Consider the following 56084-nt stretch of genomic DNA (forward strand, 5'->3'; position numbering starts at 1 on the left):
ACGCTTTCCCCGAGTTGAGTGCTTGGTATGAGCGCATCAGCGGGCGTGAGTCCTTTCAGGCGTCATTGCCGCAGGGGGAACAGCGGGTTTACGAGCAAGAGTTCTATCCGGCGTGGCCGCTGCCAAAGGAGGGTAACGCATGAGTAATTATGTCGAGATATTTGAAGTCGGCCCACGCGACGGCTTGCAAAACGAAAAGCGCCAAATTCCGGCTGGCGAGAAGATCGCTTTGGTCGATTGTCTCTCGAGCGCTGGGTTTAAGCGCATTGAGGTTGCCAGTTTTGTCAGCCCCAAATGGGTGCCGCAAATGGCCGACAGCGCCGATGTGCTGGCTGGGATCAGACGGGCAGAAGGTGTGTCGTATGCAGCCCTAACACCCAACATGCGCGGCTTTGAAGGCGCTGTGGCCGCCAAGGCTGACGAGATCGCCATTTTTGGCTCGGCTTCCGAGGGCTTTTCGAAGGCCAATATCAACGCCAGCATTGCCGAGAGCCTTGAGAGGTTTGCGCCTGTGGCAGAAGCGGCCAAAGCGACGGGGCTTCCTATGCGCGGTTATATCTCTTGCGTGACAGACTGCCCCTATGACGGGCCGACCCCGCCGGCGGCTGTGGCGAAGGTTGCTAATGCGCTGCGGGCGATGGGCTGTTACGAGATTAGTTTCGGTGACACAATCGGGCAAGGCACACCCGAGAGCATCGACGCGATGCTTGCGGCTGTTTTGGAAGAGGTGCCTGCGGACGCGATTGCGGGTCACTACCATGACACGGCGGGCAGGGCGCTTGACAACATCGAAGCCTCACTGGCGCGTGGTGTGCGGGTGTTTGACGCTGCCGTCGGTGGGCTTGGCGGCTGCCCATATGCGCCGGGCGCTGCGGGGAACGTGGCGACCGAAGCTGTGCAAGACAGGCTTGTAGCGCTGGGCTACGAGACGGGCCTTAAGCGGGACATAATTATACAAGCGGCCGCTATGACGCGGGTAATGCGGGAGAGTTGAGATGGCATATAGCACGATAGCAATAGAGAAAGACGCGCGGGGCGTAGCGACGCTCTGGCTTGATCGGGCGGAAAAACACAACGCTATGTCGGCCGAGATGATCCGCGAGTTGACGGATGCGGCTGAAGTATTGGGCAAGGATGAAGCCGTGCGAGTTGTTGTTCTTGCCGCGAAAGGTAAAAGCTTTTGCGCGGGCGGAGACTTGCGTTGGATGCAAGATCAGATGGCCGCTGATGCTGACACACGTCGCGCTGGTGCGCGCGAACTGGCAATGATGCTCAATGCTTTGAACTTGCTACCTAAGCCCTTAATCGCGCGCGTGCAGGGCAATGCTTTCGGTGGAGGGATTGGCATGATGTCGGTAGCTGACGTGGCGCTGGGCGTTCCGGAGGCGAAGTTCGGGCTTACCGAGGTGAAACTGGGCCTCATTCCGGCGACGATTAGCCCCTATGTGCTAGCACGGATGGGGGAGGACAGGGCGCGACGGGTGTTTATGTCTGCGCGTTTGTTTGGAGCCGAGGAAGCACGGGAACTTAACCTATTGGCGAAAGTTGTCAGCTTGGAGGGGCTTGACGCTGCCGTTGAAGCGGAAGTTGCTCCGTATTTGCTTGCTGCTCCACAGGCCATTGCACAGAGCAAGCAACTGGCACGGAGTCTGGGCCCTGCGATCACACCCGAGGTTATCGACGCAACGATCGAGCGGTTGGTGCAGGTTTGGGAAGGCGAGGAAAGCAAGGAAGGCATCGCGGCGTTCTTTGAAAAGCGCAAACCACGTTGGGCAAGTTAACCAAGCGCTAAGGCTGCCGTGCGATTCTAACACCTTGCCACAATTCTTCCTTATTTGGCGACTATTCTCAAATTGGAAACAATAGATCTGATTTGTAGAGGTGTGTTTATGCCTGACACTTTATTAGGGGGAATCGTTATCAACGAGATACTCGTTGATCCGAACGGGGTGAACAATTTTGACACCGACGGTAACGGCACGGCCTCAAACACCGACGAGTTTGTCGAGTTTTACAATACTTCGGGCAGCGCAATAGACATTTCGGGCCTGGAAATTTGGGATCAAGGTGTTGGCAACTGGTTTACCTTTCCACCGGGGACGGTTTTGCAACCTGGCGCACATGCGGTTGTTATTGTGGGCGTGCAAGCGGGGGGAAGCTTGCCGACTGGCGGCGCAAACGACCTGTTCTTTGACGCTGGTCGCGGGACTGCCGTTATCAACAACGGTGGCGACAACCTAACCTTGTATGACCCCGCAAGTGATACGTTCATTCAAGCGACATTCAACGGTGACTCGCTGGATGATCCGACAACATATACGGGTTTTTCATCAACCGCGGTTCGCAACGGATCAGGTGAGGATTTTGGTAACGATGTGGACGGCAGCTCTCTGGTGCGAAGTCCCGATGGCGGTAACACATTCACAACGGGAACGCCGACGCCCGGAACAAGTAATGTGTGTTTCGTAACGGGAACACGGCTGTTGACGGATGCGGGCGAAACGCCGGTTGAAAACATAAGTATCGGCGATATGGTCTGGACGCTGGATAGCGGCTTCCAACCTGTGCTCTGGGCATTTTGTGCAAGAAGGACCCGGCAGGAGATATCGGCGTCGCCCAATCTCGCGCCGGTGCGCATCGCTGCGGGCGCATTGGGTGCGGCGCGACCCCGCCGTGACTTGCTGGTTTCTCAGCAACACCGTGTTCTGGTAAAGGGGCCTGTCGCGCGGCGGCTGTTTGACTGCAATGAAGTTCTGGTGCCTGCTAAGCGCTTACTTGAGATTGAAGGTGTGAACCTTGATCCTATGGGTGAAGATATTGGATACCATCATATAATGCTGGATAGGCATCAGGTGTTGTTGTCAGAAGGTCTGGCGACTGAAAGCCTTTATCTAGGTGATCAGGCTGTAAAAGCGCTATCGCCGGAGGCTGTCGAAGAGCTTGAAGCAATCTTGCAACAACCGATCCAGAAAATTTGCAACAAGATGCGCGGTGAAGGGGCAGCAAGGCCTTTGGCCAAGGGTAAGCTCGCAAAGCAGCTTGTTGCACAGCACTGCGCTGACAGGCGTCCGATTGGCGCAGGACGACAAGCCGCATAGGTCGGGCGAGGCCGCTGAAGACGGCAAAAAAGACGGCGAAAAATCTTGGCTTCCAAATTGAGAATGTTTCTAACCTCCGGTTGACCCTGCGCGGGGGCGGGAGTAAACCCTTCCTCAATACAAATGCTGCCACAAAGATGCGTAAGAATCTGCGCATGAAAGGAGCCTCGACTTGGAAGAGATGCTTCGGGAATATCTCCCTATCCTCATTCTGCTCGCGATCGCGATCGGCCTTGGCCTTGTTCTCATCCTCGTTGCTGTCGTTTTGGCGGTTCGCAATCCGGACCCCGAGAAGGTTTCGGCCTATGAGTGCGGGTTTAACGCGTTTGATGATGCGCGAATGAAGTTTGATGTCAGGTTCTATCTGGTGTCGATCCTGTTCATCATTTTTGACCTTGAAATCGCAATGCTGTTCCCCTGGGCTGTGGCCTTCAAGGACGTTAGCATGGTCGGTTTCTGGTCGATGATGGTGTTCCTCGGAGTGCTGACAATAGGATTCGCTTACGAATGGAAAAAAGGGGCGCTGGAATGGTCATGACCTCAACAGGCGTGCAAACGGGGCTGAACACAGCTCAAGCCGACAAGGAAGTTGCCACCCAGGCTTTGAATGCTGAATTGCAAGACAAGGGCTTTTTGCTAACGTCTGCGGAAGATATCATCACATGGGCGCGCACCGGCTCGTTGCACTGGATGACATTTGGCCTCGCGTGTTGCGCTGTCGAGATGATGCACTCGTCGATGCCGCGTTACGACGCCGAGCGCTTTGGTATTGCGCCGCGCGCCAGCCCGCGCCAGTCAGATGTTATGATCGTGGCCGGCACGCTGACCAACAAGATGGCTCCGGCGATGCGCAAGGTTTATGACCAGATGCCCGAGCCACGTTATGTGATCTCGATGGGCTCCTGCGCAAACGGCGGGGGCTATTACCACTACAGCTACTCCGTTGTGCGTGGATGCGACCGGATTGTTCCGGTTGATATCTATGTGCCTGGCTGTCCTCCGACAGCCGAGGCGTTGCTTTACGGCATTATGCAACTGGCCCGCAAAATCCGCCGGACAGGAACGATCGCGCGTTAACCCGCGCTGGAAGGACACGACTATGAGCGAAGAGCTGCAAGAACTGGGAGCGCTGATCGAGGCCAAACGGCCCGATTGTGTGCTGGGTTGGAGCGTGAGTTTTGACGAGCTGACTGTTGAAGTCGCGCCCACAAGCATTGTTGGCTTGGTCGAGTTTCTCAAATCTGACAGTGCCTGCAAGTTCTCCAGTTTGGTTGATGTTACAGCCGTTGACTACCCCGAGCGCGCCAAGCGTTTTGACATGGTCTACCACTTTCTCAGCATGTTTCAGAACCAGCGTATACGCTTGAAAGCAGCCATCCGCGAAGATGAGATCGTTCAGTCGATCACCGATATCTTCCCTGCTGCCAATTGGTTTGAACGCGAGATATTTGACATGTTCGGTATCTTGTTTAGCGGGCACCCCGATTTGCGGCGCTTGCTGACAGACTACGGTTTTCGTGGTTATCCGTTGCGCAAGGACTTTCCGACAACGGGCTATGTTGAGCTGCGCTATGACGAAGCCCAAAAGCGCGTTGTCTATGAGCCAGTCAAACTGGTTCAGGAATACCGGCAGTTTGACTTCATGTCGCCTTGGGAGGGAGCCGAATACATCCTTCCGGGCGATGAAAAAAGTGAGGGGGCGAAATGATGGACGGCTCAAACTTTGACGACGCCCAGACCGGCGAGCAGAAGATCCGCAACTTCAATATCAACTTCGGCCCCCAGCACCCTGCGGCGCACGGGGTTTTGCGGCTGGTGCTTGAGCTTGACGGCGAGATCGTCGAGCGCTGCGATCCGCATATCGGCCTGTTACATCGTGGCACCGAGAAACTGATGGAAAGCCGGACTTACCTGCAAAACTTGCCGTACTTTGACCGGCTCGATTATGTCGGCACGATGAACCAAGAGCATGCTTGGTGCCTGGCAATCGAGAAGTTGACAGGGGTCGAAGTTCCACGCCGTGCGAGCCTTATTCGCGTGCTTTACTGCGAGATTGGCCGTATTCTCAACCACCTGATGAACGTCTGCACGCAGGCGCTTGACGTGGGGGCGCTGACGCCACCGCTCTGGGGCTTTGAAGAGCGCGAAAAATTGATGGTGTTTTACGAACGCGCTTCTGGTGGTCGTCTGCACTCGGCTTATTTCCGTCCCGGCGGTGTGCACCAAGACCTGCCGCCTGAGTTGATCGATGATATTGATCAATGGGCGGTCGAGTTCCCCAAAATTCTGGATGATCTGGGCACTTTGCTTACCGAAAGCCGAATTTTCAAGCAGCGCAATGTTGATATCGGGGTGATCACCGAGGAAGACGTGCTTGAATATGGCATGTCAGGGGTCATGGCGCGCTCTGTCGGCTTTGCTTGGGATCTGCGTCGCGCCCAGCCTTATGAATGCTACGACGAGTTCGAGTTCCAAATTCCGGTAGGTAAGAACGGCGATTGTTACGACCGCTACCTGATGCGCATGGAAGAAATGCGAATTTCCGCAGACCTCATGCGGCAGGCGATTGCCAAGCTGAAGATGCCCGAAAATCAAGGTGACATCCTTGCGCGGGGCAAGCTGACTCCGCCGAAACGTGCGGATATGAAGCAATCAATGGAAGCGCTGATCCACCACTTCAAGCTTTATACCGAGGGCTTCAAAGTGCCCGAGGGCGAGATCTATGTCGCCGTGGAAGCCCCAAAGGGTGAATTCGGCGTGTATCTGGTTTCCGACGGTTCCAACAAACCTTACCGCACCAAGATCCGCGCTCCCGGCTATTTGCATTTGCAGGCGATGGATCACATCACCACAGGACACCAACTGGCCGATGTGGCCGCTATCATCGGCACGATGGATGTCGTTTTTGGGGAGATCGACCGCTAATGTTGCGCCGTCTTTATCATGACCAGCCCGAGAGCTTTGCTTTTACACCTGCCAACCAGACGTGGGCAGAAGGCCAAATCAGTAAATACCCCGAGGGGCGTCAGGCCTCGGCGATTATTCCGCTGTTGTGGCGCGCTCAAGAGCAAGAGGGATGGCTTAGCCGTCCGGCTATTGAAGGCGTGTGCGACATGCTGGGAATGGCTCATATCCGTGGTTTGGAAGTTGCTACATTCTACTTCATGTTTCAGCTGCAACCTGTTGGTTCTGTGGCACATTTACAGATTTGTGGCACGTTGAGCTGCATGATTTGCGGCGCAGAAGATTTGATCGCTGTTTGCAAGGACAAGATCGCCGAGAAGCCGCATGTTCTGTCGACGGATGGTAAGTTCTCATGGGAAGAAGTGGAGTGCCTTGGAGCCTGTTCAAATGCTCCGATGGCGCAGATCGGCAAGGACTATTACGAAGATCTGACAGCTGCACGTCTTGGCGAGATCATTGATGAGCTGGCCAATGGCAAAGTGCCGGTGCCGGGGCCGCAGAACGGCCGTTACGCCGCTGAGCCACTCTCGGGCCTGACGAGTTTGACAGAGTATGATAGCGGCAAGACGCAATACAACGCCAGCGCACAGGCGGCAGTTGATCTTGGAGAGACAGTTAAGCGGATCGACGGAACCGAGGTTCCGATCCTGACGCCGTGGCTAGACCGCTCCGACAAGAACGCTGGCAAAAAGAAACCTGCAAAGGCGACGGCTAAGAAACCTGCGAAATCAGCAAAGCCGGTTGCTAAAAATCCGGATGCAAAGGCTCCGAAGACGGTCAAGGCACCGTCCAAGCCAGCCGTTGCCAAAGCAGCGCTGATTGAAAGCAAGGAAAAGAAACCGCGCACGCTGAGTGCTCCGCGCAAAGCGGGGGCAGATGACCTTAAGTTAATCAGCGGTGTCGGGCCGAAACTTGAAACAGTGCTGAACGAACTTGGTTTTTGGCATTTTGATCAGGTAGCCAAGTGGGGCACCGAAGAAATTACTTGGGTCGATAACCGGCTCAAGTTTAAAGGCCGTATCGAACGTGATGACTGGATGGCGCAGGCCAAGATTCTAGCGAGCGGCGGTGAAACCGAGTTTTCAAAGCGCAAAAAAACGTAACGATTGTCGGTTGGTAATGTTAACGGGGGACGAACAATGAAACAGAATTCGGGATTGGGCACTTGCGGCTGGATCATGTGGCTACTGGCTTTGGTTGCCGGTGTCTTTGGATATCTGGCTGCACATGGTGCAGTTGGATGGTTGCCAGCACTGCTGGTTGGTATCGCGGTTGCTGTCTTTGTGGGCTTGGTGTTGACCACCTTTGTTTGCAAAGGAGCAAAAGCGACAGGCGAGAGCGTTGCCGAAACGACAAGCAAGGCAGCTGCGGCAACTGGTGCGGCGGTCGTGGCAACCGCTGCCACAGCTGGAAGTGCAGCCAAAACCGGAGTCGAGAAAGCGAGCAGTGCTGCAGCGAGCACAGCAGCAACCGGCAAGCGCGCTGTTGAAAAAGCAGCAAGCGCACCTGCTTCATTGATGTCGGATGCTTCAAGTGACAAGCCTGTAGGAAAAGCCAAGCCAGCTGCGAAAGCCAAGCCAGCTGCGAAAGCCAAGACTGCGACCGCAACGAAAAAATCGGCGGCTAAAACCACTGGTAGCGCTGCAAAAACTGCGGCAAAGCCAGCAGCCAAAGCTAGCAAGGCTGCCTCTGGTAAAGCTGCTGCGAGCAAAACAACGGCCAAAAAGCCAGCTTCCAAGTCAACAACGAAGCCGGCGACAAAGACCGCTGCCAAGTCGACGAAACCAGCGGCAAAAACCGCAAGTAAAGCCGTTGCTAAGCCAGCAAGTAAGGCCGCGAGCAAGCCAGTAAGTAAAGCGGCAGCAAAGTCTCCGGCAAAAACTAACACGGCAAAAACTACCACGGCAAAAGCAACTGTGGCGAAGCCTGCTGCGAAAAAGGCGGCAACAAAGGCGACTGCCACAACTGCGAAAAAACCGACTGCGAAAACTGCAGCTAAGAAGCCAACCGCCAAGACAGCAACCAAGTCGTCGACGGCAGCGAAGAAGCCACGCACTATGAAAGCACCGCGCAAGTCAGGTGCGGATGATCTCAAATTGATCAGCGGCGTAGGCCCGAAGCTTGAGCAAACGCTCAACGGGCTTGGCTTTTGGCATTATGATCAGGTTGCCAAATGGACAAAAGCTGATGTGGCTTGGGTCGACGACAACTTGAAATTCAAAGGCCGGATCGAGCGCGATGACTGGATGAAGCAAGCAAAAACTCTTGCTGCCGGTGGCGAGACCGAGTTTTCAAAACGTAAGAAGAAAGCTTGAGTTAGAAGGAAAAAATGAGCGGCGAACAAGACAAAGAGCATAAGCACAAAGGGCAGGTGGCTTCACTTGTTATTGTGATAACGATGCTGATTTGGATCGCCGCTCAATGGGTTGGCCCTGCCGTTGGCTTGCCCGGGCGCTATGCGCTTTTGGTAGATTTTGCGGCCATCGGAGCGCTCATTTGGGCGCTTGTGGTGACACTTCAAGTATGGCGCGCGCGCCGCGACAGTTAAGGACGAGAGCATGCTCAAAGACCAGGACCGGATCTTTACCAACATCTACGGGATGCATGACCGCACCTTGAAGGGTGCGCAAATGCGTGGCCACTGGGACGGGACAGCTGGCATCCTTCAAAAGGGTCGCGAGTGGATCATAGAAGAGATGAAAGCCAGTGGTTTGCGTGGCCGTGGCGGTGCAGGCTTTCCGACAGGGCTCAAGTGGAGCTTTATGCCTAAAGAGAGCGATGGTCGGCCTTCATACTTGGTGGTCAATGCTGATGAGTCCGAGCCGGGCACATGCAAAGACCGTGAGATTATGCGCCATGATCCGCATACGCTGATTGAAGGCTGCCTGATTGCCAGCTTCGCGATGCAAGCGAAGGCGTGCTACATTTACATTCGCGGCGAGTATATCCGCGAGAAAGAAGCGCTTCAGGCGGCGATTGATGAAGCCTATGACGCGGGTTTGGTTGGCGTGAATGCAGCTGGCAGCGGCTATGACTTTGATATCTATCTGCACCACGGGGCGGGTGCATACATTTGCGGCGAAGAGACTGCGCTACTCGAAAGCCTTGAGGGCAAAAAGGGAATGCCGCGGATGAAGCCGCCATTCCCTGCGGGGGCGGGGCTTTATGGCTGCCCAACGACAGTAAACAATGTTGAGAGCATCGCGGTCGTGCCAACGATCCTTCGCCGTGGCGCGGGCTGGTTCTCCGGCTTTGGTCGCGCAAACAATGCAGGAACCAAGCTGTTTGCGATCTCGGGCCATGTGAACAACCCCTGTGTTGTTGAAGAAGAGATGAGCATCAGCTTTGAAGAGTTGATCGAAAAGCATTGCGGCGGCATTCGTGGTGGCTGGGATAATTTGCAAGCTGTCATTCCGGGCGGCTCGTCGGTTCCCTGCGTTCGCGGCGAAAACATGCGCGATGCGATCATGGATTTTGATTACCTGCGCAATGATCTGGGCTCCGGCCTTGGCACAGCGGCGGTAATTGTGATGGATCAGTCAGTTGATATCGTGAAAGCGATCTGGCGTTTGGCGAAGTTTTACAAGCACGAAAGCTGTGGGCAATGCACGCCTTGTCGAGAAGGCACCGGCTGGATGATGCGGGTGATGGAGCGGCTGGTTGAAGGCAATGCAGACCCTGAAGAGATCGACATGTTGTGGGACGTAACCAAACAGGTTGAAGGCCACACGATCTGCGCGCTCGGCGATGCGGCGGCATGGCCTATTCAAGGGTTGATCCGAAACTTCCGTGGTGAAATCGAAGATCGCATCAAGGCGCAGGCTTCGGGCACAGCGGTTGCGGCGGAGTAAGTTGATGTTGCTGTTCAACAAAAAGCCAGTTCAAACGGCGGTTATCTGTCTCTTGGCGCTTGGAGTCAGCGGGTGTGAGCAAGCCAAAGACAAGCTAACGCGCAATTCGTATTACTACGAGGGTGTGACGTTTAAGTCGAAGATCGTGAAGTCCAAGGAAAGCCGTGAAAACTTTCAGGTCATTATCCGCAATGCCACACTAGGGCTGACTGGTGCCCGCGAGGCGGCACGGTTGGCGGCCAACAGATATTGTATTGAGAACTACGGATCGACTGACATCACCTATGGGAGTCAGTCGCCGGATACAGAGAACGAAGATTTGGTGCTGAACGACGGGCAACTCGTTTTGGATGGGAAATGTGCTGGATGGTAAATGCCAAGACATACCTTGCAGAAAAGCAGCGAAAACTATCTGAAATCAGCGGTTTAGCGGCTTGTTATTGCATAACAACAGCGCCTGTACCCATCTCGCATGCAGAAGGGGGCAGTGTGTCTGCTAGCCCGCAACTGCATGAGAGGAAAAACAACATGCGTAAACCTATTGGTGTTTTAACGGGAGCCGCTTTGGCTTCGATGATGATGGTAACTGCAGCTTCGGCCAAGCCTGACTTGAGCACTGTCAAAGAGATAGATGATAAAATGCTTCAAGTTGGGCTTGCTTTGGAGATTTCAGAGCAATGCAACAGCATTTCTGCTCGCAAGGTAAAGGGCGTTTCCTTTTTGTGGAGCGTTAAAAGCCGCGCCAATGCGCTAGGCTATTCTGATGATGAAATCAACGCCTATCGCAAAAGCAAGGCCAATAAAGCCCGCATTCGCGCACGCGGTGAAGACTATGTAAAATCCAAAGGGCTCGATCCGAAGAGCGCTGCTGATTTGTGCACCCTTGGCAAGGCTGAGATCGCAAAAGGCAGTGTGATCGGGAGCCTGTTGAGAGCAAAGTGAGATGACATGAGCGATTTACGCAAGATCATTATTGATGAGCAGGAAGTCGAAGTTGAAGGCGCTATGACGCTTATTCAAGCTTGTGAGCAAGCCGGGGTTGAAGTGCCGCGCTTTTGCTATCACGAGCGGCTCAGCATTGCCGGCAATTGCCGGATGTGTCTTGTTGAGGTGGTCGGCGGCCCACCCAAGCCTGCCGCCTCCTGTGCGATGCAGGTGCGTGATTTGCGACCCGGCCCTGAGGGGCAGCCGCCCGTTGTGAAGACCAACTCACCAATGGTGAAGAAGGCGCGGGAAGGGGTGATGGAATTCCTTTTGATCAACCACCCGCTAGATTGCCCGATTTGTGACCAAGGTGGCGAATGTGATTTGCAAGATCAGGCGATGGCTTATGGCGTTGATTTCAGTCGTTTCCGCGAGCCAAAGCGTGCCACGGAAGACTTGAACCTCGGGCCGCTGATCGAAACACATATGACTCGCTGTATTTCTTGCACGCGTTGTGTGCGCTTTACTTCAGAAGTGGCTGGCCTCACGACGATGGGCCAAACTGGCCGAGGCGAAGATAGTGAGATCACTGCGTATTTGGGTGAGACACTTGACAGCAACTTGCAGGGTAACATCATTGATCTCTGCCCCGTTGGTGCTCTGGTGAGCAAGCCATACGCCTTTACGGCCCGCCCGTGGGAACTGAGCAAGACCGAGACGATTGATGTCATGGATGCCCTCGGCAGCAACATTCGCGTTGATACCAAAGGACGTGAAGTGATGCGCATCCTGCCGCGCAATCATGATGGTGTGAACGAAGAGTGGATTTCGGACAAAACGCGCTTTGTTTGGGATGGGTTGCGTCGCCAGCGTCTTGATACACCGTATATCCGTGAGAACGGCAAGCTGCGCAAAGCAGGTTGGGATGAAGCGTTGACGCTTGCTGCAAGTAAGATCAAATCGGCAAATAAAGTCGCTGGCCTTGTTGGTGACTTGGCTTCGGTTGAAGCTGCCTTTGCATTGAAGCAATTGATTGAAGAGCAAGGCGGTAGTGTCGAGTGTCGCACTGATGGGGCTAAACTGCCTGCCGGCAACCGCTCCGGCTATGTTGGCACCGCAACGATAGAAGACATTGATAGTGCCCAGATGATCCAACTCATTGGCACCAACCCGCGTGACGAAGCGCCTGTTTTGAACGCGCGTATTCGTGCGGCATGGACGCGTGGTGCAAACATCGGGCTGATCGGGGAGCCGGTTGATCTGACATATGAATATGCACATATGGGCAACGACCGGGCTGCGCTCGACAAGGTATTGGGCAACAAATTTAAGCAAGTGCTCGAAGTGCCGAGCATTGTTATTGTTGGGCAGGGCGCTATCCGTGAAGCTGATGGCGCAGCGGTTTTGGCGGCGGCGATGAAGCTTGCAGAAGCGACAAATTCAAAGTTGATGGTCTTGCACACGGCCGCAAGCCGCGTTGGTGCGATGGACATTGGCGCCGTAACCGAGGGCGGGCTTAAGGCCGCAGTTGAGGGTGCTGATGTTGTTTACAACCTTGCTTCAGATGAGGTTGAAGTCGGCGATGGTGCGTTTGTGGTCTATCAAGGAAGCCATGGCGACCGTGGCGCACACCGTGCCGATGTGATTTTACCGGCCGCAGCCTATACAGAAGAGCAGGGCCTGTTTGTAAACACCGAAGGACGCCCTCAACTGGCGCAACGCGCTGGTTTTGCTCCGGGTGAAGCCAAGGAAAACTGGGCGATCTTACGGGCGCTGTCTGCTGAGGTTGGTGCAAAGCAACCTTGGGACAGCCTTGCAGGTTTGCGCCAACAGCTGGTTGCCGAAGTTCCGCATCTGGCAAAGGTTGATGAAGTTCCCGAAAACGCATGGGTTGCAGAGAAGGTCGGCAAACTTGGAACGGCCAGCTTCGTGAATGCTGTAGGTGATTTCTACCTGACAAATCCAATTGCGCGGGCTTCTGCCTTGATGGGTGAATTGAGCGGCAATGCAAAGTCGCGTGCTCAGAAAGTTGCGGCCGAGTGAAGAGGCTCACGTTCATATCACTTTGCGCAACGGTGTTTGTAGCAGCCTGCGCCTCTGAGGGGGATGACGTGAGTCGCGCAGCTCCTGTCGAAGACGTGCCGCGCAGTTTTGAGTATGCTGGCATCGAAACCCGCCTGCTTGATGGCGATCTTGTTCAATTTCGGGTTGCCATGACAGGTGATGCCTTGCCCGAAGACGCTGATCGCTACGCGCAATGTGCTGCTGCACAGTATTCGTTGATCCGGGGATACGGTTTTGCGCGACATGTGCGCACAAATATTGAGAATATGGGTGGTCAGTTGGTCGGAGATGCGGTTTATACCATCTCGGCGGCACTGCCACGCGGCTTAAAGACGATTGACGCTGAAGTCATCGTTCAGAGTTGCTTGGAACATAAGATACCGATGGTGTGAGGGGCTGATGGCTGAATTCTTTACGAACACGTATTTGGGGATATTCCTGCTGATTGTCGGGCAATGTCTGCTGATCATAGTGCCGCTACTCGTTGCATTGGCGTTTCTGCTCTATTTTGACCGCAAGGTTTGGGCGGCGGTTCACTTGCGTCGCGGGCCTAACGTTGTTGGCGCATTCGGCCTTTTGCAGAGCTTTGCCGACTTTATCAAATACGCTGTGAAAGAGATCGTCGTGCCGGCGGGGGCTGACAAGTTCGTCTTTTTCCTTGCGCCGCTTGTGAGCTTCGTTCTGGCGATGGCAGCTTGGGCTGTCATACCGTTCAACGACGGTTGGGTTCTGGCGAACATAAATGTCGCGATACTCTATATTTTCGCCTTTTCCTCGCTTGAGGTTTACGGCGTGATCATGGGGGGGTGGGCGTCAAACTCAAAGTATCCTTTCCTTGGTTCTCTTCGCTCTGCCGCGCAGATGATCTCCTACGAAGTTTCACTCGGGTTGATCATCATCGGCCTGGTGATTTCGACCGGGTCGCTCAATCTGAGTGACATCGTCAATGCGCAGAAGGGCGACTACGGGCTGTTCAACTGGTATTGGATCCCGCATTTTCCGATGTTGTTTCTGTTCCTGATTTCAGCCATGGCCGAAACAAACCGCCCACCATTTGACTTGCCTGAAGCTGAGTCCGAGTTGGTCGCTGGTTATCAGGTTGAATATTCCTCAACGCCATTCCTCCTCTTCATGATAGGTGAGTATGTGGCCATCGTGTTGATGTGCGCTTTGACCTCATTGTTCTTCCTCGGGGGCTGGCTCTCGCCGATCCCGGGCTTGCCTGATGGCATCGCTTGGATGTTTGGCAAGATGTTCCTGATCTTCTTCATCTTCTCGATGGTTAAGGTTATTGTGCCGCGTTACCGCTACGATCAGCTGATGCGGATCGGATGGAAGGTGTTCCTACCGCTCAGCCTTTTCTGGGTGATTTTCGTGGCCTTTGCGGCGAAATTTGACTGGTTCTGGGGCACGTATGCTCGTTGGGCCATAGGGGGTTAATTATGGCGAATGTCGACTATAAACGTGCGGCGGGTTACTTCTTCCTCACCGACTTTTTCAAAGGTTTTGGCCTTGGTTTGAAGTATTTCTTTGCTCCAAAGGCAACACTGAACTACCCCCACGAGAAGGGGCCGCTTAGTCCGCGTTTTCGTGGTGAGCATGCCTTGCGCCGATACCCGAACGGGGAAGAGCGTTGTATTGCTTGCAAGCTTTGTGAAGCGATCTGCCCGGCACAAGCTATCACCATTGATGCAGAACCGCGCGACGACGGCAGCCGCCGCACGACGCGCTATGACATCGACATGACCAAGTGCATCTACTGCGGCTTCTGTCAGGAAGCCTGTCCGGTTGATGCGATTGTTGAGGGGCCGAACTTCGAGTTTGCTACGGAAACCCGTGAAGAGTTGTTTTACGACAAAGACAAATTGCTTGCGAACGGTGACCGCTGGGAAGCCGAGATTGCCCGCAACCTTGAGTTGGATGCACCCTACCGATGAGCCAAAAAACCGCCTTTGAACAGATGATGGCCCAAGCTCAGGAGATGGCAAAAAGCTTTGCCCCTGCGCTTGAGACATTCACGCCCAAGGGGTTTGAGGCAATGATGCCGACCATGCCAAAAGAGATGATGGAAGCAGTGTTTGGCAAGGGGCTTGGCAGTAACGGGCTTGATGCTAAGACCAAGCTTTTGCTGATGCTCGCGGGACAAACGATGCAGGGTGCCCAAGCCGAAGCCCAGTTGCGCCTGACGGTGCGACATTTGATCGAGGCGGGTGCCACGGAAGAAGAAATTGCCGAAAGCATCGGCTTGATGTCGATGTTTGCGGGTATTCCTGCCATGACGCGGGCGATGGATATCGCCAAAGGTGTGATGGCTGACACGAAGGATGATGAGACATGAGCGTAGCTTTACTGGCTTTCTACCTCTTTGCAGCAGGTGTTTTGACGGGCGGTTTGTTTACTGTCCTCAGCCGGAACCCTGTGCATTCGGTGCTGTTTTTGATCCTTGCCTTCTTTAGCGCTTCGGGTCTGTTCGTGTTGCTCGGAGCCGAGTTTATCGCAATGCTTTTGCTGATCGTTTATGTTGGCGCGGTGGCTGTTCTCTTCCTGTTTGTGGTGATGATGCTCGACGTTGATTTTGCAGAACTCAAAGGCAATATGGCGCAATTCCTGCCAGCTGGCTTGGCGATTGCGGTTGTTCTTTTATTGGTGCTTGGCCTTGCGTTTGGTGATTGGCACATGAGCGAAGGCGTAAGCGCTGCGCGCGCGGCCGTAACGCCTGAGGGAACTGACAACACTGCTGCTCTTGGCTTGCTGCTCTATGATCAATACTTCATGATTTTCCAACTAGCGGGCTTGATCCTGCTGGTGGCAATGATCGGTGCGATTGTTCTGACTTTGCGGCATCGTGATGGCATCAAACGCCAAGATGTGTTGCAGCAAATGTGGCGTGATCCGAAAGACGCGATGGAACTAAAAGACGTGAAACCGGGGCAGGGGCTTTAAGCCGCCGCCTTGTAAGAAAACAAAGAACCGAGGGACGACATGATCGGACTTGAACATTATCTGACAGTGGCCGCTGTGCTGTTTGTCATCGGCATATTCGGGCTCTTCCTGAACAGGAAGAACGTGATCATTCTTTTGATGTCGATCGAGCTGATTCTTCTGTCGGTGAATATTAACTTCGTGGCTTTCTCGTCATATCTTGATGACATGGCCGGACAGGTGTTTACGCTGTTTATCTTGACGGTTGCAGCGGCCGAGGCCGCCATCGGGCTCGCCATCCTTGTGGTGTTCTTCCGCAACCGTGGCACCATCGACGTTGAAGACGTCAACGTGATGAAAGGATGATTTGATGATTTACAAAACCATCCTTTTTGCCCCGCTTATTGCTTCGATCATTGCTGGCTTCGGCTGGCGCATCATTGGCGAGAAAACCGCACAATGGCTGACGACGGGCATCTTGTTTTTGGTCTGCGCTCTTAGCTGGACACTGTTCTTGGGCAACGCCACGGAAGAGCACGCGGTGCATGTGCTTGATTGGATCAAGTCCGGGGATCTTGACACCGCTTGGTCGATCCGTGTTGACCGTCTGACAACCATCATGCTGATTGTTGTTACATCAGTCTCGGCTTTGGTGCACCTCTACTCGCTGGGCTACATGGCACATGATGAAAACTGGGGTGAGGGCGAGTCATATAAGGCGCGGTTCTTTGCTTACCTCTCGTTCTTCACCTTCGCGATGTTGATGCTGGTAACCGCTGACAATCTTGTGCAGATGTTCTTCGGTTGGGAGGGTGTCGGCGTAGCCTCATATCTTTTGATCGGCTTCTACTACAAAAAGCCAAGCGCCAATGCGGCGGCTATTAAGGCCTTTGTCGTTAACCGTGTCGGTGACTTTGGCTTCGCACTTGGTATCTTCGCTCTGTTTATGATGACGGATAGCATCCAGCTGGATGATGTTTTTGCCGCGGCACCACAACTTGCTGAAACGCAGTTGCACTTTCTCTGGGCCGACTGGAACGCCGCCAATTTGATTGCGATTTTGCTGTTTATCGGTGCGATGGGCAAGTCGGCACAGCTCTTCCTGCACACGTGGTTGCCTGACGCTATGGAAGGGCCAACACCAGTATCAGCGCTCATTCACGCGGCGACGATGGTTACTGCTGGTGTCTTTCTCGTTTGTCGGATGTCGCCGCTGTTTGAGTTTGCACCGGAAGCCAAACAATTCATCGTCTTTATGGGCGCAACGACAGCCTTTATGGCTGCCACTGTTGGACTTGTGCAAAACGACATCAAGCGCGTGATCGCCTATTCAACCATGTCCCAGCTAGGCTATATGTTTGTGGCCGCGGGCGTTGGTGTTTACTCGGTTGCTATGTTCCACCTGCTTACTCACGCTTTCTTTAAGGCGATGTTGTTTCTCGGGGCTGGCTCGGTCATTCACGCGATGCACCACGAGCAAGACATGCGCAACTACGGCGCGTTGCGTAAAAAAATCCCCTATACATTCTGGGCGATGATGGTCGGCACGCTGGCAATCACCGGTGTTGGTATCCCGCTGACTGCCTATGGTTTTGCCGGGTTCCTCTCGAAAGATGCAGTAATTGAAAGCGCTTGGGCTGGCACGCAAGGCGGTTATGCCTTCTGGATGTTGGTTATCGCGGCGTTGTTCACAAGCTTCTACAGCTGGCGCCTGATGTTCCTGACGTTCTACGGCAAAGCGCGCGGCGATAAACACACCCACGAGCACGCACATGAAAGCCCAGCCGTCATGCTGATCCCGTTGGGCGTGCTCGGGCTTGGGGCGGTCTTCTCGGGCATGTTGTTCTATGGCAGCTTTTTTGGCGATCATAACCAGGTGAACAAGTTCTTTGGCATTGCGGCGCATCATGCCGAGGCTGATGCTTCGCACAGTGCGGAAGCCGGCCATGATGACCACGCAGATGAAGCGAGCAACGATGATGGTCATTCTGAGCAATCACATGATGAAGCCGTAACCGAGCATCACAGTGAGGCGCTGAAAGGGGCGATCTTTATGGGCGCCGACAATCACGTCATGGATGAAGCGCACCACGCGCCGAAATGGGTTAAGATTTCGCCGTTCATTGCCATGTTGATCGGGTTCTTGACAGCCTACTGGTTTTACATCGTCAACCCGAGACTGCCTGCGCGGCTCGCGGAAAGTCAGCGCCCGCTATATCTGTTCTTGCTCAACAAATGGTATTTTGACGAGATCTATGACGCGATCATCATTCGACCGGCGTTCGCGCTTGGCCGTTTCTTCTGGAAGAAGGGCGATGGCGATGTCATTGACGGCGCGCTTAACGGTGTTGCAATGGGTATCGTTCCTTTCTTCACCCGCCTCGCCGGACGGGCGCAGTCGGGTTACATCTTCACTTATGCGTTTGCCATGGTGATCGGGGTTGTTTGCCTCGTCACTTGGATGGCTGTTACAGGAGGCGCTCGGTAATGGACAATCTGCTTTCCATTGTCACGTTCATTCCCGCGGTCGCGGCCTTGATCCTTGCACTATTTTTGCGTGGCGATGATGAAGCCGCAAAGCGCAATGCCAAGTGGGTTGCTCTGTTGGCGACGTCGATCACCTTCTTGGTGTCACTGTTCATTCTGTCTGGTTTTGACGCGTCAGATACCGGTTTTCAGATGGTTGAAGAGCGCCCGTGGTTGATGGGCCTGACCTACAAGATGGGTGTTGACGGGATCAGCATTCTGTTTGTCATGCTGACAACTTTCATGATGCCACTTACTATTGCTGCCAGTTGGAGTGTCGATACGCGGGTAAAGGAATATATGATCGCCTTCCTGCTGCTTGAAACACTCATGCTTGGTGTGTTCATGGCGCTCGATCTGGTGCTGTTCTACCTGTTCTTTGAAGCTGGCCTTATCCCGATGTTCCTGATCATCGGTATATGGGGCGGTGCAAACCGGATCTATGCGAGCTTCAAATTTTTCCTCTACACTTTCTTAGGCTCGGTTCTGATGCTGGTGGCAATGGTTGCAATGTATGCCCAAGCTGACAGCACCGATATTCCGACATTGATGAACCATAGCTTTGATTTTACAACCTTCAGCATCCTAGGTGTTCAAGTGGTTGGCGGGCTGCAAACTCTGTTGTTCCTTGCTTTCTTCGCGAGTTTTGCCGTCAAAATGCCGATGTGGCCTGTGCACACTTGGCTTCCCGACGCGCACGTGCAAGCGCCGACAGCGGGCTCGGTTGTTCTGGCTGCGATCCTCTTGAAAATGGGGGGCTACGGCTTCCTGAGGTTTAGCTTGCCGATGTTTCCAGTAGGAGCAGATGTGCTGACACCTCTGGTTTTGTGGATGTCTGTGATCGCGATCGTTTACACCTCGCTTGTAGCGATGGTGCAAGAAGACATGAAGAAGCTGATTGCTTATTCATCAGTCGCCCACATGGGCTACGTGACGATGGGTATTTTTGCTGCCAACCAACAAGGTGTCGACGGTGCGATTTTCCAAATGATCAGCCACGGCTTTATTTCTGGCGCTCTCTTCCTGTGTGTCGGTGTCATTTATGACCGTATGCACACTCGCGAGATCGACGCTTATGGCGGGCTGGTGAACCGTATGCCGGCTTACGCGCTGATCTTCATGTTCTTCACAATGGCCAATGTCGGCCTGCCGGGAACTTCAGGCTTTGTTGGCGAATTCCTGACACTGATGGGTATCTTCAAGGTTAACACCTGGGTTGCTGTTGTGGCCACGTCAGGCGTTATCTTTTCGGCAGCCTATGCGCTCTGGCTCTATCGCCGCGTGGTCATGGGCGATCTGATCAAAGAGAGCCTCAAGACCATCGGTGACATGACCAGCCGAGAGAAGGCGATCTTTGCTCCTTTGGTCTTTATGACGATCTTGTTGGGGGTCTATCCGAGCCTTGTAACCGATATCATAGGGCCATCGGTTGAAGCCTTTGTCCATAATTACGAAACAGCCCTGCACGATGCAGGCAGTGCCGCCGCAACGGCGCAATCGCACTAACGGAGAGAAACTATGCAGGCCGATCTCAATACTATCCTGCCGGAAATCCTGATTGCGCTCTATGCGATGTTGGCTTTGGTTGCAGCTGTTTACACGGGCAAAGACAAGCTCGCAGCGCCGATCACCTATCTGACCGCGGCTGTTTTTCTTGGCATGTCCGCCTATATTGGTCTCAACGGAAGTGATGCTACCGCGGCCTTTGGTGGCATGTTTCAGGACGACGCATTTGCGCGTTTTGCCAAGGTGATGATCCTTGTGTCGGCAGCGGCTGTGCTGGTGATGGGGATGGGCTACCTCGAAAGCCGCAATATGATGAAGTTCGAGTATCCGATTCTGGTTGCTCTCAGCGTCGTCGGCATGATGTTCATGGTCTCAGCAGGCGACCTTATGGCGCTTTACATGGGGCTTGAGTTGCAATCTCTTGCGCTCTACGTGATCGCGGCGATGCGCCGAGACTCTGTGCGCTCGACTGAAGCTGGCTTGAAGTATTTTGTGCTTGGCGCATTGTCATCGGGGTTGCTGCTTTACGGAGCTTCGCTGGTTTACGGCTATGCCGGCACGACGCTTTTCTCGGGGATCATTGCCGCAGCAGGCGAAGGCCTTGCGCCTATCGGGCTGCTCTTTGGGCTGGTCTTTGTCATGGCTGGTCTTGCTTTCAAAGTCAGCGCAGTGCCGTTTCACATGTGGACACCTGATGTCTATGAAGGCTCGCCAACACCGGTTACGGCGTTCTTTGCGACGGCTCCAAAGGTTGCTGCAATGGCGCTGTTTGCACGCGTTCTGCATGATGCATTCGGCGGTGTTTCGGCTGATTGGAGCCAGGTGCTGGCGCTGCTTTCAATGCTGTCGATGTTTCTTGGTGCGATTGCGGCAATCGGGCAAACCAACATCAAACGCCTGATGGCTTATTCTTCGATCGCGCACATGGGCTATGCCCTAATTGGCGTTGCCGCGGGCACAGCGCTCGGCGTTGAGGCGATGCTGACTTATATGGCGATCTACGTGACCATGAACATTGGAACCTTTGCGTTTATCCTCAGCATGGAACGCGATGGCTTGCCGGTGACAGACATCAGCGCGCTCAACCTGTATTCAAAAGCAGAGCCGGGCAAAGCGCTTGCACTGTTGGTGCTGTTGTTCAGTCTTGCAGGAGTGCCGCCGATGCTGGGTTTCTTTGCCAAGTTGGGCGTTTGGCGTGCGGGCGTTGATGCGGGGCTATACTGGCTTGTGGTTGCCAGTGCTGTCGCCTCGGCGATCGGGGCTTTTTATTACCTGCGCATTGTTTACTACATGTATTTTGGCGAAGAAGATGCGGGCTCTACGCTCGACAAGTCTCGCTCTCCGGTTCTATGGATCATGCTTATGGGCTCCGCGGCTCTTATGCTGATCGGTGTCATCAGCCTCTTTGGAATTGACAGTGCAGCGGCTCAAGCCGCAGCAGCGCTTGTCAACTAAGGCCGGATTTGTGAACCACAGTTGGCCAAATGGTTACGGCCAACGCGTGCTGCAAAGCGTTGATAGCACCAATGCGGAGGCTGCGCGTATCGTGAACGAATGCGCTGGCCCGACTTGGGTGTTTTCTCATAAGCAAACAGCTGCGCGCGGTCGACGAGGGCGCAAATGGGTTGAGCCTGAGGGAAACTTTGCCGCAAGTCTTTTACTTCCCGGTCTGAATGATCCTGCCGCAATGAGTTTACGCTCCTTTGTTGCCTCGCTTGCTCTTTATGATGCGTTGCGAGCCGCGGTTGGGCCTGCTGCCCGTCTTACTCTAAAGTGGCCCAATGATGTCTTGCTCAGCGGAGGTAAGCTCGCTGGAATATTGCTTGAGAGTGTTCCCAATGCCTTGGTGATTGGCATTGGTGTAAACCTTGCGGCAGCCCCCAAGAGCGCTGATGTTGAGGAGGGCGCGTTTTCACCTGTGTCTCTCAAAACAGAAACCGGCTTTGACATATCACCAGAAGAGTTTTTGTTGCTTGTTGCACAGGCCTTTGCGCCTTGGGAAGCGCGGTTTCGACAATACGGTTTCGCACCAGTGCGTGAAGCCTGGCTGTCACGTGCAGCAAAACTTGGTGAAACAATAACTGCTCGCACCATGAATAACGAAACGACCGGTGTGTTTGAAACTATAGACGCGGCGGGGCATCTTGTTTTATCCACCGTTAAAGGGCGGCTGGCCATTCCTGCTGCTGATGTGTTCTTCAATGAGGGAGCTTAGTCGATGCTATTGGCAATAGACTGTGGAAACACCAACACGGTTTTCTCGATCTGGGATGGCGAAAACTGGCTGTGCTCGTTGCGTACATCGACGCATCACTCACGCACGGCTGACGCCTATTTCACGTGGTTTTCGACGTTGATCAAGCACTACAATATCGAGGCTGACATCACTGATGTGGTTGTGAGTTCAACGGTGCCTCGGGTCGTCTGGAACCTGCGGGTATTCGCAGATCGCTTCTTTGATTGCCGCCCGCTGGTGGTTGGCAAACCCGAATGCTTGCTGCCCGTCGCGCCACGGGTTGATCAGGGCACTGCTGTGGGCCCGGACCGGCTCGCCAACGCTGCCGGATGCTTTGACAGGCATGGCGGCAACGCGATGGTTGTCGACTTCGGAACCGCGACCAACATTGACGTTATTGCTGCAGACGGCGCCTATGTCGGTGGCGTTATCGCGCCCGGTGTCAACCTGAGCCTTGAGGCACTTCACCAAGGGGCCGCAGCGCTTCCGCATGTTGACATCAGTCAGCCTGAGAAAGTTATAGGAACAAACACTGTCGCCTGCATCCAATCGGGCATCTTTTGGGGCTACGTCGGCCTGATTAAGGGGCTTATCTCACGGGTGCGTGACGAGTTCGGCGAGCCGATGAAGGTGATCGGCACCGGAGGCCTTGCGCCGCTTTTCGCGCAGGGTGAAGCGCTGTTTGACGCTATTGAAGATGATTTGACGATGCATGGATTGATTGTAATTCACCAATATAACAAAGAGCAGGGCACAATATGAGCACCGAAAGGATTGTCTACCTTCCCCTTGGCGGGGCGGGCGAGATCGGGATGAACGCCTACGTCTATGGCTATGGTCCGGCTGACAACGAGCGGTTTATTCTTGTCGACATCGGCGTCACTTTTCCGGATATGGACTCCTCGCCAGGGGTCGATCTGATCTTTCCGGATATGAGCTGGCTGATCGAGCGGCGTGATCGTCTGGATGCGATATTCATAACCCATGCACATGAAGATCATGTTGGTGCAGTTGGGCACTTCTTTGGAGAGTTGAACGTACCGGTTTATGCACGGGCGTTCACGGCAAACATTGCGCGTCGCAAGATGGCAGAACATGGGCATAGTGTAGACGAGGTCAAGACAGTGTCCGCATATCCTGAACGGATCGAGGCCGGCCCATTCTCTGTGAGCTTTGTTCCGGTTTCGCATTCAATTCCGGAAAGTTCCGGACTGCTGATCGAAACAGCGGGCGGAAAGATATTTCACACCGGTGATTTCAAGATCGACCATGAGCCAATGGTCGGCGAGCCGTTCGATGAGGCGCTTTGGGCGGAAATTGGTAAAGCCGGGATCAAAGCGATGATCTGCGATTCAACCAACATTTTTAGTAAGTCGGCTGGTCGTTCCGAGAGCGAACTGGGCGGCAATATCGAAGCACTGGTGAAGAGTGCCGAAAAGATGGTTGTTGCGACAACATTTGCGTCAAACGTTGCACGTGTAAAAACACTTGCTGAAGCGGGTGAACGTGCCGGGCGCTCTATCTGTCTGATGGGGCGTGCGATGCGGCGAATGGTTGAAGCTTCAATCGAAACTGGTGTTTTGACGTCGTTTCCCAAGGTCGTTTCGATCGAAGACGCGCGTAGTATCCCACGCGAGAGCTTGATGCTTCTTGTAACGGGCAGCCAAGGCGAGCGCCGTGCTGCGAGTGCGCAGCTGGCGCGAGGCAAGTTCAACGGCATATCGCTAAAGGAAGGCGATATGTTCTTGTTCTCCTCTAAAACCATTCCCGGAAACGAACGCGGGGTGATCTCGATCATCAATCAACTCTCTGAAAAAGGCGTTGATGTTGTGGATGACAACGACGGGCTCTATCATGTTTCCGGGCATGCCAACGGCCCCGATATTGCGAAGGCGCAAGACATCATTCAACCAACGATGGTCATTCCGATGCATGGGGAGCACCGGCATCTGCGTGAGCACGCTAAGCTGACTGAGAGCAAGGGCCGGCAGAGTATCATCGCAGTAAACGGGATGATGATTGATCTGTCTGGAAACGCCCCGAAGGTTGCAGAATATGTCGAGACCGGTCGACGGTATCTCGACGGCTCGACGCAAATCGGTGCGCTTGATGGAATTGTGCGCGACCGCATTCGTATGGCGCTGAACGGGCATGTGATCGTCACGATCATTCTGGATGAAGACGGCGAACCATTGGGCGACCCTTGGTGTGAGCTTTCCGGACTGCCAGAAGTGGGCCGCAGTAAAGCGCCGCTGGTTGATGTTCTTGAAGAGGATCTTTCGCAGTTTCTGGGCCGTGCCGACAAAAAGACCTTGGCGGATGATGACAAGATCGAAACCGAAATGCGCAAAGCGGTGCGCCGCGCCTCGCTTGACGAGATCGGGAAGAAACCGGAAGTCAGTGTGATCATATCCCGGATGGCCTGACTGACCCGCAAAAAGAAAAAGGGCAGGGCACTCGTCTGTGCACCTGCCCTTAGATTTCTCGGGAATGGCTGGCCCTAGCTAACCATGCGCTCTTCAAAGCTTTTGGCGATGAAAGTGGGCATGTCGTCGCCCATACCAGCGGGTTGCTTAGCTGACTTTCCGCGCTCGTTTGAGCCACGCTCACCGCGTGAGCGGCCTGACCCGCGGGATGTTTTGTTGTCATCCTTTGCTTGTGGTTCAGGCTTCGCATCTTGCGGCTCTTCAACCGGTTGTTCGGCTTTCACAACGGGTGTTTCGGCCTCTGTTTTGGGTGGCTGAGCCTCGGCTTTTGGCTTGCGGCGACGCTTTGGCTTTTCTTCGCTAACAGGCTGTTCAGCTGGCGTTTGCGGAGCGGCTTCTGGTGCTGCACTCGCGTCGGCATTGCCGCCGGCACGCGGAATCTCGTGTTTCACGAGACGCTCGATATCGCTCATGTTGCGCTCGTCGCGGGTTGAGCAAATCATGATCGCAGTGCCGGATTTTCCGGCCCGTCCGGTGCGGCCAATGCGGTGCACATAGTCTTCCGCGTGACTTGGAACATCGTAATTGAACACGTGGCTTACGTTGGGAATGTCGAGGCCACGCGCAGCTACGTCGGAAGCTACGAGAAAGCGCAGGCTTCCGTCACGAAACCCGTCAAGTGTGCGCATGCGCTGTGATTGCTCGAGGTCGCCGTGAATAGCAGCGGCATCAAGTCCGTATTTCTTCATCGACTTGGCGACAACATCAACGTCAATCTTGCGATTGCAGAAGATGATTGCGTTTTTGCACTTGTCGCCTTCATCCTCGATAAGTTTGCGCAAAAGTTGACGCTTTTCACTTGCTTCGCGGTCTTTGCGAGATCCTTTGAACATCACCACTGATTGGGTGATGGTCTCGGATGTGGTCGCCTGACGTGCAACTTCGACACGCTCGGGAGCCGAGAGGAAGGTGTTGGTGATCCGTTCGATCTCGGGGGCCATAGTCGCCGAGAAGAACAGGGTTTGGCGGGTGAAAGGCGTGAGACTGAAGATACGTTCGATGTCGGGAATGAACCCCATATCGAGCATCCTGTCGGCCTCGTCGACCACCATAATCTGAACGCCAGTGAGCAGGAGTTTGCCACGCTCGAAGTGATCAAGCAGGCGGCCAGGCGTGGCGATAAGCACGTCCGCGCCGCGGTTGATAACGGCCTCTTGTTCTTTGAAGCTAACACCGCCGATAAGCAGCGCTTTAGTGAGTTTTACATGCTGGGCATAGGTATCGAAGTTTTCGGCAACCTGCGCTGCAAGCTCGCGTGTCGGGCAAAGCACCAGCGAGCGCGGCATGCGCGCGCGGGCGCGGCCGCGGGCCAGCATCGATATCATTGGCAGGGTAAAAGAGGCTGTCTTGCCGGTGCCTGTTTGAGCGATGCCCAAAACGTCGCGCCCTTCAAGTGCAGGGGGAATCGCTCCGGCCTGAATGGGAGTAGGGCTTTCGTAGCCTGCATCGGCCACAGCTTTGAGAACCTTGGGGTGAAGATTCAGATCTGAAAATTTTGTCATGTGTATCCGTGTTTTACGGACAGCTCATGCCCGTAGCGTCTGGTCTGGGTTCGGCCCGTCTGGCCCGGCTTATAGCCCGTGCAACCCGTGGCAGCTGTTTACATCAAAAGAGGGGCAAGGGTCAATCAATCGGCAAAAAACCAGCGGAATTGCACCTTTACGTGGCATTCTTGTAGCAGGGTTGTAGCAACAACGGAAACGATGAGTATGATGCCTTGCTACTGAGGAAAGTTTGGAAACTGCCGCATGCGCTTTTCGGCCAGATCCAATTTGAGACAATGCAATAGTCCATAAGCATCAAGACGTTCCAGAAGTTCGGGCGTGGCGGTGCAAACCTCATGGTAGAAGGTGCGCAACCCCTCTTCGCCATCACTTTGCTCTATAAAGCTCAGCAGTTCGTGCAAGCTCAACCCGCCTTGCTCACGCGGGCGGTTCGGCCTGAGCTCGGCACGGTATGCGCCTTTGCTTAAGCGGAATCTGTAGGCAGCTTTCCAAGATTCATATGTGTGCGCGTGCAGGTGACAGAGCTTGGTTTCAAGAAGCTCTTGCTGGCCGGGGTTTTCTTCGCCGTCGGCATAAAAATTGTGAATTTTGAATGTGGTCTCCTCAAGGCCTGTGCGGGCGAAAACCTTACCTGCCACATGGCTTAAAAAACCGCCGGTGAGCTGCGCACCAAAAGTCGGGTATATGGCCTCGGTTTCAATGCGGCGCTGTTTGCGCTCACTGGTCATCGCTTTAAAGCAGGTCACCCCGTGTTGCAGGCCTTGGCCTTCGGCAGACAGCGCCTCAATCGGGCGCACGCGTGCAGCGGCGCAAGCGTCTGGCAAGGCCGCAAGTTGTTCCTCGATCGGGGCTTCAGGCCACAAGAACTCATCAACATCTATATGGGCAAGCCATGCGACGTCAGATGCCTTGCGGCGATAGGCATGTTGCGCATTGGCTGTCTGGCGTGTCTGGTGCTTTTCAGGGCGTTTGGCACTGCGCCAGTTTGCCTCATCTGCCTTGAATGTACGTATTTTCGGGTGTGATTTCAATAAGCTGAAGGCTTCGGGGTGATCGGCATCAAGATAGATGAACAACCGATGAGCACCCAGCTCAATGTGGTGCGCGGCAAAATTTGCGATGTCTTCTAGCGGCGCTTTGAGTGTGGTGACGATGCCCCATTTAGGATAGTCCTGCGTCATGTGCTAATACTCTTCATGGCCTCGGGGAACATATTGCGCGCCTTAGCAGTGAGTTGCAAATCAACGCTTAGAAGCATGTTCAGTGCGCGGAGCGCAGCGAGGTGCTCGGCGCTCGTGCTTCTGAGAGCCGCGTAAAAAGCCCGCAGACCGCCGAGGCCTTCGCTGTCTTGCACCAGATTGATAAGATCAGCGATGGAAATTTGGTCGTTGCGCGCAGAAACGTAAGACCGGCTGGCCAGCCTGCGCGGCAATTCGTTTGAGAAGTCTTCCCAGCTTGTGGCGTGAAAATGTGCAAGTTTGGTTTGCTCAAGAACACATGGTTTGCTGAATTTGCCACCAATAAGTTTATGAATGCCTAACCGCGCGTTCCGAAGACCTGTGCGCACAAGCGGTTTGCCTTCGCTGTGCGACAGGTAACCCGTGCGTAGATGTAGGCCGTACTCGGGGTAGAGCGTCTCTAGAACCCTGCGTGGTTGTTGCGCAAATTGCGGTGCAATCTTGCAATGCGTGAGGGCCGTTTGCATTGGCGTCAGCGCTTCGACGGGCAGGATACGCGCCCAATCGTGTGAGCTCGGGATCGTATCAAGCTGTGATTGGAGCGGTTTTTCTGGCAAGAGAAACTCGTCACTGTCGACATGTGCCAGCCAATCAACGGTGCCTTGCTGATAGGCTTGATTGGCATTCTGCATTTGCCGCCGATGTATAGCATTATGTGTCTGCGCACCCGAAAAAATACTTATCTTGGGGTGGCTTAACGCTTCAATGCCGTTGGTTGGCGCGTCAAGATAAAGATAGATTTTTGAGCAACCGAGGCCGATATGGTGGGCGGCGAAGCGAGCCAAGTCGTCAACATCCGCTTTGGCCGTGGTCACGATCCCCCAACTCACGTGCGGCTTTCCTTCGCAGCGCGTTGCTTGGCGCGACGGGCTTTCATCGTGGTTAACCGCCGGAAGATCGTGCTGGTTTCTGCGTTCAGTTTGTTGAGCAAGTTTTGTGCAAGTGGGCCAGCGATGTTGTCGGATTGGGCAGTCAGCCAAAGCGGGGCGAGCAGGGCGCTGTCCAGCCCTCCGTGGTTAAGCGAGTATTGATCCATTTCAAGCGGCATCTCGGCGCTGGCTCTGTTGCCAAACCTCCAAGCTTCGTTAGGTGGTTGCCCTGAGAAAAGTCGTTCAAATTCATAGAGTTTGATCATCCCGAAGAGCATCTTGAGGCCAAGACCAAGCTCGCGCTCTGCGGGGGTCTGGCCGTGGTCGGCAAAGGTGATGATCGACGAAACTTGCCAGCGCAAATCAAGTTCTGCCATCAAGTGCTCGGATTCTTCGGCCCAAATGCGGCGGAAGAGGGTGACGAGACTGTCGGGGCAGTCTTTGCGACGTAAGTTTGAGATGAGCTGGGCGTTGAGAAAGGCGAGTTCGGTTTTGCCGGTGAACTCACGTGCGATGAGGCATCGTTTGGCTGTCCATTTCGACTTGTGCGCACGGTCTGTAACCGCGCTTTGCGCAACTTGCGAATTTTTGAAGGGCGCCAAGTCAACGTCGACGGCGGGGAAGTCACCGTCGCGCAGAGTGAAGGGTTCTCTTCGCGCGTTCCATTGGGCGATCACCTCTTCTGCGCCGCCTGCGTATGTGAGACTTTCTGAACTCATAACTGCAGTCTGGCACGGGCGCGTGGGCTAGACCATCATTTCCTTGGTGGCGGTCAGTTTAACATCAGGATAATCACGCTCGACGCGGTCGATATCCCACTGCAAACGGGTGAGGTAAACAATGTCACCGTCATGGTCATGTGCGATGTGTTGTTTGTTTGAATCAACAAACTTATCAACCGCTTGCGTGGTGCCGTTAACCCAACGAGCCGAGGTGAACTGCGAGTTATCAAAGCGCACAGGCAGGCCGTACTCCAGCTCGATGCGGCTGGCGAGAACCTCGAACTGAAGCGCGCCAACAACACCGACAATGAAGCCGGAACCGATAGCGGGTTTGAACACCTTTGCGGCGCCTTCTTCGGCGAATTGCATTAGGGCCTTTTCAAGGTGTTTGGCCTTCATCGGATCGCCTGCTCGCACGCCTTGCAGGAGTTCGGGGGCGAATGACGGGATGCCCGAGACGCGGAGCATTTCGCCCTCTGTTAGCGTGTCACCGATGCGCAATTGGCCGTGGTTGGGAATGCCGATGATGTCGCCCGCCCAGGCCTCTTCGGCGAGTTCCCTATCAGATGCGAGGAACAGCACAGGGTTGGAAATTGCCATCGGTTTCTTGGTGCGCACATGCGTGAGTTTCATGCCGCGTTTGAAGTGTCCGGAGGCCATTCGCACGAAGGCGACGCGGTCGCGGTGCTTCGGGTCCATGTTGGCTTGCACCTTGAAGACAAAGCCGGAAACCTTTGTTTCTTCAGGGGAAATTTCGCGCGGTATGGCCTTCTGCACTTGCGGTTTCGGGCCAAAATCACCGATACCGTCCATCAGTTCTTTGACGCCGAACGAGTTGATCGCGGAGCCAAACCAGATCGGGGTCATATGGCCTTCGAGGACGGATTGTGGATCAAGCTTTGGCAGCAACTCGCGGGCCATTTCGACCTCTTCGAGAAACTGTTCCAGCAGATGTGCAGGGACGTGTTCGGCCAGTTTTGGATCATCCAAGCCCTTGATTTTGATGGATTCAGCAACTCTATTGCGGTCGGCACGATCCATCAGCTCAAGGCGGTCTTGCAGCAAATCATAGCAGCCCATGAACTCGGCACCGACGCCGATAGGCCAGCTGGCGGGAGTCACATCAATCGCCAGCATTTCTTGAATTTCATCAATAATTTCAAAGGTATCACGGCTTTCACGGTCCATCTTGTTACAGAAGGTCAAGATCGGCAAATCGCGCAGGCGGCAGACTTCAAACAGCTTTTGCGTCTGGCTTTCAACGCCCTTGGCGCCGTCAATAACCATGACCGCAGCATCAACTGCGGTGAGCGTGCGGTAGGTGTCTTCCGAGAAGTCAGAGTGACCGGGGGTGTCAACCAAGTTGAAGCGCAAGCTATTGAAATCAAAAGACATAGCGGATGCAGAAACCGAGATGCCGCGGTCTTTTTCCATCTGCATAAAGTCAGAACGGGTGCGGCGGGCTTCGCCTTTTGCGCGCACTTGTCCGGCCATCTGAATAGCACCACCATAAAGGAGAAACTTTTCGGTTAGCGTCGTTTTGCCAGCGTCGGGGTGCGAGATGATCGCAAACGTCCGGCGGCGGGCAATTTCGGGCGGCAATTCAGGGCGGTTTGAAGGGGTATCAAGCATAACCGCGCGTATAGGTAAGGTTTGCGACTTTGGCAAGAAAGACGCTGCACAACGGGTGCATACCACAGTGCATATAGCAGTGCATAATGCGTATGCACGGATTTGGGCGAGAAAGGCGTTAAGGAAGGTTGATAAAGTATTGAGATGTGGAGGCTTGCAGGCACAGAACTTGCTAAAAGCACTCTCTGATCAGAATTGACCCATGCGGCCACACCACAACCAAACGGCCAATGCCAAGTGCCGCTCTGCGGGACAAAGCCGCATTTTGCTTTTTAGTGTTTGGAGAATGTTCCCCGTTCTGATTTAGAAATGGAGTGACTAACGGAACCGACTTTGAGAGCAGGGTGACAAATGCTGACAAATCTTGACCTGACGGAACTCACGGAGTTTCGGCGTGAACTGCACCGATACCCAGAATTGTCCGGGGAAGAGGCGGAAACAGCCCGCAAGATTGCCGCTGCGCTGAAACCAATGTCACCAACGCGCATCTTGACTGGATTAGGTGGCCATGGCGTGGCGGCGGTTTTTGATAGCGGCAAAGACGGGCCCACTGTCCTTTTTCGGGCCGAGCTTGACGCACTGCCGATAGAAGAGCGTAATGACATCGCATGGTCGTCGCAGACAAGCGGAAAGAGCCATGTTTGCGGACATGACGGCCATATGACAATGCTGCTCGCGTTGGGGCGTATGATTTCTCGTCAACCGGTTGCTCAGGGGCGAGTCATCCTCATGTTCCAGCCCGCGGAAGAAGACGGCAGCGGCGCAAAAGCTGTGGTTGCTGATCCCGGCTATCAAGAAATTCAAGCAGACTGGGCCTTCGCCATTCATATCGAACCCGGACGGCCGTTTGGTTATGTCTCTACCTGTGCCGGGCTGATTAACTGCGCTTCATTGGGGCTTAAGATTAAGCTCAGCGGGAAAACCGCCCATGCAGCCGACCCCGAAGATGGCATTTCTCCGGCGCAGGCAATTGCCGAACTCATACCTGCGCTGGATGCTTTGGGGCAAGGTGGGGCGCTTGACGATGACTTCCGACTGGTGACGATTACGCATGTAAAGGTTGGCGAGCCTTCATTTGGTGTTGCACCGGGTGACGGTGAAGTTTTTGCGACCTTGCGAACGGCAGGTGACGAAGGCATGGACCGTCTTGAAGCCATGGCCCGCAGCCTTGCCGTCGCGGCGGCAGAGAAATTCGGGCTGAGTGTGGATTTTGAAGTGTGCGATAACTTTGCAGCTTCAATCAATGATCCAGAGGCCTATGCCGTTGCAACAAAGGCCATGGAGGCTATTGACGTCGCTTATGGTGATGCCGGTGTTCCCATGCGTGCTTCAGAAGACTTTGGCGTATTTGGGTGGGACGCCAAAGCTGCAATGCTATGCTTGGGGCCGGGCGAAGATTATGCAGCGCTGCACAATCCAGATTATGATTTCCCAGATGATTTGATCCCCATCGGAAGTGCCATCTTTGAACGTATCGCGCGAGATTTGTTGGGAACAGCTTAGCCCTGTTACCTACAGCGGTGATGTTTGATCCGACATTTGTTGCAATGCAGTAATCTGCAGAATGGGTTCAAACCCGCCGTTCGCTGTGAGCTGTTTGAATGTTAGCAGACTGCTCTAACTGCCCTTGCTGGCCCGCAGCAGGAGCTCGGCTGCGTTGGGGCGGGAGAGTAGGGACTTGCCAACTTCGAACTCGCCTTGGGCGCGGTGTTTGTGTCCGGCGAGGGTGCCGCCGAGGGTTTCGGCGACATTCTCGGGCAGGGCGGAGCGGGTGCGCGGGCTGATCAGCAGGGTTTCTGCGGCGATGCCCTCGGCAAAGACGATCTGGTGGGAGTCAAACAGGATCTGGAAGTAGTCGACAAAGCCACCTTCCTGCACATAGACGGTATCGCCGTTCACCAGATGTGAGGCTTTGAGCAAGACTTCGGCGCGACCTGCACCGAGCTTGTCGGAGCGCTGGTAGATGAACAGGCGATGATCGGGCGAGACGAGCAAGTCGTTCTCGTTGTGGAGCGTGCCTTTGGTGATCATCACAGGGGCAAAGTCGCCTATGGCGCGGGTTGTGTGGTGGCCGATCCAGCGCACGGGCTGTGGGCCGTCGTCGCGGGTGAGCACTTTCTCACCTAGTGCGAGGTCTTCAACCGCGCGTTGCTCGCCTGTGGCGAGGGTGAGTTTGGTGCCGCGGGTGAAGGACACGCAAGCAACCTGCGCAAACCTGAGCGGGGCATTGTCGCTGTCGATGCCGACGAGGCGGTAGTCTTCCTTTCGCAGCAGCGGGGCGAGAGGCATGGCGTAGATTTGCGCGACGTGGCCTTCTGTGTCCACTTCAACGAGCAGCAAGCATTCGATCGCCTGGCTTTGGCTGTCCATCAGGGTGATGCAGCTGTCGAGCACCACTGTTGCGCTGTCAACGCCGACTTCACTGCTTTCGGAAATGCGGAAATGCCCGTTTTCAAGCGCATGCACCGCGAGTTTGAGCGGCGCTGCACTCGGTGCGAGCTGATAGGAGTCATCCAGAATCAGCTCGGCGGCGTAGCTGAGATTGTCGCCAAAATTCGCACCGTTCGAGACGGTGAACATCTCGGCGGAATAGACCTGAAGGGCCTGCGCGGTTTCGGGGTGATCACTCATAAAATGGCCTGACAATCGTTGTTTCGAAGCTCTATAGCGCAGGAATCTGACAAAAGCACGGCGTTAGCGGGGCTGCCGTGCGGCTGGCGCTGGTCAAACGGAGGAAATTGCGCTTTTCTGCGGCCAAATGGAAACTTGAATGACTGGAGAGCTGAGATGGACTTGGGAATTGCTGGCAAAAAGGCGCTTGTTTGCGCGTCGTCAAAGGGGCTTGGCCGTGGCTGTGCGGAGGCACTGGCTGAGGCGGGGGTTAACCTTGTTATGAACGCGCGGGGGGCCGAGACGCTTGAGGCTGTTGCTGCTGATATTGCAGGGAAATATGGCGTTGAGGTTGTGGCCGTTGCTGCCGATGTCACAACCGAAGAGGGCCGCGCCAAAGTGCTGGCGGCGGCGGGGGATGTCGACATTCTGGTGACCAATGCAGGCGGGCCGCCTCCGGGGCTTTGGAGCGACTGGGAGCGCGAGGACTTTATCAAAGCACTTGATGCCAACATGCTGACACCGATTGCGCTGATGAAAGCCTTGCTGCCGCAGATGATCGACAAGGGTTGGGGGCGTGTTGTCAACATCACCTCGCAAAGCGTCAAGTCGCCCATTCCGGTGCTTGGCTTGAGCAATGCCGCGCGTGCAGGGCTGACGGGCTATGTTGCGGGCACATCACGGCAAGTTGCCGGAAGTGGTGTAAATATCAATAACTTGCAGCCCGGTATTCATGCGACAGACAGGGCGGTTTCGCTGGATGGCGGAGTTGCCACGCAGCAAGGTATCAGCCCTGAGCAGGCTAAGGCCAACCGCGAGAAAACAATTCCTTCGGGCCGGTATGGCACTGCGGAAGAGTTTGGTGCGACCTGTGCGTTTTTGTGCTCGCAGCACGCGGGGTTTATTGTCGGTCAGAATATCTTGCTCGACGGCGGTGCCGTAAACAGCACGATGTAGTGGCGTGAAGCGAATGCTCAGAGCAGGCCGTTATCAACAATGGCCTGCATGACGGCGGTGCCGAAGGCTTGGTTGCCGTGGCGGCCATCATCATGCTTGTACTCGTCAGGGAGAATGCCCTTAACGGTAAGCGTATCATTGGGGTTATAGACGGTGGCTCCGGCGGCGCTGATCTGCGCGGAGAGCTCGGCGTTGATTGCGCGCAGGAGCGGCCAACTGCGGAAGTTCGGCGGCACGACGACCACCAGTGGCGCTTTACTGGCAATCTTGCCCAGGCCTTTGATCATGTCGCGGCGTTGCTCTTGCAAGTAAGCGCGGGTGAAGCTGGCGGAGAGCAGGTTCTGGCGGTCACCGCCGCGGTCTTCGGAGAGGTAGGAGCCGAGCTTGTTTGAGCGGAACTCGGAGATGAACTCCGACACATGAAACCCGAGGCTGGCGACAACCGGTGTGCCGGAGATAAGAGGTGATTTACTGTTGGTCTCGGCTTGGAAGGCGGCGATCTTCTGGCGGGCGCGAAAGTGGTCGGACTTGAGCTGCCCCGATTTTTGCAATGTCACGGAGCCGTCGCGCCACGCGCCACCAGATGTTGCAAAGCTGGCAACGTCATAGCCAAGGGCGCGGGCACCGAGGGCGAGGGCGCGGGCGTGACTGTCCCCGACGACGATAAGCGGGTTCATGGGGTTGCCTCCGTATCAAGCGCGGCTTCCTCACAGGCGAGCTCTGCGGCGGCGTCTTCGGCCAGTATTGCGGCTTGGCGCTTGGCTTCGGCTTTGTTCTCTTTCAGCTTTTCCTTGGTGAAGCGCATGCCTTTGAAGAAGTGCTGCATCACCAGTTCGACGCCTTTGAGCGAGACCGAGCGCATGTTGGGCTCAAAGAAGATGCCGCGTGTGGGCGGCTGTGAGATGATCTCGTAGGAGGGGAAGTAGTCGATGTCATCGTCGCTTGTGGCCAAGTCACCGGCGACAGCGCGTAGGGTTGATTTTGAATAGGTCGTGGCCAGCAAAATATGGGCTTTATCGGCCGTCGCAGTGAGCGGCACAGGCGAGACTGTGAGCAAGATCTTGAGGCTCGGGTTGATCTCTTTGAGGGCTGCTATGGCCGTCTGCATCGAGGCGAGGATCTGCGGGTAGGTGTAGTTGTGAAACTGGTGCTCGTCAGGATTGTAAGTGCCTGCGAGCGTTCCGGGGCAGAGCGCGTAGGGCTGGCCCGTGCGGGTGTTTTCAAACCCCTCGGTGAGGCCCATTGTAAAGACAAAGACCTGCGCTTGTGCCACCGACCGGCCAAAGGCGCGAGCGGTGTTTTTGAGCAGGGCCAAGCACTCTTCAGGGCTTTCAAAGCCTTCGGGCTCGATCATCGGGCGCAGGCTGTCGCGGTAGCGGGGTTGCTTTCCTTTGTTGTCTTCCCAGATTTCGACGCTCTCGCATTTGTCGGGGTCTTGTGCGAGTTCGGCCCAGAAAGCCAGCATGCGAGCGGTATAGATATTGGCTGTGCGCGCAGAGTATACGCCATAACCGAACTTGGCAGCCAAGGCCGATGAGGTGCTTTTCGGGCATGGTTCGGCGTTGACCCACGGTTTGCCCTCGGCTTGCACGGCGCGCGAAATGTGCTGCGCAAAGCAAGAGCCGTAGGTTGCAAAGGCTGCGTTTGAAGGCAGCGCCCATTTCGAGCGCCAGAGTTTTTGCAGGTTCCAGATGCCCGGCTCGGCGACGGCGGTGCGCCAAAAGGCCTCTTTGGGCTGCTTCTGATAGGGTGTTTTGCTCACTTGGGTTTCCTCACGGGCTTGGCGCCGCTTTCATTTTCTTCATATTAGGCAGCCCGCAGGAGAAATTCCAATGCTTATGAGTTCGGTGTGGCGGGATTATTCATTCACCCTTGTGAATGTGATGTATACAAATCAACACCAATTCAATATCGTGAATTTAACAGAACGACAGGGAGGCTCGAATCAATGACATCGCGTTCGCAAAAGGACACGCCCTCACGCAGGGCGTTTTTGAAGGGGGCGGCGGCCTCTGTGCCAGTGGTTGCTGCCGCAAGTGTGGCGCAGGCAGAGGGTGACCCTCTGATCACCGAGGTGCAAGACTGGGCGCGCTATACGGGTGAAGGCGTTGACGAACACCCCTATGGCCTGCCGATCAAGTTCGAGAGTGACGTGGTGCGGCGCAATGTTGAATGGCTGACAGCGGATGTGATCAGCTCGATCAATTTCACTCCGATTCACGCGCTGGAAGGAACGATTACGCCGCAGGGCTGCGCATTCGAGCGCCATCACTCCGGTGCGATCGAGCTTAAGAAAGAAGACTACCGCCTGATGATCAACGGGCTGGTCGATCAGCCTTTGGTGTTTAGCTATGCTGATCTGGAGCGCTTTCCGCGTGAGAACCATGTGTATTTCTGCGAATGCGCTGCCAACTCCGGCATGGAGTGGGCCGGCGCGCAGTTGAACGGCGCGCAATACACCCACGGGATGATCCACAACATGGAATACACCGGTGTTTCCCTGCGCTCCTTGCTTGAGGAAGCGGGGCTCGATGCTGCGGGTGATCTGGCTGATAAATGGGTTTATGTCGAGGGGGCGGATGCCTCGTCAAATGGCCGCTCTATTCCGATGGAAAAGGCGCTTGATGATGTTTTGGTTGCCTTCAAAGCCAACGGCGAAGCGCTGCGCATGGAGCACGGGTATCCGGTGCGGTTGGTTGTTCCCGGATGGGAAGGCAACATGTGGATCAAATGGCTGAGGCGCATTGAGGTCACCTCGCAAGCTATTGAAAGCCGAGAAGAAACCAGCAAGTACACTGACACGCTTGCAGACGGCACCAGCCGTAAATGGACATGGGAGATGGACGCCAAGTCGATCATCACAAGCCCCAGCCCGCAGGTGCCTGTTCGGCATGGCAAGGGGCCGTTGGTGATCAGCGGTATGGCATGGTCCGGGCGCGGCGCGATCACGCGGGTTGATGTGTCAAAGGACGGCGGCAAGAGTTGGGAAACCGCAAGGCTTGCCAAGGAAGGCGAGCGCATGGCGCTGACGCGGTTCTACCTTGATACGACGTGGGACGGAGAAGAGATGTTCTTGCAAGCCCGCGCGGTTGACGAGACCGGCTATGTGCAACCGAGCAAAGATGCGTTGCGCGACGTGCGCGGCGAGAACTCGGTCTATCACAACAACGGTATCCAGACTTGGTGGCTTAAGGCAGATGGGGAGCTTGAAAATGTCGAAATTTCTTAAGGTTACGGCAGCAACCGCGCTTTCGCTGTGCATTGCGGCTCCGGCCTATGCAGAGAAGCTCGGTCTTGGCCGCGCGGCATTGCCAGAAGAGATCGCCGCATGGGACAAGGATGTAAGCCCCAACGGTGAGGGCCTTCCTGAAGGCTCGGGTGATGCACTTGTCGGCGAGGAAGTGTTTGCCGAGAAATGCGCCAGCTGCCACGGTGATTTTGCCGAGGGTGTGGACAACTGGCCCAAGCTTGCAGGCGGCGCCGACACCTTGGCTGACAAAGACCCGTTGAAGACTGTTGGCTCATATTGGCCTTATCTTTCAACCACTTGGGACTATGTGAACCGCTCGATGCCTTTTGGCGACGCGCAGACACTAACCAATGACGAAGTCTATGCGATTGTTGCATATATCCTTTATTCCAATGACTTGATCGAGGATGACTTTGTACTCTCCAAGGAGACGTTCCTTGAGGTTGAGATGCCAAATGCCAGCGGCTTTATCTTGGATGACCGGCTCACCTCGGAGGCGCATTTTGTTGGCGACGCTTGCATGAGCGATTGCAAGGATGAGGTCAAAATCACCAAGCATGTTGTGTTCAAGGGCGATCCTAACTCGCCGGATGATCCTGTTTCGGAGTCAGCCGGTGAGGCCGCTCAGGACGCCGCAACTGCTGAAGACGAAGCCAAAGCCGAAGACGCCCCGAAGGCCGAAGAAGCGGCTGTGGTTGAAGCCGCAGCACTTGATGCCGAGTTGGTGAAAGCCGGTGAGAAAGTGTTCAAGAAATGCAAAGCTTGCCATCAGGTTGGCGAGGGCGCAAAAGCCCGCACCGGGCCTGTTTTGAACGGTGTTGTCGGTGCGAAGCTTGGCCATGTCGAGAATTTCAAGTATTCCAAGACCATGTTGAGCATGGGCGAAGAGGGTGTTGTCTGGAACGAGGCCAACCTCGCGGAGTTCCTGAAAAAGCCACGCAGTTTTGTGAGCAAAACCAAGATGTCGTTTGCCGGCCTTAAGAAAGAAGATGATATCAAGGCTGTGACCGAATATCTGAAGTCATTCTCGGAATGATCGCAAACAGGGGCGCGCGGTTGTGTGCCCCTGTCGCCACGCTGGGAGGCCGTGGCTAGAAAAGAGCGCAACTCTGGGAGGGGATTGTATGCTTGCTTTTTTGACATCTCAGATCCGGATGCCTGCTTTGGCGGCACTGTTGTTTGTTGCGCCGCAACTGGCGGCTGAAGACATTGGTGATGCCAAGGCCGGTACCGAAGTCTGGGAACATTGCTCGGCTTGTCACCAAATCGGGCAGGGAGCGACAAGCGGCATTGGCCCGCATCTCAACGGCATTTTTGGGCGCGCAGCGGGGGGGCTTGAGGGGTTTGACTATTCCAAAGGGCTGATCCGCGAGGGCAACAACGGGTTGGTTTGGAGCCTCGACAAGCTTGATGCTTACCTGGAAAACCCCAAGGCATTGGTCAGTGACACGCGGATGTCGTTTGACGGGCTGGAAACCAAGAAAGAGCGCGACGATATATTGGCCTTTTTGCGCCAGTTTTCCGACAACCCGCAGAACATTCCCGAGGCGCCACCAACGGCTCGTACGCATGAAATTGTGTTGCCGCCAGAGGTATTGGCGATTGTCGGTGATTCCGAGTATGGTGAGTATCTCGCCAGCGAATGCACCACCTGTCATCAGATTGATGGAGCGAATGAGGGCATCCCCTCTATCACCCACTGGCCGCAAGAGGACTTTGTTGTCGCGATGCACGCCTACAAAGTGAAGGTGCGCCCGCACCCTGTGATGCAGATGATGGCGGGGCGGCTGACAGATGAGGAGATCGCGGCACTGGCGGCGTATTTTGAGAAATTGGAGTGAAGTGACGACCAACTAGAACCAAGGGAGGAAACGACGTATGCCACTGAATCGAAGAACTTTTATGGTAAAGGGGGTTGCTGCGGCAACTGTATTGAGCGCGCCACATGTGCGCGCCGACAACCACGCAGGCAAGCCTAAGGTCGTTGTGATCGGCGGTGGGGCTGGCGGGGCTACGGCAGCGCGCTATATCGCCAAAGACAGCAAGGGTGAGATCGACGTGATACTCGTTGAACCATCGCGCATGTATTACACCTGCTTCTTTTCAAATCTCTACATCGGCGGCTTCCGTGAGTTGAGCTCGATCGGCCATTCTTATGGAGGGCTGACGAAAGGGGGTGTTAATGTCGTGCATGACTGGGCGGTTGGTGTTGATCGCGCAGCCAAGACTGTGAGCCTCGCAGGCGGTGCTGTGCTCAATTATGATCGCCTTGTTCTCAGTCCTGGCATCGACTTTGTTGATGGTGCTGTGCCCGGCTGGGACGTGACAAGCCAAAACAAGATGCCGCATGCTTACAAGGCAGGGTCGCAGTCGGAGTTGCTCAAGGCGCAGGTTGAAAGCATGCCGCAGGGGGGCACCTTTGCGATGGTCGCGCCGCCAAACCCGTTCCGCTGCCCTCCTGGCCCGTATGAACGGATCAGCATGGTTGCGCATGTGCTCAAAGAGACAAACCCGACGGCGAAGATCATCATTGCCGACCCCAAGCCAAAGTTCTCCAAGATGGCCCTGTTTCAAGAGGGCTGGGCCGACAATTACAGCGGTATGGTCGACTGGATCGGAGAAGAGTTCGGCGGTGGCAATGTGGAGGTGAACGCCGACGAGATGACCCTGAGCATTGATGGGGAGGTCACCAAAGTTGACGTTTGCAACGTCATTCCGGCAATGAAAGCTGGCCGCATTTGTGAACTTGCCGGCATTACCGAGGGCAACTGGGCGCCAGTGCATGCGGCGACGATGCAGAGCCGTGTTGATGAAAACATCCATGTGCTTGGTGATGCGTCCGCACAGGGGGATATGCCCAAATCCGGCTTCTCGGCCAACTCTCAGGCCAAGGTTTGCGCTATGGCTGTGCGAGGTGCGTTGACGGGGAGCAAGGTTTTCCCTGCGAAGTTCTCCAACACATGTTGGAGCCTGATTGACACTGATAATGGCGTTAAAGTCGGCGCGACCTATGAGGCGACAGACGAAAAGATCGCCAAGGTGGATGGGTTTATCAGCAGCACAGGCGAAGATGCGGCATTGCGCAAGGCCACGTTTGAAGAGAGCGTCGGCTGGTATGCGGGCATAACGGCAGATATGTTCGGGAGCTGAGGGCTTAATAGCAATGACGGGGAGGGCGCGGCATAGGCTGCGCCCTTTTCAATTGCAAGGCCTGCGCTCTTCACAAGATGTTAACCAAGTTTTTCTAACGGTTTCTTCGAGTGCTCTTGCAGCCCGTTGTGCGCAAGACTAAGACTCCATTAGGAAAGAGACGCTATAGTCTCCGAGATATTTTGAGGCAGGACGAGAATGACAGACCCGTTTGAGACATATATGAACACGCTTGTGCCAATGGTGGTTGAGCAAACCAGCCGTGGCGAACGCGCCTACGACATTTTCTCGCGCCTGCTTAAGGAGCGGATCATTTTCCTCAATGGACCTGTGCATGACGGCATGAGCAGCCTGATTGTGGCGCAGCTGCTGCACCTTGAGGCGGAAAACCCCGCAAAAGAGATCAGTATGTATATCAACTCGCCCGGTGGCGTGGTGACGAGCGGGCTGTCGATCTATGACACGATGCAATACATCAAACCCAAGGTCTCGACTTTGGTGATCGGGCAAGCGGCGAGCATGGGCTCGCTTTTGCTGACTGCCGGTGAACCGGGCATGCGCTTTTCCCTGCCGAACTCGCGGGTGATGGTCCACCAGCCGTCCGGCGGCTATCAGGGGCAGGCCTCTGACATCATGATTCACGCGGAAGAGACACTGAAACTCAAGCGCCGTTTGAACGAGATTTACGTGCGTCACACGGGGCAAAAGCTTGATGTTGTTGAAGCCGCGCTTGAGCGTGACAACTTTATGAGCCCGGAAGAAGCCAAAGACTGGGGTTTGATCGACGAGATCGTTGAGAACCGCGCTAAGGCTGACGAAGAGTAAGTGAGCGCGCGGTGTCCCGCCGCGCGTCAATTTGCGATTGTGGGTCGGCCAAGGCTGGCCTAAGCTAGACGAAACTACAGGCGGGAACACCTGCCTTGAGATGCCGGAAAGGGCGCGCAATATGTCGAACACTACAAGCGGCGACAGCAAGAACACGCTCTACTGTAGCTTCTGCGGCAAGAGCCAGCATGAAGTGCGCAAGCTGATTGCAGGGCCGACTGTGTTTATCTGTGATGAATGCGTTGAGCTGTGCATGGATATTATCCGTGAAGAAACCAAAGGCTCTTCGCTGAAATCAAGTGAAGGCGTGCCAACACCACAAGACATCTGCGAAGTGCTGGATGACTACGTGATCGGGCAGGCTATGGCCAAGCGCGTGCTGTCTGTGGCGGTTCACAACCACTACAAACGCCTCAATCACGCGCAAAAGGGCGGTGATATCGAGCTGGCGAAGTCCAATATCTTGCTGATGGGCCCGACGGGCTGCGGCAAAACCCTGCTTGCGCAAACGCTGGCGCGCATCCTTGATGTGCCGTTCACTATGGCCGATGCGACGACGCTTACCGAAGCTGGATATGTCGGTGAAGATGTTGAGAATATTATTCTGAAACTTCTGCAGTCGTCCGAGTATAATGTCGAGCGCGCGCAACGTGGCATTGTCTACATCGACGAGGTCGACAAGATCACTCGCAAATCCGAGAACCCTTCGATCACCCGTGATGTGAGCGGTGAAGGTGTGCAACAAGCGCTGCTGAAACTGATGGAAGGCACCGTTGCAAGCGTGCCGCCACAGGGCGGACGTAAGCACCCACAGCAAGAGTTTTTGCAGGTTGATACAACCAATATCCTGTTCATCTGCGGCGGTGCTTTTGCCGGTCTTGATAAGATCATCGCGCAACGCGGCAAGGGCTCGGCTATGGGCTTTGGCGCAGATGTGCGCGACAATGAGGCGCGCGGTATTGGTGAAGTGTTTAAAGACTTGGAGCCGGAAGACTTGCTCAAGTTCGGGCTTATCCCCGAATTTGTTGGCCGTCTGCCCGTGCTTGCCACGCTTGAAGACCTTGACGAAGACGCGCTTGTCACCATCCTGACCGAGCCGAAAAACGCGCTGGTGAAGCAGTATCAACGCCTGTTCGAGCTGGAAGATGCGCAGCTGAGCTTTACGGACGATGCGCTGATGGCGATCTCGCGCCGTGCGATTGAACGTAAAACAGGTGCACGTGGTTTGCGCTCGATCCTGGAAGAGATATTGCTCGACACAATGTTCGAGCTACCCGGCCTTGAAAACGTTGAAGAGGTTGTGGTCAACGAAGAGGCTGTTAACTCTGATAGCGCGCCGCTGATCATCTACGCCGATGCGACGAAAAAAGAAGGTGCGGCCAGCTAAGGTTTACCCCTCCGCAACAAAGAAGGGCTTCGGTGCGATTGCGCTGGAGCCCTTTCTTTTACGGGGATTTAACCCAAGGCTGTCTATCTTTTGGTCGGTGGCTTGTGCAATTCGGGAAGTTTGCGCGGTTTTTGGCAAATCGGACAAGCCAGTCTGGACGTTGTCGGCAAATTGCGCCATATCTGACGGGAAGAAAGCGGAGGCCGCGATGAGCATTCTGAAAAAAATTCTGCGTCTGTTCACTTGGTGGAACGGATCGACCATCAATACGCAGTTTTACACTTGGCGCAAAGGCACCAAAGTGGGTGAAGATGCGGCTGGTAATACATTTTTTGAAACCCGTGATGGCAAGCGCCGTTGGGTGATTTTCAACGGGGAGGCCGAAGCAAGCCGAGTTGATCCTGATTGGCACGGATGGCTGCACCACACATTCAAAGAGCCGCCAACCGAGCGGCCTTTGCCTCACAAGGTTTGGGAAAAGCCGCATCAGGAGAACCTGACAGGCACGGCTCTGGCCTATGCACCTGCGGGCTCGCTGCGGCGTGTTTCCCCGAAAAAACAGTCTGATTATGAGGCTTGGGCGCCTGAATAGGTTGCCGGAGAAACGGTATGTCTGAAAACACCACAGAAGTTCTGGTAGGCGGGGCGGTCTTGGCTGCTGCGATCGGGTTTGTGCTCTACACGGGGCAGGCTGCGGGCTTTGCCATGCAATCAGGCGGCTACCCTTTGAGCGCTTCGTTCCGCTCGCTTGAGGGGGTGAGCGTCGGAACCGATGTGCGCTTGGCCGGTGTCAAAGTCGGCACGGTAAGTGACGTGTCGCTAAACCAGGAGACGTTTCGGGCAGACACGGTTTTGAGCTTGCAAAGCGGCATTCAGGTGCCTGATGACAGCGCGGTTGTGGTCAGCCAAGAAGGCTTGTTGGGCGGCAATTTTGTCGAGATCGTTCCAGGTGGTTCTCCGTTCTTTTATGCTGAAGGAGACGAAGTGCTCGACACCCAAGGCTCGGTTTCACTGATCTCGCTGTTGCTTAAGTTTGTCGCTGGAGACAGTGGCGAATGATACGTTTTGTATGTGTTTTCTGTATGTTAGCCGGTAGTGTTGGCGCAGAAAGCGTAACCGTTGGTACCGGAGCTGTTTTGCGCGGCCTTGATAAAGTCAGCGGCAAGACAACGGATATCGAGCTCGCGAATGGCACGACGACGGAGTATGGCCGTCTGGTGATCTCGCTGGGCGAGTGCCGCTACCCTGAGGGCAACGCTTCTGGCGATGCTTACGCGTTTTTGACTGTTCGAGACAAGGGCGCTACAGAAAATGCGTTTTCAGGCTGGATGGTCGCTTCGGCACCATCTCTGAATGCGCTGGATCACTCGCGCTATGACGTTTGGGTCACGCGTTGCAAAACCAAATGAGCATCTAGCTCTAACGGTGTTTGCAAAAATTTTCCTTCAATTCCAAGAGCTTCCGAGAGTTGACTGCGGTATGCTGCGCGGCTGATTTCTATGCCGCCGAGGCTGGCCAGATGCGGCGTTAGGAACTGGGTGTCAAAGAGTGTAAAGCCAGCACGGCTGAGGTGATCGACCAGATGCGCCAGCGCCAGCTTTGAGCCTCCGGTGCGGGCTGAAAACATGCTTTCCCCAAAAAACGCAGCGCCGAGAGAAACACCGTAAGTGCCACCGATGAGCTGCTGATCCTGGTAGATTTCAAAGGAATGTGCGAAGCCGAGCAGGTGTAACTCGGTGTATAAATCAAAGATTTCGGCGTTGATCCATGTTTCGTCTCGCGCGGCACAGGCCTGCACGACAGATCGAAAATCCTGATTTATAGCAGGTAGATACTCGCGTTTCCTCATCTGCTTTGCGAGGCTGCGCGAGATGTGAAAACCGCCAAGAGGCATAACGCCGCGCTCGCGTGGGTCAACCCAGAATACCTCGGGGTCGTTGCGGCCCTCGGACATCGGAAAGATGCCCGAGGCATAGGCGTTCAGAACAATTTCTGGCGTCAGGCTCATGCCTTACGCTTGGCTTTCGAGGTTCTCTTCAAGCCACTTTTCAAGCCAGTGAATGTTGTAGCCGCCGGAGTGGATGTCTTCTTCTTGCAGCAGCGCGTGAAAGAGCGGGATCGTGGTGTCGATTCCGTCAACGATCAACTCACCGAGTGCGCGATTGAGACGTGCCAAAGCTTCGGGGCGATCGCGGCCATGCACGATAAGCTTGCCGATCAAGCTGTCGTAGTAAGGCGGGATAGAATAGCCATCGTAGAGCGCGCTGTCCATGCGAACACCGAGGCCGCCGGGGGCGTGAAACTGCGAAATTTTGCCCGGGCAGGGCGTGAAGTCCGGTAGCTTTTCAGCATTGATACGCACTTCAATTGCGTGGCCGTTGATCTCCAGATCATCTTGGGTGAAAGACATCGGCAAGCCTTCAGCGACGCGGATCTGTTCGCGCACGAGATCAACGCCGAAGATTGCTTCGGTGACGGGGTGCTCAACTTGCAGGCGGGTGTTCATCTCGATGAAATAGAACTCTCCGTTTTCATAGAGAAACTCGATGGTTCCCGCGCCGATGTAGTTGATGTCAGCGCAGGCGTCAGCGCAGACTTTGCCGATAGCGGCGCGCTCTTTGGCCGTGATCGTCGGGCCGGGGGCCTCTTCAAACACTTTTTGGTGGCGCCGCTGCAAAGAGCAGTCACGTTCGCCCAGGTGCACGGCCTTGCCTTTACCGTCACCGAACACCTGAATTTCGATGTGGCGCGGTGTCGTCAGGTATTTTTCGATGTAGACTTCGTCATTGCCGAAGTTTGACTTGCCCTCGGCGCGTGCGGTTTGGAAAGCGCTTGGCATATCGGCCGCTGTCTCTGCGACTTTCATACCTTTGCCGCCACCTCCGGCTGTGGCCTTGATGATCACCGGATAGCCCATTTCCGCGCCGATGCGCTCGGCTTCTTCCAGGGTATCAACACCACCATCGGAACCGGGAACAACCGGAACACCGAGTTTGATCATGGTTTCTTTGGCGGTGATCTTGTCTCCCATGACACGAATGTGCTCGGCTGTCGGGCCGATAAATGTCAGGTCGTGGTCTTCGATGATCTGCACAAAGTTGGCATTTTCCGAAAGGAAGCCATAGCCGGGGTGGATAGCTTGCGCTCCGGTGATTTCGCAGGCAGCGATAATTGCGGGGATGCTGAGATAGCTCTCGGTGCCTGAGGGTGGGCCGATGCAAACGCTTTCGTCGGCCATGCGCACATGCATGGCGTCGCTGTCGGCGGTTGAGTGAACGGCGACGCTCTTGATACCCATTTCACGGCAGGCGCGGATCACCCGAAGGGCGATTTCGCCACGGTTGGCGATGAGGACTTTTTCTATCATATCAGAACCTTACTCGATGATGACGAGTGGTGCGCCAAACTCGACGACGCCGCCATCCTCAACAAGGATGCGCTTGATAGTGCCGGACTTGGGCGCTGGTATGTGGTTCATGGTTTTCATCGCTTCGACGATCAGCAAGGTGTCGCCCTCAGAGACTTGCGCGCCGACGCTGATAAAGGCGGGGGCGCTTGGCTCGGGTTGCAGGTAGACCGTGCCGACCATCGGAGAATTGACGGCACCCGGATGCGAGGCAGGGTCGGCGGCGGCGGCTTCGGCAGGTGCGGCTGCGGCGGCTGGTGCGGCGGCTGCCGGGGCTGCTGCGGCGATGGCTGGCGTAGCTGCAACTTGCACAACTTCGTTCCGGCGGCTGACGCGGACATTGAGGCTGTCGTTTTCGCCATAGTCACGCTTGACGTTCAGCTCTGTCAGGTCATTTTCGTTGAGAAGCTGCGCGAGTGCTTCAATAAAGGCTACGTCGCTTGCGTAGGTGCCGGCTTTTTTTGTCATTTTGTCCTCGGTTACTTATGCTTGACGGTAGGTCAGCGTTTGGAACTTTGTAACCCAACTCTGAGCGCGTGAAAAGCCGCATCTCTGCTCAAGGAAATGCCGGTTACAGACATGAAACGAGGGGCGAGCGCGCGTTATAGCGGCATTCCCGAGAGTTTTGCCACCAGTTCGGCTAGTTTGCGGGCGCCGAATTTCTGCTGCAAGCGGGCGCGATAAACTTCGATCGTGCGGTAACTGAGCCCGAGCTCACGGCCAATTTCCTTGCTGGTAAGGCCACGACAGGTGAAAATTGCCACGTCGCGCTCTCGCTGGCTGAGGCTGACAACGGGGCGCTCTTCAGAGAGGTCAGAAAAGCTCCAGATGCCTTGTGCAAAAGGGCTCTCGGGCGTCAGTGAATTGCCACGCACCCGGCACCAGAACAGCGAGCTGTCGCGCCGTCGCATGATGCGCTCGTCGGAATAACGGCCGGTTTTACGCATTGCCGCGAGGCCGCGCTCACCTGTGCGCTCGTAGTCTTCCTGCGAGGCATAGAGGTGTTGCAAGGGCAGATCGATGTACTCGGCGGGCGTGCCGCCAAACACCTGAGCGAACTGCATGTTGCAACGCTTGATCACCCGGTTTTCGAGGATCACGAGGCCAACGGGCGCGTGGGCAAAACCCAGATCGGAGAGAGTGTCTTGTGACATGACCACAAAATGACGGCTTTTGGAGGGCGCTGCAAGGGTGCCGTATTTCTACGGATTGCGCGGCGGGGCACTGGCGTGTTTTGGTGAATTCAGGGAGATTTCAAATGAACATAGCTGAGTATTTACACCGCACCGCACAGGTGAAAGGCGCTGAGGGTGCTTTGTTTTCGGGGCATGAATGCGTTGCATCCTATGCCAGCTTTGCTGCGCAGGCAGGCGCTGTCGGGGCGTGGCTGTTGGCAAGGGGTGTGACGGCCGGCCAGCCCGTGGCTATTTTTATGAAGAACAGGCCTGAGTATCTGATTGTGCAATACGGCATCTGGATGATCGGAGCGGTTGCTGTTCCGATCAACGCGAAGCTACACGGGCGCGAAGCGGCGTGGGTTGTCGAAAACGCACAAGCGAAGCTGACTTTTGTTTCTGATGCGCTCGGCAGTGATCTAGGCAGTGATCTAGGCAGTGCGCTTGCTGAGGCAGGCTGTGAGTCCGAGCTTGTTGTGGTCGGCGGCGCCGCGTTTGACGAGGCCTTACAGACAGCACCTCTGCCAAGGCCTGTGAGCTGTGACAGCGATGATCTGGCTTGGCTGTTCTATACTTCGGGCACAACAGGGCGGCCCAAAGGGGTGATGATAAGCCATCGGATGTTGCGGGCTATGGCCCTGTGTTACTTTGCCGATGTTGATCAGGTTTCAGCCAATGACGCAGCGCTTTACGCTGCCCCCGCCAGTCACGGCGCAGGGATCTATAACATTATGCATGTGATGGCAGGGGCGCGGCACGTCTTCCCGCTTTCTGGCGGGTTTGACGAGGCCGAAGTCTTTGATCTGGCGCGCAGTTTTGGCTCGGCACATATGTTTGCTGCGCCAACAATGGTGAAGCGGTTGACGCAGGCAGCCAAGGCCGCAGGCGAGAGCGGCGAGGGCTTGCGCACCGTGGTTTATGCGGGCGGGCCGATGTATACGGCCGATATCATCGAAGCCGAGGCGCATTTTGGGCCGGTGTTTGTGCAGATTTACGGGCAGGGCGAGTGTCCGATGGGCATCACTGCGCTAAGCCGGGCCGATGTGAGTGACCGCAGCCACCCGCGTTGGCGCGAGCGTCTCGGCAGTGTCGGGCGCGCGCAGTCGGCTGTAGAGGTGATTGTCGCGGATGAGCAGGGCCATGAGCTGCCAGCAGGGAATGTCGGAGAGATCATGGTGCGCGGTGATATCGTGATGTCGGGGTACTGGAACAATGCCGAGGCGAGCGCAAAAACATTGCGCGACGGGTGGTTGCTGACAGGTGATATGGGCAGCATGGACGCTGACGGCTATGTCACGATGCACGATCGCAGCAAGGATATGATCATCACCGGTGGCTCGAATGTCTACCCGCGGGAAGTTGAGGAAGTGTTGCTTGAACTGGCTGATGTGGAAGAGGCCAGCGTTGTTGGCCGTGCGCATCCCGAGTGGGGGGAAGATGTGGTTGCTTTCGTAGTCATGCGGGCTGGCTCTGTGCTTGACGCGGCAGCGCTTGATGCTCATTGCCTGAGCAACATTGCCCGTTTCAAACGCCCGAAAGACTACATCGCGCTTGAGGCCTTGCCGAAGAATAATTACGGCAAGGTGCTCAAGACGGAGCTGCGCAAGAAATTGAAAACGCGTGCTTAAACACTATTCGTTCATTTGTTCTTGCACATCATCGAGTTCTTGTTGGAGGCGCATTTCTGTTAGGTAAGCTGCCGTGAGCCCGCCGTAGCTGTTGTGCAGTGCGGTGCGATGTGTGATCGGCAGGCTGCTGTTTTGCGAACTTCGGCTTTCCATCATCAGGCGTGCAGAATCCATAGCGCTTGATTGCGCCACTGCTTGCTGTGTTTCGGTCTTAACCTGCGGCGTTGGGCTTATGGCCACCCGCTCTTGCAGGGCGAGCGATGTGGCCGACGCGATGCGGGGACCGCTTAGAGAATCGATAGATGACATTGTCTTTGGCTCCGGTCTTGGAGCCCCCACCGTTGACTAGATTGCGCGGCAAACCTTACCAGTGAGTTAAGAAACCGAGGTTGAGACAAGTTGTAGAGGTTTTGAAGCCGGTGCTTGCAGCATAGTATTTCCTTCAATGCATGTGGATGAAAACAGGGCCCTGGTGACAAACAATTTGTGTTGACCTGCTTCCAAGCATTTGTTTGCAAACAAAAAAAGAGCGCTCGAAAGCGCCCTTGAGGTTGGTTTAGGTCGGATTTAAGCGCTTAGGCTTTGTTCATCCGGTTCTCTATCAGCTCATCAACGACGGCAGGCTCAGCCAATGTCGAGATGTCGCCAAGCGCGCCATAGTCGTTCTCGGCGATTTTGCGCAGGATGCGGCGCATGATCTTGCCAGAGCGGGTTTTCGGCAGGCCGGGTGCCCATTGCAGCATGTCGGGCGAAGCGATCGGGCCGATCTCGGTGCGCACCCAAGTGCGCAGTTCTTTGCGCAATTCCTCGGTTGGCTCGACGTCGTTCATCAGCGTGACGTAGCAATAGATGCCTTGGCCTTTGATGTCGTGTGGGTAGCCAACCACGGCGGCTTCGGCCACGGCAGCGTGGGCGACGAGGGCGCTTTCAACTTCGGCGGTGCCCATACGGTGACCGGAAACATTGATCACGTCGTCAACGCGACCGGTGATCCAGTAGTCGCCGTCTTCGTCGCGTTTGCATCCGTCGCCTGCGAAGTAATAACCTTTATAATCGGAGAAGTAGGTCTTCTCGAAACGCTCGTGGTCGCCCCAGACGGTGCGCATTTGACCAGGCCAGCTGGCCTTCATGCAGAGCACGCCCTCAACAGGGTAGGTGTGGATTTCCTCGCCGGACGTTGGCTCTAGCACCACGGGCTGCACACCAAAGAAGGGTTTCATTGCCGAGCCGGGCTTGGTTGCGTGGGCGCCGGGCAGGGGCGTCATCATGTGGCCGCCTGTTTCGGTCTGCCACCATGTGTCAACGATCGGGCATTTGCCGTTGCCGACCTTGTCGTTGTACCAGTTCCAGGCTTCAGGGTTGATCGGCTCGCCAACTGTGCCGAGCACCTTGAGGCTGCTGAGGTCGTGGCCTTCAACAAAGCTGTCGCCTTGGCCCATGAGGGCGCGCAGAGCTGTGGGCGCGGTGTAAAACTGGTTAACTTTGTGCTTTTCACAAACCTGCCAGAAGCGTGATGCATCCGGGTAGGTTGGCGTGCCTTCAAACATGAGTGTCGTCGCGCCGTTGGCGAGCGGGCCGTAGACGATATAGCTGTGACCAGTGACCCAGCCAACATCGGCGGTGCACCAGAATACGTCGCCATCGTGGTAATCGAAAGTGAGCTCCTGGGTCATCGCAGCATAGACGAGATAACCGCCGGAGCTGTGCACAACGCCTTTTGGCTGGCCTGTTGAACCTGAAGTGTAGAGGATGAACAGCGGGTCTTCGGCGTTCATTTCCTCAGGGGGGCAGTCGGCCGAGACTTTCTCGATTTCTTCGTGATACCAGAAGTCGAGATCGCCGCGCCAAGCGACTTGCTCGCCGGTGCGCTTGACCACAAGGCATTTCACTTCATCGAAATCATTCAGCAGCGCTTGGTTGACGTTGTCTTTAAGCTTGGTGGTACGGCCGCCGCGCGGTGCGTGATCGGCTGTGATCACCAGCTTGGCGTGGCACCCGTTAACCCGTGCGCCGAGGGCGTCAGGGCTAAAGCCAGCGAAGACGATCGAGTGTATGGCACCAATGCGTGCGCAGGCCAACATGGCGTAAGCGGCTTCAGGGATCATCGGCATATAGAGCACAACACGGTCGCCCTTACCAACGCCCAGAGACTTGATAACATTGGCCATTTTACTGACGTTGTGGTGCAGCTCTTTATAGGTGATGTGCTGGGCTGGCTCGTCGGGGCTGTCGGGCTCAAACAGGATCGCGGTTTGGTCACCGCGTGTTTCGAGGTGACGGTCAATGCAGTTTGCCGAGACATTCAGCGTGCCGTCTTCAAACCACTTGATGCTGACGTTGCCAGGCTCATAAGAGACATTGCTGACCTTGGTAAAAGGTTTGATCCAGTCAATGCGCTTGCCGTGTTCGGCCCAGAAGGCGTCAGGGTCTTTGACTGAGGCAGCATACATCTCGTCATACTTCGCTGCGTCGATGTGAGCGTTTTTGATCATTTCGGCGGAGGGGGGGTATGTTTCTGACATGATGCTTCCCAGTATGCTTCTCGGTTTGGTTTAGACGTGGTTCGTAGACTGCGGCAGACCTGCCTAGATAGCAAGATACTCTGCGCGCAGCTCTTCGTTCTCGAGCACTTCGGCGGCGCTACCGTCAAATACGATGCCGCCAGTGTCAAGGATCACGGCGCGGTCGGCAAGGGCCAGAGCACGCACAGCGTTTTGCTCAACGAGGATCGTGGTGATGCCTTGGGCTTTGATGATGCGCAGGGTTTTTTCGATCTCGTCAACGATGACAGGCGCGAGGCCTTCATATGGCTCGTCAAGCAACAGCACTTTGATGTCACGCGCCAAAGCACGTGCGATTGCCAGCATTTGTTGCTCGCCGCCCGAAAGGGTGATGCCCTCTTGCTTGCGACGCTCGCCAAGGCGCGGGAAAAGCTCGTAAAGACGCTCGATTGACCAGCCGATAGGCGGGGCGATTTGCGCCAGTTGCAGGTTTTCTTCAACCGTTAGGCCGGCGATGATCGAGCGGTCTTCCGGCACAAGGCCGATACCGAGTTGCGCCGCTTCATAGCTTGATTTGTCGTGCAAAGACACGTGATCAAGCCAGATCTCGCCATGTGTGACTTGTGGGTCATCCATGCGTGCAATCGAGCGCAATGTCGATGTTTTACCAGCGCCGTTGCGCCCCAGAAGCGCGAGGATCTCGCCTTCGTGGACGTTAAAGCTGATGTTTTGGACAATGTAACTCTCGCCATAGTAGCTCTCCATTTCCCAGATCGAGAGGAAGGCGGGGGCGTTTGCAGCGAGGTTTTTGCCGTGTGAGGCGTCGGGTTTCGTGTTCATGTGAATATTCCTTACGCCGCTGCGGTTTCGCCAAGGTAGGCTTCGCGCACTTTGGGGTGGCCTTTGATGTTCTCTGGGTCGTCCTCAACCAGTGGCGTGCCTTGGGCAAGCACTGTGATGCGGTCGGCCAGCGAGAAGACAACATGCATGTCGTGCTCGATGATGGCGATGGTGATATCGCGCTCGTCTTTGATCTGTTTGAGCAGGTCGATAGTGTTGTTGGTATCGGCGCGGGCCATACCGGCTGTCGGCTCGTCAAGCAGCAGCAAGCGTGGTTCCTGTGACAGGCACATGCCAATCTCAAGGCGGCGTTTGTCACCACGTGACATCGACGCTGCATGCATCTCGCGTTTGTCGGCCATATTCATGTCTTCCAGCATGTGCTCGGCATGCTCGACGATCTCTTTTTCGGCGAACATGTTTTCAAATGCATGCATGCGGAAAGCGCCGTCTCGCTTGGCGAAGATCGGGATCATCATGTTTTCCAGAACTGAAAGATCACCAAATATTTCAGGGGTTTGGAAGACGCGGCTAATGCCCATCTGGTTGATCTCGTAGGGTGTGCGGCCCAGAACAGACTGCCCGTCAAACATCACCGATCCGGTGTCAGGCATGAGCTTGCCAACAAAGCAGTTGAGCAGAGTTGACTTGCCCGCGCCGTTCGGGCCGATGATTGCGTGGCAAGTGTTTTCCTTCACATCCAACTCGACTTTGTTAAGAGCCTGCAGCCCGCCAAAGCGTTTGCCGACGTTTTTGACTTCAAGAATACCCATTAAAGTCTCTCCTTATTCTGCAGGGGTTTGAGTTGCTGGCGGGGTGGCTTGTCCGTCTTTCTTGCGAGAGAACAGCTTGGCGATGCGTTGACCGCCTTGCACAAGTCCACCGGGCAAGAAGATGATCACCAGCATGAACATGATGCCAAGCGTCAGATGCCAGCCTTTGCCAACGAAGTAATGCAAGAAACCAACCAGCAGGTTTTCAAGGCCGTCGGGCAGAAAGCTGAGCCATGTGTGCAGGATATCGTCATTGATCTTGCTGAGGATATTCTTGAAATACTCGTTGAAGCCCGCACCGACGACAGGGCCGATAAGTGTGCCGACACCGCCGAGAATCGCCATGATCACGATCTCGCCCGAGGCTGTCCAGTGCATACGCTCGGCGCCTGCGAGAGGGTCCATCGAGCTGAGCAATCCGCCTGCGAGGCCAGCGTAGATGCCGGAGATCACAAAGGCTGCGAGAACATAAGGCCGCGTATTGAGGCCGGTGTAGTTCATCCGCTGCTGGTTTGACTTAACAGCCCGCAGCATCATCCCGAAAGGGGAGCGGAAGATGCGGATGCTGATATAGAAGCTGATCAGCATGATGATCGCGCTGAAGTAGTAGCCGACATTGAAAGTGAACAGCCAGCTGCCAGCTTCCCACTGATAGCTTGAACGCATGGCTGCACCGAACAGGTTTGTCACTGGCAGTGCGCCATCGGTTGTGGCACTGCCCAGAATACGCGGGTCGTTCAGCGACAGTTGCAGGCCGGTTTCACCATTGGTGAGGTTGAAGTTTGACGACGGATTGCCGAGCACCGAGTAGGCGAGGTTGTAGCACATCTGTGCGATCGCCAGTGTCAGGATCGAGAAGTAGATGCCCGAGCGACGCAAGCTCACGTAGCCGATCAGGAGCGCAAACACCCCCGAGACGATCATTGAGAGCAGGATTGCCGGCAACACGTTCATGCCGACAAGCTTGAACATCCAAACCGCAGAGTAGGAGCCAATGCCAAGGAAGGCAGCGTGCCCGAAGCTGAGGTAGCCGGTGAGGCCGAAGAGGATGTTGAAGCCGATCACCAGAATGCCGAAGATCACGAAGCGCTGCATCAAGTCGGGGTAGCCCGCGTTGAACATCTGCGCCAGTGAGCTGCCTTCGGGGAAGGGGTTAAGGATGAACGGAGCCAGCATAGCCATGCCGATCACGATCAGGAAAAGTGTGGTGTCTTTTTTGTTCAGTCCGAGCATGGTTATTCCTCCATCACGCCTTTTTTGCCCATCAAGCCGCGTGGACGTGTGAGAATGATAATGATGGCGACCAAGTAGATGATGATTTGGTCAATGCCAGGGATGATTGCTTTGATCTGGTTCATTGAAGCGAAGGCCTCAAGGATGCCGAGCATAAAGCCCGCGAGAACCGCACCGGGCAGTGAGCCCATGCCGCCGACAACAACCACAACGAAGCTGAGCACCAGAAAGTCCATGCCCATATGGTAGTTTGGCGAGTTGATCGGTGCATACATGACGCCAGCAAGGCCAGCGACAGCCGCCGCAATGCCGAACATGATGGTGAAGCGCTTGTCGATGTTGATGCCCAGGAGGCCAACTGTCTCGCGGTCGGCCATTCCGGCGCGCACGACCATACCGAAGGTTGTGAACCGCAGGAAGGCAAAGACAGCGCCGATGATGACTGCCGAGAAGGCGAAGTAAACCATGCGCCAGTAAGGGTAGATGATCGCGTTGGGATCAAACCCGAGCAGCACGCCGAAGTCGAAGCTACCGCGGAAAACCGCAGGAGCAGGTGTCGGGATCGGGTTGGCACCGTAGAAGGCTTTGATCACTTCCTGCAAAACAATGGCGAGGCCGAAAGTCACAAGGATCTGGTCTGCATGCGGGCGCTTGTAGAAGTGCTTGATCAGCCCGCGTTCCATGATGAAGCCAACGCCGATCATGATCGGGATGGAGAACAGGATCGCCAGTGGCACAGCCCAGTCTATAAGCGCGGCGCCTGTGGCCTCTCCGAACCAGCTCTCGACATAGGGCGTCGCCACTTTGAGCGGTTTGCCGAGAAAGTCGGTTTTTGTGGGGTCTTCCACAACGCTGCTCAGCGTCAGGATCTTTTTGAGCGTTACCGCGCAGAAAGCCCCGATCATAAACAGTGCGCCGTGGGCGAAGTTAACAACGCCGAGCGTGCCGAAAATGAGCGTCAGGCCAAGCGCGATAAGCGCGTAAGCCGAGCCTTTGTCGAGCCCATTAAGAATTTGCAGGATGATTGAGTCCATCGTCCCCACCTTGGATTAGATGTGATAAGAGCGTCACGGCAAGCTGCCGAGTGTCTTTTTGAAAATGTGAGTTGGCGTCTTGGAAAGTGTCGGGGCGCAAATGTGTTACGCGCCCCGACTTTTGCTGCCGGCCTATTAACCCGCGTTACATGAGCCCAGTGCACCGCCCGCAAACATCGGGTGGTCGGGTGCATATGTAACTTGCTCTGTTGGCGTAACTTCCACAACTTCCAGAAGGTCAAATTCTGAAGTCGGGTTTTCTTTCCCGCGCACAACCAGAACATCTTTGAAGCACTGGTGGTCGTCTGCACGGTAGAGTGTTTTGCCGTTGCCGAGGCCGTCAAACTCATAGCCTTCAAGCGCTTCAGCAATGCCGCACGGGTTGAACGTGCCTGCACGCTCGGCCGCATCAGCATAAAGCAGTGTCTGGCAGTAAGTTGTGTGCGCCGCCTGTGAAGGAGGGAAGCCGTACTTTTCACCGAACGACTTAACGAATGCTGCTGAGCCTTCGTCTGTCAGTGACCAGTGCCAGTTTGTCGAGCCGTGGATGCCCTTAACGTTTTCGCCAGCACCCTTGGCCATCAGGCGTGAGTAGAGCGGAACAACGATTTCAAACTGCTTGCCGTTGACCATCTTGTCACGCAGGCCGAACTGAACCGCGTTGGTGAGCGAGTTCACCATGTTGCCGCCGTAGTGGTTGAGAACCAGAACATCGGCACCGGAGTTCAGAACCGGAGCAATATATGACGAGAAGTCGGTCGCAGCCAAAGGC

58 protein-coding genes (2 of these 58 cut by a window edge) are annotated in these 56084 nt (G+C 55.3%); 39 read left to right on the forward strand and 19 right to left on the reverse strand.

Annotated elements, in window-relative coordinates; genetic code table 11:
- The 27 genes from KO498_RS09610 to KO498_RS09740 all read left to right on the forward strand — a co-directional run.
- On the forward strand, positions 1-143 hold the 3' portion of the coding sequence (locus tag KO498_RS09610; RefSeq protein WP_215959692.1) for a glutathione S-transferase family protein. It extends 541 nt beyond the left edge of the window; the window shows 143 of its 684 coding nt (coding positions 542-684); its start codon lies off the left edge, out of view; its stop codon occupies positions 141-143.
- A complete protein-coding gene (locus KO498_RS09615; protein ID WP_215959693.1) occupies positions 140-994 on the forward strand; it encodes a hydroxymethylglutaryl-CoA lyase in 855 nt (284 codons plus the stop codon). The genes KO498_RS09610 and KO498_RS09615 overlap by 4 nt, the downstream gene beginning before the upstream one ends.
- Position 995: 1 nt before the next feature.
- Positions 996-1781, forward strand: a complete 786-nt coding sequence (locus tag KO498_RS09620; RefSeq protein ID WP_215959694.1) for a crotonase/enoyl-CoA hydratase family protein — start codon at positions 996-998, stop codon at positions 1779-1781.
- Positions 1782-1889: 108 nt separating this feature from the next.
- A complete protein-coding gene (locus KO498_RS09625) occupies positions 1890-3098 on the forward strand; it encodes a Hint domain-containing protein (protein ID WP_215959695.1) in 1209 nt (402 codons plus the stop codon).
- 172 nt (positions 3099-3270) lie between these two features.
- Positions 3271-3636 carry an NADH-quinone oxidoreductase subunit A gene (locus tag KO498_RS09630; RefSeq protein WP_215959696.1) on the forward strand — a complete coding sequence of 122 codons (366 nt, stop codon included), beginning with the start codon at positions 3271-3273 and terminating at the stop codon, positions 3634-3636.
- Positions 3633-4175, forward strand: a complete 543-nt coding sequence (locus tag KO498_RS09635) for a NuoB/complex I 20 kDa subunit family protein (RefSeq protein WP_215960470.1) — start codon at positions 3633-3635, stop codon at positions 4173-4175. Before KO498_RS09630 ends, KO498_RS09635 begins: the two co-directional genes overlap by 4 nt.
- A 22-nt stretch (positions 4176-4197) precedes the next feature.
- On the forward strand, positions 4198-4806 hold the full coding sequence (locus KO498_RS09640) for an NADH-quinone oxidoreductase subunit C (RefSeq protein ID WP_215959697.1): 609 nt from the start codon (positions 4198-4200) through the stop codon (positions 4804-4806).
- On the forward strand, positions 4806-6023 hold the full coding sequence (locus tag KO498_RS09645; protein ID WP_215959698.1) for an NADH-quinone oxidoreductase subunit D: 1218 nt from the start codon (positions 4806-4808) through the stop codon (positions 6021-6023). Before KO498_RS09640 ends, KO498_RS09645 begins: the two co-directional genes overlap by 1 nt.
- Positions 6023-7165 carry an NADH-quinone oxidoreductase subunit E gene (locus KO498_RS09650; protein WP_215959699.1) on the forward strand — a complete coding sequence of 381 codons (1143 nt, stop codon included), beginning with the start codon at positions 6023-6025 and terminating at the stop codon, positions 7163-7165. The genes KO498_RS09645 and KO498_RS09650 overlap by 1 nt, the downstream gene beginning before the upstream one ends.
- A gap of 36 nt (positions 7166-7201) precedes the next feature.
- Positions 7202-8377 carry a hypothetical protein gene (locus KO498_RS18220; protein ID WP_252731375.1) on the forward strand — a complete coding sequence of 392 codons (1176 nt, stop codon included), beginning with the start codon at positions 7202-7204 and terminating at the stop codon, positions 8375-8377.
- A 14-nt stretch (positions 8378-8391) separates the two neighbouring features.
- Positions 8392-8610 (forward strand): DUF5337 domain-containing protein, encoded by a 219-nt coding sequence (locus tag KO498_RS09660; RefSeq protein ID WP_215959700.1) that lies wholly within the window; start codon positions 8392-8394, stop codon positions 8608-8610.
- Positions 8611-8620: 10 nt separating this feature from the next.
- Positions 8621-9913: an NADH-quinone oxidoreductase subunit NuoF gene (gene nuoF, locus KO498_RS09665; protein WP_215959701.1), complete on the forward strand. Its 1293-nt coding sequence runs from the start codon at positions 8621-8623 to the stop codon at positions 9911-9913.
- A 4-nt stretch (positions 9914-9917) separates the two neighbouring features.
- The gene (locus KO498_RS09670) at positions 9918-10286 is read left to right on the forward strand and encodes a hypothetical protein (RefSeq protein WP_215959702.1); all 369 of its coding nucleotides are present in this window, start codon (positions 9918-9920) and stop codon (positions 10284-10286) included.
- Positions 10280-10855: a DUF5333 domain-containing protein gene (locus KO498_RS09675; protein ID WP_252731376.1), complete on the forward strand. Its 576-nt coding sequence runs from the start codon at positions 10280-10282 to the stop codon at positions 10853-10855. The genes KO498_RS09670 and KO498_RS09675 overlap by 7 nt, the downstream gene beginning before the upstream one ends.
- Positions 10856-10861: 6 nt before the next feature.
- Positions 10862-12880, forward strand: a complete 2019-nt coding sequence (gene nuoG, locus KO498_RS09680) for an NADH-quinone oxidoreductase subunit NuoG (protein ID WP_215959703.1) — start codon at positions 10862-10864, stop codon at positions 12878-12880.
- A 68-nt stretch (positions 12881-12948) separates the two neighbouring features.
- Positions 12949-13293, forward strand: coding sequence for a hypothetical protein (locus tag KO498_RS09685; protein ID WP_354667653.1), 345 nt, complete (start codon positions 12949-12951; stop codon positions 13291-13293).
- Between the two features lie 7 nt (positions 13294-13300).
- The gene (nuoH, locus tag KO498_RS09690; RefSeq protein ID WP_215959704.1) at positions 13301-14341 is read left to right on the forward strand and encodes an NADH-quinone oxidoreductase subunit NuoH; all 1041 of its coding nucleotides are present in this window, start codon (positions 13301-13303) and stop codon (positions 14339-14341) included.
- A gap of 2 nt (positions 14342-14343) precedes the next feature.
- Positions 14344-14838, forward strand: a complete 495-nt coding sequence (nuoI, locus tag KO498_RS09695) for an NADH-quinone oxidoreductase subunit NuoI (RefSeq protein ID WP_215959705.1) — start codon at positions 14344-14346, stop codon at positions 14836-14838.
- The gene (locus KO498_RS09700) at positions 14835-15239 is read left to right on the forward strand and encodes a carboxymuconolactone decarboxylase family protein (protein ID WP_215959706.1); all 405 of its coding nucleotides are present in this window, start codon (positions 14835-14837) and stop codon (positions 15237-15239) included. The genes nuoI and KO498_RS09700 overlap by 4 nt, the downstream gene beginning before the upstream one ends.
- Entirely contained in the window at positions 15236-15844 is a 609-nt protein-coding gene (locus KO498_RS09705; RefSeq protein WP_215959707.1) for an NADH-quinone oxidoreductase subunit J, read from the forward strand. Before KO498_RS09700 ends, KO498_RS09705 begins: the two co-directional genes overlap by 4 nt.
- Before the next feature lie 39 nt (positions 15845-15883).
- Positions 15884-16189 carry an NADH-quinone oxidoreductase subunit NuoK gene (nuoK, locus tag KO498_RS09710; RefSeq protein ID WP_215959708.1) on the forward strand — a complete coding sequence of 102 codons (306 nt, stop codon included), beginning with the start codon at positions 15884-15886 and terminating at the stop codon, positions 16187-16189.
- 4 nt (positions 16190-16193) lie between these two features.
- Positions 16194-18311, forward strand: a complete 2118-nt coding sequence (gene nuoL / locus KO498_RS09715) for an NADH-quinone oxidoreductase subunit L (RefSeq protein WP_252731377.1) — start codon at positions 16194-16196, stop codon at positions 18309-18311.
- Positions 18311-19855 (forward strand): NADH-quinone oxidoreductase subunit M, encoded by a 1545-nt coding sequence (locus tag KO498_RS09720; protein WP_215959709.1) that lies wholly within the window; start codon positions 18311-18313, stop codon positions 19853-19855. The genes nuoL and KO498_RS09720 overlap by 1 nt, the downstream gene beginning before the upstream one ends.
- A 12-nt stretch (positions 19856-19867) precedes the next feature.
- Positions 19868-21310, forward strand: coding sequence for an NADH-quinone oxidoreductase subunit NuoN (nuoN, locus tag KO498_RS09725; RefSeq protein WP_215959710.1), 1443 nt, complete (start codon positions 19868-19870; stop codon positions 21308-21310).
- A gap of 10 nt (positions 21311-21320) precedes the next feature.
- The gene (locus KO498_RS09730; RefSeq protein WP_215959711.1) at positions 21321-22070 is read left to right on the forward strand and encodes a biotin--[acetyl-CoA-carboxylase] ligase; all 750 of its coding nucleotides are present in this window, start codon (positions 21321-21323) and stop codon (positions 22068-22070) included.
- A gap of 3 nt (positions 22071-22073) precedes the next feature.
- Positions 22074-22853 (forward strand): type III pantothenate kinase, encoded by a 780-nt coding sequence (locus KO498_RS09735; RefSeq protein WP_215959712.1) that lies wholly within the window; start codon positions 22074-22076, stop codon positions 22851-22853.
- Entirely contained in the window at positions 22850-24517 is a 1668-nt protein-coding gene (locus tag KO498_RS09740; protein ID WP_215959713.1) for a ribonuclease J, read from the forward strand. Before KO498_RS09735 ends, KO498_RS09740 begins: the two co-directional genes overlap by 4 nt.
- Positions 24518-24591: 74 nt before the next feature.
- Here KO498_RS09740 and KO498_RS09745 read toward each other — a convergent pair whose 3' ends face one another.
- The 5 genes from KO498_RS09745 to KO498_RS09765 all read right to left on the reverse strand — a co-directional run bounded on the left by KO498_RS09745 (position 24592) and on the right by KO498_RS09765 (position 30543).
- Positions 24592-26079, reverse strand: a complete 1488-nt coding sequence (locus KO498_RS09745) for a DEAD/DEAH box helicase (RefSeq protein ID WP_215959714.1) — start codon at positions 26077-26079, stop codon at positions 24592-24594.
- 218 nt (positions 26080-26297) lie between these two features.
- A complete protein-coding gene (locus KO498_RS09750) occupies positions 26298-27263 on the reverse strand; it encodes a glycosyltransferase family 2 protein (RefSeq protein ID WP_215959715.1) in 966 nt (321 codons plus the stop codon).
- Positions 27260-28150 carry a glycosyltransferase family 2 protein gene (locus KO498_RS09755; protein ID WP_215959716.1) on the reverse strand — a complete coding sequence of 297 codons (891 nt, stop codon included), beginning with the start codon at positions 28148-28150 and terminating at the stop codon, positions 27260-27262. The genes KO498_RS09750 and KO498_RS09755 overlap by 4 nt, the downstream gene beginning before the upstream one ends.
- A complete protein-coding gene (locus KO498_RS09760) occupies positions 28147-28908 on the reverse strand; it encodes a hypothetical protein (RefSeq protein ID WP_215959717.1) in 762 nt (253 codons plus the stop codon). The genes KO498_RS09755 and KO498_RS09760 overlap by 4 nt, the downstream gene beginning before the upstream one ends.
- Before the next feature lie 27 nt (positions 28909-28935).
- Positions 28936-30543 (reverse strand): peptide chain release factor 3, encoded by a 1608-nt coding sequence (locus KO498_RS09765; protein ID WP_215959718.1) that lies wholly within the window; start codon positions 30541-30543, stop codon positions 28936-28938.
- Positions 30544-30894: 351 nt separating this feature from the next.
- Between KO498_RS09765 and KO498_RS09770 the strand changes: the two genes are divergently transcribed.
- Positions 30895-32046 carry an amidohydrolase gene (locus KO498_RS09770; protein WP_215959719.1) on the forward strand — a complete coding sequence of 384 codons (1152 nt, stop codon included), beginning with the start codon at positions 30895-30897 and terminating at the stop codon, positions 32044-32046.
- 114 nt (positions 32047-32160) lie between these two features.
- Here the strand turns inward: KO498_RS09770 and KO498_RS09775 are convergent, their stop codons facing one another.
- Positions 32161-33174: a Hint domain-containing protein gene (locus KO498_RS09775; protein WP_215959720.1), complete on the reverse strand. Its 1014-nt coding sequence runs from the start codon at positions 33172-33174 to the stop codon at positions 32161-32163.
- Positions 33175-33330: 156 nt separating this feature from the next.
- Between KO498_RS09775 and KO498_RS09780 the strand changes: the two genes are divergently transcribed.
- The gene (locus tag KO498_RS09780) at positions 33331-34110 is read left to right on the forward strand and encodes an SDR family oxidoreductase (protein WP_215959721.1); all 780 of its coding nucleotides are present in this window, start codon (positions 33331-33333) and stop codon (positions 34108-34110) included.
- Positions 34111-34127: 17 nt separating this feature from the next.
- Here KO498_RS09780 and KO498_RS09785 read toward each other — a convergent pair whose 3' ends face one another.
- Positions 34128-34787 carry a hypothetical protein gene (locus tag KO498_RS09785; RefSeq protein WP_215959722.1) on the reverse strand — a complete coding sequence of 220 codons (660 nt, stop codon included), beginning with the start codon at positions 34785-34787 and terminating at the stop codon, positions 34128-34130.
- Positions 34784-35872 (reverse strand): GSCFA domain-containing protein, encoded by a 1089-nt coding sequence (locus tag KO498_RS09790; RefSeq protein ID WP_215959723.1) that lies wholly within the window; start codon positions 35870-35872, stop codon positions 34784-34786. The genes KO498_RS09785 and KO498_RS09790 overlap by 4 nt, the downstream gene beginning before the upstream one ends.
- A gap of 186 nt (positions 35873-36058) precedes the next feature.
- On the opposite strand from KO498_RS09790, the gene soxC reads away from it, so the two are divergent.
- From soxC to KO498_RS09835, 9 genes are all read left to right on the forward strand, one after another.
- Entirely contained in the window at positions 36059-37339 is a 1281-nt protein-coding gene (gene soxC / locus KO498_RS09795) for a sulfite dehydrogenase (protein WP_215959724.1), read from the forward strand.
- On the forward strand, positions 37323-38396 hold the full coding sequence (locus KO498_RS09800) for a c-type cytochrome (protein WP_215959725.1): 1074 nt from the start codon (positions 37323-37325) through the stop codon (positions 38394-38396). The genes soxC and KO498_RS09800 overlap by 17 nt, the downstream gene beginning before the upstream one ends.
- Before the next feature lie 88 nt (positions 38397-38484).
- Positions 38485-39201 (forward strand): c-type cytochrome, encoded by a 717-nt coding sequence (locus KO498_RS09805; RefSeq protein ID WP_436835927.1) that lies wholly within the window; start codon positions 38485-38487, stop codon positions 39199-39201.
- A gap of 37 nt (positions 39202-39238) precedes the next feature.
- Positions 39239-40510 carry an NAD(P)/FAD-dependent oxidoreductase gene (locus KO498_RS09810; RefSeq protein ID WP_215959726.1) on the forward strand — a complete coding sequence of 424 codons (1272 nt, stop codon included), beginning with the start codon at positions 39239-39241 and terminating at the stop codon, positions 40508-40510.
- Positions 40511-40708: 198 nt separating this feature from the next.
- Entirely contained in the window at positions 40709-41335 is a 627-nt protein-coding gene (locus KO498_RS09815; RefSeq protein ID WP_215959727.1) for an ATP-dependent Clp protease proteolytic subunit, read from the forward strand.
- 121 nt (positions 41336-41456) lie between these two features.
- The gene (gene clpX / locus KO498_RS09820) at positions 41457-42722 is read left to right on the forward strand and encodes an ATP-dependent Clp protease ATP-binding subunit ClpX (protein WP_215959728.1); all 1266 of its coding nucleotides are present in this window, start codon (positions 41457-41459) and stop codon (positions 42720-42722) included.
- A 208-nt stretch (positions 42723-42930) separates the two neighbouring features.
- A complete protein-coding gene (locus tag KO498_RS09825) occupies positions 42931-43314 on the forward strand; it encodes an NADH:ubiquinone oxidoreductase subunit NDUFA12 (RefSeq protein WP_215959729.1) in 384 nt (127 codons plus the stop codon).
- 17 nt (positions 43315-43331) lie between these two features.
- Positions 43332-43781 (forward strand): outer membrane lipid asymmetry maintenance protein MlaD, encoded by a 450-nt coding sequence (gene mlaD / locus KO498_RS09830; protein WP_215959730.1) that lies wholly within the window; start codon positions 43332-43334, stop codon positions 43779-43781.
- A gap of 23 nt (positions 43782-43804) precedes the next feature.
- Positions 43805-44131 (forward strand): DUF2155 domain-containing protein, encoded by a 327-nt coding sequence (locus tag KO498_RS09835; RefSeq protein WP_252731378.1) that lies wholly within the window; start codon positions 43805-43807, stop codon positions 44129-44131.
- On the opposite strand, the gene aat is transcribed toward KO498_RS09835, so the two are convergent.
- From aat to KO498_RS09855, 4 genes are all read right to left on the reverse strand, one after another.
- Positions 44095-44730: a leucyl/phenylalanyl-tRNA--protein transferase gene (gene aat / locus KO498_RS09840; protein WP_215959732.1), complete on the reverse strand. Its 636-nt coding sequence runs from the start codon at positions 44728-44730 to the stop codon at positions 44095-44097. The genes KO498_RS09835 and aat overlap by 37 nt on opposite strands.
- A gap of 3 nt (positions 44731-44733) precedes the next feature.
- The gene (gene accC / locus KO498_RS09845) at positions 44734-46089 is read right to left on the reverse strand and encodes an acetyl-CoA carboxylase biotin carboxylase subunit (RefSeq protein WP_215959733.1); all 1356 of its coding nucleotides are present in this window, start codon (positions 46087-46089) and stop codon (positions 44734-44736) included.
- A gap of 9 nt (positions 46090-46098) precedes the next feature.
- Positions 46099-46596 (reverse strand): acetyl-CoA carboxylase biotin carboxyl carrier protein, encoded by a 498-nt coding sequence (gene accB, locus KO498_RS09850; RefSeq protein WP_215959734.1) that lies wholly within the window; start codon positions 46594-46596, stop codon positions 46099-46101.
- Positions 46597-46730: 134 nt separating this feature from the next.
- Positions 46731-47282 (reverse strand): LuxR C-terminal-related transcriptional regulator, encoded by a 552-nt coding sequence (locus tag KO498_RS09855; RefSeq protein WP_215959735.1) that lies wholly within the window; start codon positions 47280-47282, stop codon positions 46731-46733.
- Between the two features lie 104 nt (positions 47283-47386).
- On the opposite strand from KO498_RS09855, the gene KO498_RS09860 reads away from it, so the two are divergent.
- A complete protein-coding gene (locus KO498_RS09860) occupies positions 47387-48931 on the forward strand; it encodes an AMP-binding protein (RefSeq protein ID WP_215959736.1) in 1545 nt (514 codons plus the stop codon).
- A gap of 3 nt (positions 48932-48934) precedes the next feature.
- On the opposite strand, the gene KO498_RS09865 is transcribed toward KO498_RS09860, so the two are convergent.
- The 7 genes from KO498_RS09865 to KO498_RS09895 all read right to left on the reverse strand — a co-directional run.
- A complete protein-coding gene (locus KO498_RS09865) occupies positions 48935-49240 on the reverse strand; it encodes a hypothetical protein (protein WP_215959737.1) in 306 nt (101 codons plus the stop codon).
- Positions 49241-49506: 266 nt separating this feature from the next.
- A complete protein-coding gene (gene acs, locus KO498_RS09870; RefSeq protein WP_215959738.1) occupies positions 49507-51453 on the reverse strand; it encodes an acetate--CoA ligase in 1947 nt (648 codons plus the stop codon).
- 63 nt (positions 51454-51516) lie between these two features.
- Positions 51517-52272, reverse strand: a complete 756-nt coding sequence (locus KO498_RS09875; protein WP_215959739.1) for an ABC transporter ATP-binding protein — start codon at positions 52270-52272, stop codon at positions 51517-51519.
- A gap of 11 nt (positions 52273-52283) precedes the next feature.
- Positions 52284-53045: an ABC transporter ATP-binding protein gene (locus tag KO498_RS09880; protein WP_215959740.1), complete on the reverse strand. Its 762-nt coding sequence runs from the start codon at positions 53043-53045 to the stop codon at positions 52284-52286.
- Positions 53046-53057: 12 nt separating this feature from the next.
- A complete protein-coding gene (locus tag KO498_RS09885; protein WP_215959741.1) occupies positions 53058-54278 on the reverse strand; it encodes a branched-chain amino acid ABC transporter permease in 1221 nt (406 codons plus the stop codon).
- Positions 54279-54280: 2 nt separating this feature from the next.
- Entirely contained in the window at positions 54281-55312 is a 1032-nt protein-coding gene (locus tag KO498_RS09890) for a branched-chain amino acid ABC transporter permease (RefSeq protein ID WP_215959742.1), read from the reverse strand.
- A gap of 135 nt (positions 55313-55447) precedes the next feature.
- Positions 55448-56084: the 3' end of a substrate-binding protein gene (locus KO498_RS09895; RefSeq protein ID WP_215959743.1), read on the reverse strand. The gene runs 707 nt beyond the window's last position; 637 of the gene's 1344 nt are visible here — the last part of the coding sequence; the start codon falls outside the window, past its right edge; its stop codon occupies positions 55448-55450.

The sequence above is a fragment of the Lentibacter algarum genome (assembly GCF_018860975.1).
Taxonomy (GTDB): domain Bacteria; phylum Pseudomonadota; class Alphaproteobacteria; order Rhodobacterales; family Rhodobacteraceae; genus Lentibacter; species Lentibacter algarum_A.

What these genes read in the sequence shown, in the direction of transcription:
- mlaD (WP_215959730.1), top strand. Translation starts at nt 43,332, where the DNA reads ATGTCTGAAAACACCACAGAAGTTCTGGTAGGCGGGGCGGTCTTGGCT.
- KO498_RS09825 (WP_215959729.1), top strand. Translation starts at nt 42,931, where the DNA reads ATGAGCATTCTGAAAAAAATTCTGCGTCTGTTCACTTGGTGGAACGGA.
- KO498_RS09880 (WP_215959740.1), bottom strand. Translation starts at nt 53,045, where the DNA reads ATGGGTATTCTTGAAGTCAAAAACGTCGGCAAACGCTTTGGCGGGCTG.
- acs (WP_215959738.1), bottom strand. Translation starts at nt 51,453, where the DNA reads ATGTCAGAAACATACCCCCCCTCCGCCGAAATGATCAAAAACGCTCAC.
- KO498_RS09760 (WP_215959717.1), bottom strand. Translation starts at nt 28,908, where the DNA reads ATGAGTTCAGAAAGTCTCACATACGCAGGCGGCGCAGAAGAGGTGATC.
- KO498_RS09890 (WP_215959742.1), bottom strand. Translation starts at nt 55,312, where the DNA reads ATGGACTCAATCATCCTGCAAATTCTTAATGGGCTCGACAAAGGCTCG.
- KO498_RS18220 (WP_252731375.1), top strand. Translation starts at nt 7,202, where the DNA reads ATGAAACAGAATTCGGGATTGGGCACTTGCGGCTGGATCATGTGGCTA.
- KO498_RS09815 (WP_215959727.1), top strand. Translation starts at nt 40,709, where the DNA reads ATGACAGACCCGTTTGAGACATATATGAACACGCTTGTGCCAATGGTG.
- nuoF (WP_215959701.1), top strand. Translation starts at nt 8,621, where the DNA reads ATGCTCAAAGACCAGGACCGGATCTTTACCAACATCTACGGGATGCAT.
- KO498_RS09770 (WP_215959719.1), top strand. Translation starts at nt 30,895, where the DNA reads ATGCTGACAAATCTTGACCTGACGGAACTCACGGAGTTTCGGCGTGAA.
- KO498_RS09750 (WP_215959715.1), bottom strand. Translation starts at nt 27,263, where the DNA reads ATGACGCAGGACTATCCTAAATGGGGCATCGTCACCACACTCAAAGCG.
- KO498_RS09625 (WP_215959695.1), top strand. Translation starts at nt 1,890, where the DNA reads ATGCCTGACACTTTATTAGGGGGAATCGTTATCAACGAGATACTCGTT.
- KO498_RS09645 (WP_215959698.1), top strand. Translation starts at nt 4,806, where the DNA reads ATGGACGGCTCAAACTTTGACGACGCCCAGACCGGCGAGCAGAAGATC.
- KO498_RS09855 (WP_215959735.1), bottom strand. Translation starts at nt 47,282, where the DNA reads ATGTCACAAGACACTCTCTCCGATCTGGGTTTTGCCCACGCGCCCGTT.
- accC (WP_215959733.1), bottom strand. Translation starts at nt 46,089, where the DNA reads ATGATAGAAAAAGTCCTCATCGCCAACCGTGGCGAAATCGCCCTTCGG.
- KO498_RS09700 (WP_215959706.1), top strand. Translation starts at nt 14,835, where the DNA reads ATGAGCCAAAAAACCGCCTTTGAACAGATGATGGCCCAAGCTCAGGAG.
- KO498_RS09670 (WP_215959702.1), top strand. Translation starts at nt 9,918, where the DNA reads ATGTTGCTGTTCAACAAAAAGCCAGTTCAAACGGCGGTTATCTGTCTC.
- KO498_RS09810 (WP_215959726.1), top strand. Translation starts at nt 39,239, where the DNA reads ATGCCACTGAATCGAAGAACTTTTATGGTAAAGGGGGTTGCTGCGGCA.
- nuoL (WP_252731377.1), top strand. Translation starts at nt 16,194, where the DNA reads ATGATTTACAAAACCATCCTTTTTGCCCCGCTTATTGCTTCGATCATT.
- nuoI (WP_215959705.1), top strand. Translation starts at nt 14,344, where the DNA reads ATGGCGAATGTCGACTATAAACGTGCGGCGGGTTACTTCTTCCTCACC.
- KO498_RS09885 (WP_215959741.1), bottom strand. Translation starts at nt 54,278, where the DNA reads ATGCTCGGACTGAACAAAAAAGACACCACACTTTTCCTGATCGTGATC.
- KO498_RS09740 (WP_215959713.1), top strand. Translation starts at nt 22,850, where the DNA reads ATGAGCACCGAAAGGATTGTCTACCTTCCCCTTGGCGGGGCGGGCGAG.
- KO498_RS09640 (WP_215959697.1), top strand. Translation starts at nt 4,198, where the DNA reads ATGAGCGAAGAGCTGCAAGAACTGGGAGCGCTGATCGAGGCCAAACGG.
- nuoG (WP_215959703.1), top strand. Translation starts at nt 10,862, where the DNA reads ATGAGCGATTTACGCAAGATCATTATTGATGAGCAGGAAGTCGAAGTT.
- KO498_RS09805 (WP_436835927.1), top strand. Translation starts at nt 38,485, where the DNA reads ATGCTTGCTTTTTTGACATCTCAGATCCGGATGCCTGCTTTGGCGGCA.
- KO498_RS09775 (WP_215959720.1), bottom strand. Translation starts at nt 33,174, where the DNA reads ATGAGTGATCACCCCGAAACCGCGCAGGCCCTTCAGGTCTATTCCGCC.
- KO498_RS09800 (WP_215959725.1), top strand. Translation starts at nt 37,323, where the DNA reads ATGTCGAAATTTCTTAAGGTTACGGCAGCAACCGCGCTTTCGCTGTGC.
- KO498_RS09835 (WP_252731378.1), top strand. Translation starts at nt 43,805, where the DNA reads ATGTTAGCCGGTAGTGTTGGCGCAGAAAGCGTAACCGTTGGTACCGGA.
- KO498_RS09875 (WP_215959739.1), bottom strand. Translation starts at nt 52,272, where the DNA reads ATGAACACGAAACCCGACGCCTCACACGGCAAAAACCTCGCTGCAAAC.
- KO498_RS09675 (WP_252731376.1), top strand. Translation starts at nt 10,280, where the DNA reads ATGGTAAATGCCAAGACATACCTTGCAGAAAAGCAGCGAAAACTATCT.
- KO498_RS09620 (WP_215959694.1), top strand. Translation starts at nt 996, where the DNA reads ATGGCATATAGCACGATAGCAATAGAGAAAGACGCGCGGGGCGTAGCG.
- nuoH (WP_215959704.1), top strand. Translation starts at nt 13,301, where the DNA reads ATGGCTGAATTCTTTACGAACACGTATTTGGGGATATTCCTGCTGATT.
- KO498_RS09735 (WP_215959712.1), top strand. Translation starts at nt 22,074, where the DNA reads ATGCTATTGGCAATAGACTGTGGAAACACCAACACGGTTTTCTCGATC.
- clpX (WP_215959728.1), top strand. Translation starts at nt 41,457, where the DNA reads ATGTCGAACACTACAAGCGGCGACAGCAAGAACACGCTCTACTGTAGC.
- KO498_RS09720 (WP_215959709.1), top strand. Translation starts at nt 18,311, where the DNA reads ATGGACAATCTGCTTTCCATTGTCACGTTCATTCCCGCGGTCGCGGCC.
- KO498_RS09860 (WP_215959736.1), top strand. Translation starts at nt 47,387, where the DNA reads ATGAACATAGCTGAGTATTTACACCGCACCGCACAGGTGAAAGGCGCT.
- nuoN (WP_215959710.1), top strand. Translation starts at nt 19,868, where the DNA reads ATGCAGGCCGATCTCAATACTATCCTGCCGGAAATCCTGATTGCGCTC.
- KO498_RS09865 (WP_215959737.1), bottom strand. Translation starts at nt 49,240, where the DNA reads ATGTCATCTATCGATTCTCTAAGCGGTCCCCGCATCGCGTCGGCCACA.
- aat (WP_215959732.1), bottom strand. Translation starts at nt 44,730, where the DNA reads ATGAGCCTGACGCCAGAAATTGTTCTGAACGCCTATGCCTCGGGCATC.
- KO498_RS09780 (WP_215959721.1), top strand. Translation starts at nt 33,331, where the DNA reads ATGGACTTGGGAATTGCTGGCAAAAAGGCGCTTGTTTGCGCGTCGTCA.
- KO498_RS09745 (WP_215959714.1), bottom strand. Translation starts at nt 26,079, where the DNA reads ATGACAAAATTTTCAGATCTGAATCTTCACCCCAAGGTTCTCAAAGCT.
- KO498_RS09660 (WP_215959700.1), top strand. Translation starts at nt 8,392, where the DNA reads ATGAGCGGCGAACAAGACAAAGAGCATAAGCACAAAGGGCAGGTGGCT.
- KO498_RS09650 (WP_215959699.1), top strand. Translation starts at nt 6,023, where the DNA reads ATGTTGCGCCGTCTTTATCATGACCAGCCCGAGAGCTTTGCTTTTACA.
- KO498_RS09765 (WP_215959718.1), bottom strand. Translation starts at nt 30,543, where the DNA reads ATGCTTGATACCCCTTCAAACCGCCCTGAATTGCCGCCCGAAATTGCC.
- KO498_RS09615 (WP_215959693.1), top strand. Translation starts at nt 140, where the DNA reads ATGAGTAATTATGTCGAGATATTTGAAGTCGGCCCACGCGACGGCTTG.
- soxC (WP_215959724.1), top strand. Translation starts at nt 36,059, where the DNA reads ATGACATCGCGTTCGCAAAAGGACACGCCCTCACGCAGGGCGTTTTTG.
- nuoK (WP_215959708.1), top strand. Translation starts at nt 15,884, where the DNA reads ATGATCGGACTTGAACATTATCTGACAGTGGCCGCTGTGCTGTTTGTC.
- KO498_RS09705 (WP_215959707.1), top strand. Translation starts at nt 15,236, where the DNA reads ATGAGCGTAGCTTTACTGGCTTTCTACCTCTTTGCAGCAGGTGTTTTG.
- accB (WP_215959734.1), bottom strand. Translation starts at nt 46,596, where the DNA reads ATGACAAAAAAAGCCGGCACCTACGCAAGCGACGTAGCCTTTATTGAA.
- KO498_RS09785 (WP_215959722.1), bottom strand. Translation starts at nt 34,787, where the DNA reads ATGAACCCGCTTATCGTCGTCGGGGACAGTCACGCCCGCGCCCTCGCC.
- KO498_RS09635 (WP_215960470.1), top strand. Translation starts at nt 3,633, where the DNA reads ATGACCTCAACAGGCGTGCAAACGGGGCTGAACACAGCTCAAGCCGAC.